General features: G+C 69.9%; 47 protein-coding genes and 3 pseudogenes (2 of these 50 running past the window's edge). 29 read left to right on the plus strand and 21 right to left on the minus strand.

Going from position 1 to position 57,671, the window contains the following annotated elements:
• From ACFRMN_RS21730 to ACFRMN_RS21755, 6 genes are all read right to left on the minus strand, one after another.
• Nucleotides 1–683, minus strand: the start of a protein-coding gene (locus ACFRMN_RS21730) for an arabinose isomerase (RefSeq protein ID WP_383021995.1). It extends 742 nt beyond the left edge of the window; the window shows 683 of its 1,425 coding nt (coding positions 1–683); its start codon is at nt 681–683; its stop codon lies off the left edge, out of view.
• Between the two features lie 176 nt (nt 684–859).
• Nucleotides 860–1,180 (minus strand): L-rhamnose mutarotase, encoded by a 321-nt coding sequence (locus ACFRMN_RS21735; protein ID WP_383021998.1) that lies wholly within the window; start codon nt 1,178–1,180, stop codon nt 860–862.
• Between the two features lie 14 nt (nt 1,181–1,194).
• Complete coding sequence (gene rhaS / locus ACFRMN_RS21740; protein WP_383022000.1) at nt 1,195–2,274, minus strand: rhamnose ABC transporter substrate-binding protein; 1,080 nt, start codon at nt 2,272–2,274, stop codon at nt 1,195–1,197.
• Between the two features lie 99 nt (nt 2,275–2,373).
• Entirely contained in the window at nt 2,374–3,444 is a 1,071-nt protein-coding gene (locus tag ACFRMN_RS21745) for an ABC transporter permease (protein WP_383022003.1), read from the minus strand.
• Complete coding sequence (locus tag ACFRMN_RS21750; protein WP_383022006.1) at nt 3,428–4,477, minus strand: ABC transporter permease; 1,050 nt, start codon at nt 4,475–4,477, stop codon at nt 3,428–3,430. Before ACFRMN_RS21750 ends, ACFRMN_RS21745 begins: the two co-directional genes overlap by 17 nt.
• Nucleotides 4,474–5,997 carry a sugar ABC transporter ATP-binding protein gene (locus ACFRMN_RS21755; RefSeq protein WP_383022009.1) on the minus strand — a complete coding sequence of 508 codons (1,524 nt, stop codon included), beginning with the start codon at nt 5,995–5,997 and terminating at the stop codon, nt 4,474–4,476. Before ACFRMN_RS21755 ends, ACFRMN_RS21750 begins: the two co-directional genes overlap by 4 nt.
• 274 nt (nt 5,998–6,271) lie before the next feature.
• Here ACFRMN_RS21755 and rhaI point away from each other — a divergent pair, with 274 nt between their 5' ends.
• The 4 genes from rhaI to ACFRMN_RS21775 all read left to right on the plus strand — a co-directional run bounded on the left by rhaI (nt 6,272) and on the right by ACFRMN_RS21775 (nt 12,408).
• Nucleotides 6,272–7,441 (plus strand): L-rhamnose isomerase, encoded by a 1,170-nt coding sequence (rhaI, locus tag ACFRMN_RS21760; protein ID WP_383022011.1) that lies wholly within the window; start codon nt 6,272–6,274, stop codon nt 7,439–7,441.
• A gap of 54 nt (nt 7,442–7,495) precedes the next feature.
• Nucleotides 7,496–9,547, plus strand: coding sequence for a bifunctional aldolase/short-chain dehydrogenase (locus tag ACFRMN_RS21765; RefSeq protein ID WP_383022014.1), 2,052 nt, complete (start codon nt 7,496–7,498; stop codon nt 9,545–9,547).
• A gap of 157 nt (nt 9,548–9,704) precedes the next feature.
• On the plus strand, nt 9,705–11,204 hold the full coding sequence (locus ACFRMN_RS21770; protein WP_383022017.1) for a rhamnulokinase family protein: 1,500 nt from the start codon (nt 9,705–9,707) through the stop codon (nt 11,202–11,204).
• Nucleotides 11,205–11,385: 181 nt separating this feature from the next.
• Nucleotides 11,386–12,408, plus strand: coding sequence for a LacI family DNA-binding transcriptional regulator (locus ACFRMN_RS21775; RefSeq protein WP_383022113.1), 1,023 nt, complete (start codon nt 11,386–11,388; stop codon nt 12,406–12,408).
• A gap of 235 nt (nt 12,409–12,643) precedes the next feature.
• Here the strand turns inward: ACFRMN_RS21775 and ACFRMN_RS21780 are convergent, their stop codons facing one another.
• Nucleotides 12,644–13,150, minus strand: a complete 507-nt coding sequence (locus ACFRMN_RS21780; RefSeq protein WP_383022019.1) for a GNAT family N-acetyltransferase — start codon at nt 13,148–13,150, stop codon at nt 12,644–12,646.
• Nucleotides 13,151–13,402: 252 nt separating this feature from the next.
• Here ACFRMN_RS21780 and ACFRMN_RS21785 point away from each other — a divergent pair, with 252 nt between their 5' ends.
• Nucleotides 13,403–14,113, plus strand: a complete 711-nt coding sequence (locus ACFRMN_RS21785) for a carbonic anhydrase (RefSeq protein ID WP_383022023.1) — start codon at nt 13,403–13,405, stop codon at nt 14,111–14,113.
• Nucleotides 14,114–14,170: 57 nt separating this feature from the next.
• On the opposite strand, the gene ACFRMN_RS21790 is transcribed toward ACFRMN_RS21785, so the two are convergent.
• Nucleotides 14,171–14,965 (minus strand): SDR family NAD(P)-dependent oxidoreductase, encoded by a 795-nt coding sequence (locus ACFRMN_RS21790; RefSeq protein WP_383022025.1) that lies wholly within the window; start codon nt 14,963–14,965, stop codon nt 14,171–14,173.
• A 220-nt stretch (nt 14,966–15,185) separates the two neighbouring features.
• On the opposite strand from ACFRMN_RS21790, the gene ACFRMN_RS21795 reads away from it, so the two are divergent.
• Nucleotides 15,186–16,160 carry a fibronectin type III domain-containing protein gene (locus ACFRMN_RS21795; protein ID WP_383022028.1) on the plus strand — a complete coding sequence of 325 codons (975 nt, stop codon included), beginning with the start codon at nt 15,186–15,188 and terminating at the stop codon, nt 16,158–16,160.
• A gap of 75 nt (nt 16,161–16,235) precedes the next feature.
• On the plus strand, nt 16,236–16,589 hold the full coding sequence (locus ACFRMN_RS21800) for a VOC family protein (protein ID WP_383022030.1): 354 nt from the start codon (nt 16,236–16,238) through the stop codon (nt 16,587–16,589).
• Here the strand turns inward: ACFRMN_RS21800 and ACFRMN_RS21805 are convergent.
• Entirely contained in the window at nt 16,561–16,971 is a 411-nt protein-coding gene (locus tag ACFRMN_RS21805; RefSeq protein ID WP_383022033.1) for a winged helix-turn-helix transcriptional regulator, read from the minus strand. The two genes, ACFRMN_RS21800 and ACFRMN_RS21805, sit on opposite strands and share 29 nt — an antisense overlap.
• A gap of 156 nt (nt 16,972–17,127) precedes the next feature.
• Between ACFRMN_RS21805 and ACFRMN_RS21810 the strand changes: the two genes are divergently transcribed.
• On the plus strand, nt 17,128–18,102 hold the full coding sequence (locus ACFRMN_RS21810) for an NADP-dependent oxidoreductase (RefSeq protein ID WP_383022036.1): 975 nt from the start codon (nt 17,128–17,130) through the stop codon (nt 18,100–18,102).
• A 360-nt stretch (nt 18,103–18,462) separates the two neighbouring features.
• On the opposite strand, the pseudogene ACFRMN_RS21815 reads toward ACFRMN_RS21810, so the two are convergent.
• Nucleotides 18,463–19,110, minus strand: a pseudogene (locus ACFRMN_RS21815) (DUF6397 family protein); the annotation flags it as partial.
• Here ACFRMN_RS21815 and ACFRMN_RS21820 point away from each other — a divergent pair.
• A complete protein-coding gene (locus tag ACFRMN_RS21820) occupies nt 19,096–19,266 on the plus strand; it encodes a hypothetical protein (RefSeq protein ID WP_383022040.1) in 171 nt (56 codons plus the stop codon). The pseudogene ACFRMN_RS21815 and the gene ACFRMN_RS21820 sit on opposite strands and share 15 nt — an antisense overlap.
• Nucleotides 19,267–19,492: 226 nt before the next feature.
• On the opposite strand, the gene ACFRMN_RS21825 is transcribed toward ACFRMN_RS21820, so the two are convergent.
• Nucleotides 19,493–19,906, minus strand: a complete 414-nt coding sequence (locus tag ACFRMN_RS21825) for a roadblock/LC7 domain-containing protein (protein ID WP_383022043.1) — start codon at nt 19,904–19,906, stop codon at nt 19,493–19,495.
• 133 nt (nt 19,907–20,039) lie between these two features.
• On the opposite strand from ACFRMN_RS21825, the gene ACFRMN_RS21830 reads away from it, so the two are divergent.
• On the plus strand, nt 20,040–20,468 hold the full coding sequence (locus tag ACFRMN_RS21830; protein WP_383022045.1) for a PPOX class F420-dependent oxidoreductase: 429 nt from the start codon (nt 20,040–20,042) through the stop codon (nt 20,466–20,468).
• A gap of 95 nt (nt 20,469–20,563) precedes the next feature.
• On the opposite strand, the gene ACFRMN_RS21835 is transcribed toward ACFRMN_RS21830, so the two are convergent.
• Nucleotides 20,564–21,265 carry an SDR family oxidoreductase gene (locus ACFRMN_RS21835; protein ID WP_383022048.1) on the minus strand — a complete coding sequence of 234 codons (702 nt, stop codon included), beginning with the start codon at nt 21,263–21,265 and terminating at the stop codon, nt 20,564–20,566.
• 120 nt (nt 21,266–21,385) lie between these two features.
• Between ACFRMN_RS21835 and ACFRMN_RS21840 the strand changes: the two genes are divergently transcribed.
• Complete coding sequence (locus ACFRMN_RS21840) at nt 21,386–22,039, plus strand: CGNR zinc finger domain-containing protein (protein ID WP_383022051.1); 654 nt, start codon at nt 21,386–21,388, stop codon at nt 22,037–22,039.
• Nucleotides 22,040–22,113: 74 nt separating this feature from the next.
• Here the strand turns inward: ACFRMN_RS21840 and ACFRMN_RS21845 are convergent, their stop codons facing one another.
• Both ACFRMN_RS21845 and ACFRMN_RS21850 read right to left on the minus strand, forming a co-directional pair.
• Complete coding sequence (locus tag ACFRMN_RS21845; protein ID WP_383022054.1) at nt 22,114–23,379, minus strand: RNA polymerase sigma factor; 1,266 nt, start codon at nt 23,377–23,379, stop codon at nt 22,114–22,116.
• Nucleotides 23,380–23,427: 48 nt separating this feature from the next.
• Nucleotides 23,428–23,829 carry a YciI family protein gene (locus tag ACFRMN_RS21850; RefSeq protein ID WP_383022056.1) on the minus strand — a complete coding sequence of 134 codons (402 nt, stop codon included), beginning with the start codon at nt 23,827–23,829 and terminating at the stop codon, nt 23,428–23,430.
• A 296-nt stretch (nt 23,830–24,125) separates the two neighbouring features.
• On the opposite strand from ACFRMN_RS21850, the gene ACFRMN_RS21855 reads away from it, so the two are divergent.
• The 3 genes from ACFRMN_RS21855 (at nt 24,126) to ACFRMN_RS21865 (ending at nt 26,180) form a co-directional block, all read left to right on the plus strand.
• A complete protein-coding gene (locus ACFRMN_RS21855) occupies nt 24,126–24,725 on the plus strand; it encodes a class I SAM-dependent methyltransferase (protein WP_383022059.1) in 600 nt (199 codons plus the stop codon).
• A gap of 232 nt (nt 24,726–24,957) precedes the next feature.
• Entirely contained in the window at nt 24,958–25,221 is a 264-nt protein-coding gene (locus ACFRMN_RS21860) for a hypothetical protein (protein WP_383022115.1), read from the plus strand.
• A 128-nt stretch (nt 25,222–25,349) separates the two neighbouring features.
• The gene (locus tag ACFRMN_RS21865) at nt 25,350–26,180 is read left to right on the plus strand and encodes a hypothetical protein (protein ID WP_383022062.1); all 831 of its coding nucleotides are present in this window, start codon (nt 25,350–25,352) and stop codon (nt 26,178–26,180) included.
• A 91-nt stretch (nt 26,181–26,271) separates the two neighbouring features.
• Here ACFRMN_RS21865 and ACFRMN_RS21870 read toward each other — a convergent pair whose 3' ends face one another.
• Nucleotides 26,272–26,454, minus strand: coding sequence for a hypothetical protein (locus tag ACFRMN_RS21870; RefSeq protein ID WP_383022064.1), 183 nt, complete (start codon nt 26,452–26,454; stop codon nt 26,272–26,274).
• Between the two features lie 68 nt (nt 26,455–26,522).
• Nucleotides 26,523–27,599 carry a fatty acid desaturase family protein gene (locus ACFRMN_RS21875; RefSeq protein WP_383022066.1) on the minus strand — a complete coding sequence of 359 codons (1,077 nt, stop codon included), beginning with the start codon at nt 27,597–27,599 and terminating at the stop codon, nt 26,523–26,525.
• A 280-nt stretch (nt 27,600–27,879) separates the two neighbouring features.
• Here ACFRMN_RS21875 and ACFRMN_RS21880 point away from each other — a divergent pair, with 280 nt between their 5' ends.
• From ACFRMN_RS21880 to ACFRMN_RS21915, 8 genes and pseudogenes are all read left to right on the plus strand, one after another.
• Nucleotides 27,880–30,840 (plus strand): DEAD/DEAH box helicase, encoded by a 2,961-nt coding sequence (locus tag ACFRMN_RS21880; RefSeq protein ID WP_383022068.1) that lies wholly within the window; start codon nt 27,880–27,882, stop codon nt 30,838–30,840.
• Nucleotides 30,837–32,204 (plus strand): SWF or SNF family helicase, encoded by a 1,368-nt coding sequence (locus tag ACFRMN_RS21885; protein WP_383022069.1) that lies wholly within the window; start codon nt 30,837–30,839, stop codon nt 32,202–32,204. The genes ACFRMN_RS21880 and ACFRMN_RS21885 overlap by 4 nt, the downstream gene beginning before the upstream one ends.
• A gap of 119 nt (nt 32,205–32,323) precedes the next feature.
• Nucleotides 32,324–33,577 (plus strand): GAF domain-containing protein, encoded by a 1,254-nt coding sequence (locus tag ACFRMN_RS21890; protein WP_383022071.1) that lies wholly within the window; start codon nt 32,324–32,326, stop codon nt 33,575–33,577.
• 200 nt (nt 33,578–33,777) lie between these two features.
• Entirely contained in the window at nt 33,778–35,247 is a 1,470-nt protein-coding gene (locus ACFRMN_RS21895) for an aldehyde dehydrogenase family protein (RefSeq protein ID WP_383022073.1), read from the plus strand.
• Entirely contained in the window at nt 35,235–36,857 is a 1,623-nt protein-coding gene (locus ACFRMN_RS21900; RefSeq protein WP_383022074.1) for an APC family permease, read from the plus strand. Before ACFRMN_RS21895 ends, ACFRMN_RS21900 begins: the two co-directional genes overlap by 13 nt.
• 28 nt (nt 36,858–36,885) lie before the next feature.
• Nucleotides 36,886–38,454: a GMC family oxidoreductase gene (locus tag ACFRMN_RS21905; protein ID WP_383022076.1), complete on the plus strand. Its 1,569-nt coding sequence runs from the start codon at nt 36,886–36,888 to the stop codon at nt 38,452–38,454.
• A 127-nt stretch (nt 38,455–38,581) separates the two neighbouring features.
• Complete coding sequence (locus ACFRMN_RS21910; RefSeq protein ID WP_383022078.1) at nt 38,582–40,105, plus strand: aldehyde dehydrogenase family protein; 1,524 nt, start codon at nt 38,582–38,584, stop codon at nt 40,103–40,105.
• A 37-nt stretch (nt 40,106–40,142) separates the two neighbouring features.
• A pseudogene (locus ACFRMN_RS21915) lies at nt 40,143–40,250 on the plus strand (IS5/IS1182 family transposase); the annotation flags it as partial.
• 77 nt (nt 40,251–40,327) lie between these two features.
• Here the strand turns inward: ACFRMN_RS21915 and ACFRMN_RS21920 are convergent.
• Together ACFRMN_RS21920 and ACFRMN_RS21925 are read right to left on the minus strand one after the other, a co-directional pair.
• Nucleotides 40,328–40,867 (minus strand): hypothetical protein, encoded by a 540-nt coding sequence (locus ACFRMN_RS21920; protein WP_383022079.1) that lies wholly within the window; start codon nt 40,865–40,867, stop codon nt 40,328–40,330.
• A gap of 561 nt (nt 40,868–41,428) precedes the next feature.
• The gene (locus ACFRMN_RS21925) at nt 41,429–42,430 is read right to left on the minus strand and encodes a helix-turn-helix transcriptional regulator (protein ID WP_383022081.1); all 1,002 of its coding nucleotides are present in this window, start codon (nt 42,428–42,430) and stop codon (nt 41,429–41,431) included.
• Between the two features lie 160 nt (nt 42,431–42,590).
• Between ACFRMN_RS21925 and ACFRMN_RS21930 the strand changes: the two genes are divergently transcribed.
• Nucleotides 42,591–43,013: a VOC family protein gene (locus ACFRMN_RS21930; RefSeq protein WP_383022082.1), complete on the plus strand. Its 423-nt coding sequence runs from the start codon at nt 42,591–42,593 to the stop codon at nt 43,011–43,013.
• A gap of 368 nt (nt 43,014–43,381) precedes the next feature.
• The gene (locus tag ACFRMN_RS21935) at nt 43,382–44,521 is read left to right on the plus strand and encodes a glycosyltransferase (protein ID WP_383022084.1); all 1,140 of its coding nucleotides are present in this window, start codon (nt 43,382–43,384) and stop codon (nt 44,519–44,521) included.
• A 283-nt stretch (nt 44,522–44,804) separates the two neighbouring features.
• On the opposite strand, the pseudogene ACFRMN_RS21940 reads toward ACFRMN_RS21935, so the two are convergent.
• The 3 genes and pseudogenes from ACFRMN_RS21940 to ACFRMN_RS21950 form a co-directional block, all read right to left on the minus strand.
• Nucleotides 44,805–45,149, minus strand: a pseudogene (locus ACFRMN_RS21940) (ATP-binding cassette domain-containing protein); the annotation flags it as partial.
• Between the two features lie 72 nt (nt 45,150–45,221).
• Entirely contained in the window at nt 45,222–45,446 is a 225-nt protein-coding gene (locus ACFRMN_RS21945) for a hypothetical protein (protein WP_383022085.1), read from the minus strand.
• A 177-nt stretch (nt 45,447–45,623) separates the two neighbouring features.
• Nucleotides 45,624–46,616, minus strand: coding sequence for a WD40 repeat domain-containing protein (locus tag ACFRMN_RS21950; protein WP_383022087.1), 993 nt, complete (start codon nt 46,614–46,616; stop codon nt 45,624–45,626).
• A gap of 559 nt (nt 46,617–47,175) precedes the next feature.
• On the opposite strand from ACFRMN_RS21950, the gene ACFRMN_RS21955 reads away from it, so the two are divergent.
• The 5 genes from ACFRMN_RS21955 to gyrB form a co-directional block, all read left to right on the plus strand.
• A complete protein-coding gene (locus ACFRMN_RS21955; protein WP_383022118.1) occupies nt 47,176–47,571 on the plus strand; it encodes a hypothetical protein in 396 nt (131 codons plus the stop codon).
• A 590-nt stretch (nt 47,572–48,161) separates the two neighbouring features.
• Nucleotides 48,162–49,913 carry a ThuA domain-containing protein gene (locus tag ACFRMN_RS21960; protein ID WP_383022116.1) on the plus strand — a complete coding sequence of 584 codons (1,752 nt, stop codon included), beginning with the start codon at nt 48,162–48,164 and terminating at the stop codon, nt 49,911–49,913.
• 109 nt (nt 49,914–50,022) lie between these two features.
• Complete coding sequence (locus tag ACFRMN_RS21965; protein ID WP_383022089.1) at nt 50,023–52,575, plus strand: PQQ-dependent sugar dehydrogenase; 2,553 nt, start codon at nt 50,023–50,025, stop codon at nt 52,573–52,575.
• A gap of 128 nt (nt 52,576–52,703) precedes the next feature.
• Nucleotides 52,704–55,385, plus strand: a complete 2,682-nt coding sequence (locus ACFRMN_RS21970) for a glycoside hydrolase family 95-like protein (protein ID WP_383022090.1) — start codon at nt 52,704–52,706, stop codon at nt 55,383–55,385.
• A 614-nt stretch (nt 55,386–55,999) separates the two neighbouring features.
• On the plus strand, nt 56,000–57,671 hold the 5' portion of the coding sequence (gene gyrB / locus ACFRMN_RS21975) for a DNA topoisomerase (ATP-hydrolyzing) subunit B (protein WP_383022091.1). The gene runs 374 nt beyond the window's last position; 1,672 of the gene's 2,046 nt are visible here — the first part of the coding sequence; its start codon is at nt 56,000–56,002; its stop codon lies off the right edge, out of view.

Below are 57,671 nucleotides of genomic sequence, written 5' to 3' on the forward strand. Positions count from 1 at the left end.
TCGTCCTTGACCTGCTCCACCCGTACCCGCAGGTCATCGAATTCAACGACCTCCACATGGCCGCCGAGATGGCCGGGGACCATGGTGAGGTCCGTGGAGACGTCGTACATCCCGGGGTAGAGATGGCCCATCAGCCCGTGCCGGCCGTTCCGGAGCACCGAGCGGACCCCGGCGGCGCGGATCCAGCGGCCGATGCGCTGCCAGGCGCGCTCGTCCTCCAGATAGCCGGAGACGGAACGGAACGGCACGCCGACACGTTCGAAGGCGTTGGCCATCTCCGGCAGCGGGCAGGCGCCGCAGTACGCCAGCCACTGTCCGGTGTCGAACGAGGCGTGGTCCATGGCGGGGGTGGGCTGGAGGTTGATCAGCAGGACGGGCGCGCCGCTGCGTTGTGCGATGGGCACGAGCATGGTGGCCGTCATATAGGTGGTGAGGAAGCCGACGATCAGATCGCAGTCGGCGGCGCGCAGCTTTTCGGCGGCTTCGGCCCCCTCCTGGGCGTCGGAGATGAAGCCGACGTCGATGACCTCGGCGTCGAACTCCCGCATCCGTACGGTGACACGGTCCGCGGAGCGCTGGAGCTGCGGGAGCAGATCGGGGAACTGCGGCCAGTAGGCGCCGAGTCCCCCGGCGACCAGGCCGATCCTGGGTTTGCGGGCGACGGCGGGGGTGCGTGCGGTCATGGCGATTCCTTCGTGCCTCTGGACGGGGTGGTGCCTCAGGACGGGAGCCGGAAGTCGATGCCCCGCGGGGGCGAGGGCGTGGTGCCGGTCGACTTCCGCTGATACATGAACGAGAGAACGCCGTCCTGGGCGACGCGGGTGTCGTCCACGACGACCTCACCGAAGGTGCTCAGGGCCTAGGCGAGATGGAACACTTCGGTGAGCGGGCGCATCGCCTCGTCCGGCTTCGCCCCGTCGGGGGCTTCGAAGAAAGGCGCCATGTCCCGCTGCCAGCGGGCGTTGACCTCGGTGGCGGCCATGGCGGCCTGGGCCGCCTCGAAGTCCTCGGTCTCCAGATAGCCGACGAGCAGCCCGTCGTCACGCAGGAAGAGCGAGTAGTTACGCCAGCCGCACTCCGTCAGGGCCCGGAGCATGTCCGGCCAGACGGCGGCGTGCCGCTCGCGGTACTCGGCTGTGCGGTCCTGGCGGACCTTCAGCAGAAAACAGACGCGTCGCACGGAACACCGCCCGCTCAGAAGTCGAACTTGTCGATGTTCTGCTTGTTGAAGACGGTCGGCTCACCGAGGATGACCTCGCCGTCCTTGCCGATGGTGTACTCACCGAGCCTGCCCGCCTTGAACTTCTCTCCCTCGGCGCCGGTGATCTGGCCGGAGGCCAGGGCCGCGGCGGCGTACGAGCCCAGGTAGCCGAGCTCTTCGGGGTTCCAGAGCGAGAACTGCTCGACGGTGCCGTCCTTGACGTACTTGCGCATCTGGTTCGGGGTGCCCAGACCGTTGAGCACGACCTTGCCCTTGTACGAGGAGTCGCCGAGGTAGCGGGCGGCGGCGGCGATACCGACGGTGGTGGGCGAGATGATGCCCTTGAGGTCGGGGTACGCCTGGAGCAGGCCCTGGGTCTGCTGGAAGGACTTCTGGTCCGCGTCGTCGCCGTACGCGACCTTCACGAGCCGCATGTTCTTGTACTTGGGCAGCTTCAGCTCGTCCTTCATGAACTCGATCCAGGTGTTCTGGTTCGTGGCGTTCTGGGTGGCCGAGAGGATCGCGATCTTGCCCTGGTACCCGATCTGTTCGCCCAGGTGCTGGACGAGGCTGCGGCCTATCTCCTCGGAGCTGGCCTGGTTGATGAACAGCTGCCGGCAGTCCTTGGCGGTGTCCGAGTCGTACGCGACGACCTTGATGTCCTTCTTCATGGCCTGCTTGAGCGGGCCGCACACCGCGTTCGGGTCGTTGGCCGCGATCAGGATGGCGTCCTGGCGCTGCTGGATCAGGGTGTTGATGTACGAGACCTGGGAGGAGGCGCTGGCGTCGGAGGGGCCGACCTCCTTGCCGTTGGCGCCGTATTCCTTCGCGGCGGCGATGCCCGCCTCGTCGACGATCTTCTCGTACGGGTTGTTGATCTGCTTGGGCAGGAACGCGAGCTTGAGGCCCTTCTTCAGGGGCGCGTTCGGGTCGGCCTTCGCCGCGGTGCCCGTCTGTGTGGTGTTCTTCTCGGCGCTGTTCTTGGTGGTGCCGGAGCAGGCGGTCAGCGCGACGGCGAGGGCGCAGACGGTGGCGGCTGCCGCACGGCGTCGGGCGGCGATACGGATGATCATGGCGGGCAGGTGCCTTTCGGGAGGTACGGCGGACTCGGGGCCGGGCGGGGCATGCGATACGGGGCTTGAGGGTGGCGGGGCGTGCGGGGTGAGGGCAGCTCAGGACTCGGGGGCGGCGCCCGCCGTGCGCCGGTGCCGGCGTTCGATCACGGTGGCGATGACCCGCGGGGTGAGGACGGAGGCGACGAGCAGCAGGCCGGTCACGATGACCTGGACCTCGTTCGGCACATCGTTCAGCGTGAGCAGGTTCTTGAGAACTCCGATGAGCAGCACACCGGCGACCGCCCCGAAGAGCGTGCCCTTGCCGCCGTCGAAGTCGACGCCGCCGAGCAGCACGGAGGCGATGACGAGCATCTCGAAACCGAGACCGTTGTCGGCGCGCGCGCTGCCGTAGCGGAGGGTGAAGATGATCCCGGCGAAGGCCGAGAACATCCCGGTGACGACGAAGAGGATCAGCTTGAGGCGCTTGACCCTGATCCCGGCGAAGTAGGCGGCCTCCTCCTGCGCGCCGATCGCGAACAGCGAGCGTCCGAAGGCGGTGGAGTGCAGCAGTACGGCGGTCGCCACGGCCAGCGTGATGAACAGGGCGATGGGATAGGTGAGGAAGGTGCCGGGGATCGTGGTGGTGTCCACGGCCCAATTGGCGTACGTCTGGGGGAAGTCGGTGACGGCGTCACTGCCCAGCGCGACCGAGGCGAGACCCCGGTAGAGGGCGAGCGTACCGATGGTGACGGCGAGCGAGGGCAGGCCGACGCGGGTGACCAGCCAGCCGTTGAGGAGACCGCCCGCGACGCCCACCAGCAGAACGACGGGCACGATCAGTTCGAACGCCCAGCCCGCGTTCCACAGGGCGCCGGTCAGCGCGCTGCCGAGGCCCAGCATCGAGGCGACGGACAGATCGACCTGTCCCGCCACCACCAGCAGGGTCATGGGCAGCGCGATCAGGGCGACTTCCGCGATGTCGTTGAAGGCGAAGGCGAGGTTCTCACCGGACGCGAAGCCGTCGGTCGTGCCGAGGCCGACAACGAAGACCGCCACCAGCAGGGCGCCGACCGCCGTGTCCCAGCGCAGACCGACGGACTTGACGAACTCGCCCGCCGTCGCGGTACGGGGCGCCGGAGCCTTGGCCGGTGGCCGCGGCGCGGTCTGTGTGTCAGGCGCCATTCCCATGTCGGGCGCTCCTCTTCCTCAGTGCGGCTGTCATGCGCAGGGACACGATCCGGTCGACGGTGATGGCCGCGAGGAGCAGTGCGCCGGTGATGGCGCCCTGCCAGAACGAGTCGACCTTCAGGACGACCAGCGCGCTGCCGATGGTGGTGAGCAGCAGCGCGCCGAGCGCGGCGCCCCAGACCGTGCCGGTGCCTCCGGTGATGGCGACGCCGCCGACCACCACGGCGCTGACGACGGTCAGTTCCCAGCCGTGCGCGTTGTCCGCGACGACGGTGCCGAAGCGGGCGAGCCACAGGGCACCGGCGAATCCGGCCACGGCACCGGAGAAGGCGTACGCGCCGAGGATCCGGCGGCGGATCGGTACGCCGGCCAGCCTGGCGGCCTCGGGGTTGGAGCCGATCGCGTACAGCTCACGCCCCGACCGGTAGCCGCGCAGGTAGTACGCGGTCGCGGCGAGCAGGGCCAGGGCGATGAGCGGCAGATAGGGGATGCCGAGGACGCTGCCGCTGCCCAGGCCGAGGACCGTGTCCGGGACGTCGTTGGCGCTGATCTGCTCGCCCTGCGCCCACCAGTAGTCGAGGCCCTGGATGATGTAGAGCATGCCGAGGGTGACCACGAGCGCCGGGACCCTGCCGAAGCTCACCAGAGCGCCACTGACCAGTCCGCAGGCCACGCCGAGGGCGATACCCAGCAGCATGACGGTGAGTACGCCGTGATCGGTGCCCGCGACGAACTTGCCGCAGGCGAACGCGGAGAGGCCGACGACCGAGCCGACCGAGAGGTCGATATTGCGGGTGACGACGACCACCGACTGGCCGACGGCGAGCAGGACCAGGATGGAGGCGTTGAGGAGGAGGTCCTTGACGCCCTGGTCGTCGAGGAAGCGCGGGTTGGCGATCCAGGTGCCGAGGACGAGCAGCGCCAGCGCTCCCGCGATGCTGATCTCGCGGGCCCGGAACACGACGTCGACGAGCGAGCGCGCCGGGCCGTCGTCCTTGGTGCTCGTGGTGGGTTTGTCCATCAGGGTGGTCATGCCGCAGCCCTCCCGGCCCGACCGGTGGCGGCGGCCATCACGGCTTCCTCGGTGGCCTCGGCGCGCGGGATCTCGGCGGTGAGCCGGCCCTCGCGCATCACCAGCACCCGGTCGGCCATGCCGAGTACTTCGGGCAGGTCGGAGGAGATCATGAGGACGGCGAGTCCTTCCGCGGCCAGGGAGGAGAGGAGCCGGTGCACCTCCGCCTTGGTGCCGACATCGATCCCCCGGGTGGGTTCGTCGACGATGAGTACGGCCGGTTCCGTCGCCAGCCATTTGGCGAGGACGACTTTCTGCTGATTGCCGCCGGAGAGTACGCCGACGGGGTCGGCCAGGCGGTTGTACTTGAGCTGGAGGCGTACGGCCCAGTCCGCGGCCCGGCCGCGCTCCAGGGCCCGGCGCACCATGCCGCCCCTGCCGAGCCGGTCGAGTCCGGTGAGGGCGATGTTCCGTTCGATGGACAGATCCATCACCAGTCCTCGCTGTCTGCGGTCCTCGGGGACGAGCGCGAGTCCCGCGTCCATCGCGGCGGTCGGTGAACCGGCCGGGAGCGTATGTCCGTCGACCACCACCTCGCCCGCGTCGGCCCGGTCGACGCCGAAGACGGCCTGCGCCACCTCGCTGCGGCCCGCGCCGACGAGTCCGGCCAGGGCGACTATCTCGCCCCTGCGCACCTCGAAGGAGATGTCGCGGAACACCCCCTCCCGGGTCAGCCGGCGCACCGACAGGGCGATCTCCCCCACGTCGGCGGACTGTTTGGGGTACAGGTCGCCCAGATCCCGGCCGACCATGGAGCGCACGAGGTCGTCCTCGGTCAGTCCGGCCAGCGGCTCGGAGGAGATCAAGCGGCCGTCGCGCAGGACGGTGACCCGCTGGCAGAGCGCGAAGATCTCCTCCAGCCGGTGGGAGATGAACAGGACGGCGGCGCCCTCGGCCCGGAGGGTCCGTACGACGGAGAACAGCCGGGCGGTCTCACTCCCGGTCAGAGCGGCGGTGGGTTCGTCCATGATGAGGACGCGCGCGTCGAAGGAGAGCGCCTTGGCGATCTCGACGATCTGCTGGTCGGCGATGGACAGTCCGCGGGCGGGCCGGTCGGGGTCGAGCTCCACACCGAGGCGTTTCATCAGGGCCGCGGTGGTGTCCCGTACGGCCCGGCGGTCGATACGGCCGAGCGCGCGCCGCGGTTGGCGGCCCATGAAGATGTTCTCGGCGATCGACAGATCGGGGAAGAGCGTCGGCTCCTGGTAGATGACGGCGATCCCGGCGTCCCTGGCGTCGGCCGGACCGTGGAAGACGACGGCCTCGCCGTCGAGCGCCACCTCACCGGCGTCGGGCCTGTGCACCCCGGCGAGTGTCTTGATGAGGGTGGACTTGCCCGCGCCGTTCTCCCCGGCGAGGGCGTGTGCCTCACCGGGGAACAGTTGCAGGGAGACGTCCCGCAGGGCCCGTACGGCACCGAAGGACTTGCTCACATCCTTGAGGGCCAGGACCGGTGCGGGGCCCGTGGCGGGCTGGTTCATGAGGGCTCCTCAGCGGTGGGGACTCGTGGCATGACCCGCCGTGAAAGGTTTCAATGAGGTTGCACGGAAGCTAAACGGCCACTACCGGCGGCGTCAATGGGCTGCGCGCGACATTTTCCGTTGAATTCGAAGGGTGTGCCTCGCACCGCCCCAGGTGGTGCGGAAAGGGTTGACACGCACCGGTGACTCCCATAACTTCACCGCGATGAAACGATTCATAAGGAATCGCTGCACCGACTCGCCCGCCGAGTCCGCACCACGGGAGCGCTGAGAGATGACGGGTCGATCCGCCGTGTCCGCTGTGAAGAACGCGCTGAAGTCACAGGCTGTCGAGACGCCGTCGTGGGCGTTCGGGAACTCGGGCACCCGCTTCAAGGTGTTCACACAGCCGGGCGTGCCGCGGACTCCACAGGAGAAACTGGCGGACGCCGCCCGGGTGCACGCGCACACGGGCGTGGCTCCCACGGTCGCCCTGCACATCCCCTGGGACCGCGTGGACGACTACGGCGCGCTCGCCGCCGAGGCGCGCGAACTGGGCCTGCGCGTCGGGGCGATCAACTCCAATGTGTTCCAGGACGACGACTACAAGCTGGGGTCCGTGACCCATCCGGACGCCGCGGTCCGGCGCAAGGCACTGGCGCATCTGCTGGAGTGCGTGGATGTCATGGACGCCACCGGCTCGCGCGATCTGAAGCTGTGGTTCTCCGACGGCACCAACTACCCGGGCCAGGACGACATCTCCGCCCGCCAGGGCCGGCTGGCGGAAGCCCTCGCCACGGTGTACGAACGGCTCGGCGAGGGGCAGCGGATGCTGCTGGAGTACAAGCTGTTCGAGCCCGCCTTCTACGCAACGGACGTCCCGGACTGGGGCACGGCGTACGCGCACTGCCTCAAGCTGGGCGAGAAGGCCCAGGTCGTCGTCGACACCGGACACCACGCGCCGGGCACCAACATCGAGTTCATCGTCGCGCTGCTGCTGCGCGAGGGAAAGCTCGGCGGGTTCGACTTCAACTCCCGCTTCTACGCGGACGACGATCTGATGGCCGGGGCCGCGGACCCCTTCCAGCTGTTCCGGATCATGTACGAGGTGATCAAGGGCGGCGGGTTCACCGCGCGGACCGCGTTCATGCTCGACCAGTGCCACAACATCGAGGAGAAGATCCCCGCGATCATCCGGTCGGTGATGAACGTCCAGGAGGCCACGGCCAAGGCGCTGCTGGTGGACGCGGACGCGCTGCACGCGGCGCAGCGCTCCGGCGACGTACTGGCGGCGAACGCGGCGCTGATGGACGCCTTCAACACCGACGTACGCCCGCTGGTCGCCGAGGTCCGCGCCGAACTGGGCGCGGACGCCGACCCCGTCGCCGCCTATCACGCCTCCGGCTACGGCGAGAAGATCGTGGCCGAGCGGATCGGCGGCACCCAGGCCGGCTGGGGAGCCTGAGCGCTCGGCCCGTACCCCCGCCCTTGCGAAGAACGCATCTCACAGAGGGACATGATGACCGACCAGCCCCATATCCATGCTGTGGCAGCTCAGTTGCTCGACCGTTCGCACCGGCTCGGCGCCGACCCACGCAACACCAACTACGCCGGGGGCAACACTTCGGCCAAGGGGTCCGCCACGGACCCGGTGACCGGTGACGACGTCGAACTGATGTGGGTCAAGGGGTCCGGCGGCGACCTGGGCACGCTCACCGCCGGCGGACTGGCCGCGCTGCGGGTCGACCGGCTGCGCGCGCTGACCGGGGTCTACCCGGGTGTGGCGCGCGAGGACGAGATGGTCGCCGCGTTCGACTACTGCCTGCACGGCAAGGGCGGGGCGGCCCCGTCCATCGACACCGCGATGCACGGGCTGGTCGACGCCGCCCATGTGGACCATCTCCACCCCGACTCGGGGATCGCCCTGGCCTGCGCCGCCGACGGCGAGAAGCTGACGGCCGAGTGCTTCGGCGACACCGTGGTCTGGGTGCCCTGGCGCCGCCCCGGCTTCCAACTGGGCCTGGACATCGCCGCGGTCAAGGAGGCCCATCCGCGGGCGATCGGCTGTGTGCTGGGCGGCCATGGGATCACCGCCTGGGGCGCCACCTCCGAGGAGTGCGAACGCAACTCCCTGCACATCATCCGTACGGCCGAGACGTTTCTCGCCGAGCGCGGCACGCCCGAGCCGTTCGGCCCCGTACTGCAGGGGTACGAACCGCTGCCCGAGGCCGAGCGGCGGGCCAGGGCGGCGGCGCTCGCCCCGCTGATCCGCGGTCTCGCCGCCACCGACCGGCCCCAGGTCGGCCATTACACGGACACCGAACCGGTCCTCGACTTCCTCTCCCGCGCGGAGCATCCGCGGCTGGCGGCCCTGGGCACCTCCTGCCCGGACCACTTCCTGCGCACCAAGGTCCGCCCGCTCGTTCTCGATCTGCCGGCCGGCGCGCCGCTGGAGCGGGTGCGGGAGCGGCTCGCGCAGCTGCACACCGCGTACCGCGAGGAGTACCGGGCGTACTACGAGCGGCACGCGTCGCCCGGCTCGCCCGCGATGCGCGGCGCGGACCCGGCGATCGTGCTGGTGCCTGGCGTGGGCATGTTCTCGTTCGGCAAGGACAAGCAGACCGCCCGGGTCGCCGGGGAGTTCTACCTCAACGCGATCAATGTGATGCGCGGCGCCGAGGCCGTCTCCTCGTACGCGCCGATCGAGGAGTCCGAGAAGTTCCGGATCGAGTACTGGGAGCTGGAGGAGGCCAAGCTGCGCCGGATGCCGGCACCGAAGGCACTGGCCTCCCGGGTGGCGCTGGTGACGGGCGCGGGCTCCGGAATCGGCCGGGCCATCGCGCACCGGCTGGTCGCCGAGGGCGCGTGTGTGGTGGTCGCCGATCTCAACACCGAGGGCGCGAAGGTGGTCGCCGACGAACTGGGCGGCCCGGACAAGGCTGTCGCGGTGAGCGTCGATGTGACCGACGAGGACCAGATCAAGGCCGCGTTCGACGCGGCGGCGCTCGCCTTCGGCGGAGTGGATCTCGTCGTCAACAACGCCGGGATCTCGATCTCCAGGCCGCTGCTGGAGACCACGGCCCGGGACTGGGACCTCCAGCACTCCATCATGGCTCGCGGCTCGTTCCTGGTCTCGCGCGAGGCCGCCCGGGTGATGGCCGATCAGGGCTTCGGCGGTGACCTCGTCTATATCGCCTCCAAGAACGCGGTGTTCGCGGGCCCGAACAACATCGCCTACTCCGCGACCAAGGCCGACCAGGCCCATCAGGTGCGGCTGCTCGCCGCCGAGTTGGGCGGTCTCGGTATCCGCGTCAATGGTGTCAACCCCGATGGGGTGGTGCGCGGCTCCGGGATCTTCGCGGGCGGCTGGGGCGCGGAGCGCGCGGCGGTGTACGGCGTGGCGGAGGAGAAGCTCGGCGAGTTCTACGCGCAGCGGACGATCCTCAAGCGGGAGGTGCTGCCCGAGCATGTGGCCAACGCAGTGTTCGCGCTCACGGGCGGCGAGCTGAGCCATACGACGGGGCTGCATGTCCCGGTGGACGCGGGGGTCGCGGCGGCGTTCCTGCGCTGACGTCATGGCGGAGCGGGGTGGGGGCCGGCGGTCCGGCCCGGCCCGGGGAGCCGGGCCCGGCTCCCCGCTCCGTCGTCCCGCTGCCCGCCACCCTCGCTCCCCGTTGTCTCCCCAGCTTGTCTCCCCCGCTGTTCGACGAGTTCCGACGAGGTCAGCCGTGCCATCCACCGAACCGCTCCCTTTCGCCGCCGTCGACCTCGGCGCGTCCAGCGGCCGTGTCATGGTCGGGCGGGTCTCCGGCCGGGGCGCCGGGACGCTGCGTCTGGAGGAGGTCCACCGCTTCCCCAACCGGCCGGTACGGACCGCGGGCACGCTGCACTGGGACATCCTGTCGCTGTACGGAGGCGTGCTGGACGGTCTGCGGGCGGCCGGCGCGGCGGGGCGCGCGCCCGTGAGTGTCGGGATCGACACCTGGGCCGTCGACTACGGGCTGTTGGACGCCTCCGGAGCGCTGCTCGGCAATCCGGTGCACTACCGGGACACCCGTACCGAGGGCGAGGAGGCGAAGGTCGGCGCGGTGTTGTCGCCGACCGCGCTGTACGAGGCCACGGGCCTTCAATATCTGCCGTTCAACACGCTGTACCAGCTCACGGCCGCGCAGGGCAGTCCGGTGCTCGGTGCCGCGCGCCGGCTGCTGCTGATCCCCGATCTGATCGCGTACTGGCTCACCGGCGAGGCGGGGACCGAACTCACCAACGCCTCCACCACCCAGCTCATCGACCCCCGGACGCGGAAGTGGTCACGGCCCGTCGCCGACGCGCTCGGCATCGATCTGACGCTCTTCGCGCCGCTGCGCGGTCCGGGCGATCCGGCGGGCGCGCTGCTCCCGGACGTGCTCGCCGAGACCGGGCTGACCGGACCGGTGCCGGTGACGGCCGTCGGCTCACACGACACCGCCTCGGCGGTCGCCGCGGTGCCCGCCTCAGGGGACTCGTTCGCCTATGTCGCCACCGGCACCTGGTCTTTGGCGGGGCTGGAGCTGGACGCCCCGGTGCTCACCGAGGAGAGCAGGCGGGCCAACTTCACGAACGAACTGGGCGTCGACGGCACGGTCCGCTACCTGCGCAACATCATGGGCCTGTGGCTGCTCCAGGAGTGTCTGCGGACCTGGGAGGCCGAGGGCGCGCCGCAGCGGCTCGACCGGCTGCTGCGGGAGGCCGCCGAGGTGCCCGGCCTGCGGTCGTTCGTCGACGCGGACGATCCGGCGTTTCTCGCGCCCGGCGGGATGCCGGACCGTATCAGGGACGCCTGCCGCCGCGTCGGGGGGCCGGCGCCGGAGAGTCCGGCCGAGGTCACCCGTTGCGTCCTCGACTCCCTGGCGCTCGCGCACCGCAGAGCGATCGAGGACGCCCAGCGGCTGTCCGGCCGCGTCGTGGACACCGTGCATGTCGTCGGCGGCGGCGCCCACAACGAACTGCTCTGCCGGCTCACCGCGGACGCCTGCGGGCTCCCCGTCGTCGCGGGTCCCGCCGAGGCCGCCGCGCTCGGCAACGTACTCGTCCAAGCGCGCGCCGCGGGCGTCGTCCGGGGCGGTCTCACCGAGCTGCGCGCCCTGCTCCGTGCCACGCTGGAGGCGCGCCGGTACGAGCCCACCGGAAACCGGACCGGCTGGGACCGGGCCGCCGAGCTGCTCGCCGGCGAGGGCGCGCGGCGCTGACATGTTTCCGGGGGACTTGCCCGTGGTGACATGTCTGTCGTGACACCTCTGTGGTGACACCTCTGTGGTGACACCTCTGCGGACCCCTGTGGGTGATATATCCGGTCGGGGCCGTGTCCCCCGTTAGGATGGTCCACTCGGTCAGGGGAACCAACAAGATGTGACAGAACGGGCAGGGCGCGTGGTGCAGACGGTCGGTATCAAGGACGTGGCCCGGCTGGCGGGGGTCTCGGTCGGCACCGTCTCGAATGTGCTCAACCGCCCCGAGAAGGTCTCGGAGCACACCCGGGTACGGGTGCGAGCGGTGATAGACCAGCTCGGTTTCGTACGGAGCGAGACGGCCCGGCAGCTCAGGGTCGGTACCAGCCGCATTCTGGCCATCCTGGTGCTCGACATGGCGAACCCCTTCTTCGTCGCCGTCGCCAAGGGCGCCGAGCGCGCGGCGCGTGAGGCGGGGCTCAGGGTGATGCTCTGCAACAGCGCGGGCAGCACGGCCGAGGAGGCGGAATATCTCGCGCTCTTCGCCGAGCAGCGGGTGCGCGGCGTGCTCCTCACCCCGGCCGACGCGACCGGCGGCAACGTACGGGACTTCGCGCGCAGGGGCATTCCGTTCGTCCATGTCGACCGGGCGGTACCCGCCGCCGAGGGGTGCTCCGTATCGGTGGACGACGTGGCCGGCGGCGCGCTCGCCGTCCGGCATCTGCTGGCGGCCGGGCACCGTTCCGTCACGTACATCAGCGGCCCGATGTCGCTCCCCCAGTGCCGGGACCGCCGTACAGGCGCGCTGGCGGCGCTGCGCGCGGCGGGTCTGCCCGAACAGGCCCTGCGGCAGGTGGAGTCGGCGCGGCTCGATGTGGCGTCCGGTATCGACGCGGGGGCCCGGCTGCTGGGACTCACGGAGCGCCCCACCGCGGTGTTCTGCGCCAATGACCTGCTCGCGTTGGGGGTGCTGCAGGCGATGTACGGGGCGGGGGTGGATGTGCCCGGCGATGTGTCGATCGTCGGCTATGACGACATCGAGTTCGCGGCGGCGGCCGTCGTACCGCTCACGTCCGTACGGCAGCCGGCCGACGCGATGGGGCGGGCGGCGGCGGAGATGCTGATGGACGAGACGGGCCCGGACGCGGAGCATCACACGCATCGCTCCGTCGTCCTCCAGCCGGAACTGGTGGTGCGTAGTTCGACGCGCCGCCTGGGACGCTGAGCGCATGGCGGCCGCCGCTGTGCGAAGGCCGTCGACGGGTCAGGAGAATTCCCCCGTCCGTGTCATCGCCGGTCCTCGGGTATGAGCGTTATCCGATCATGCCGGCCTGTCCGGGTGCGCCCTGGCGGGAGCTGCCCACGGGCAGCGGGGTGCCGCGTGGTTGCGGGGCCGGACACAGGTCCTGGGTGTGGCGCCCTGTGGCCCCGCAACTCGAAGCAACCGTGCCGCGGTTGGATCAGGCGGGGGCGGCGTAACAGCGGACGGTGACCGTCTGATCCGGGCTCCAGCGCTGATCGACGACGGCGAGCAGGCTCCAGCCCATGCGTTCGTAAAGTGCCGCCGCGGCGGCGTCGGTGGACACCACGTCCAGTACGGGGTGCAGACCGCGCCGTCTGGCCTCCCGTGCCGCCTGGGCCATGAGCAGGGCGCCGATGCCATGACCGCGCGCCGAGGGGGCGACGAACAGGCGGCTCACCACGGCGGTCTCGCGGATGGTGGTACCGGCGCGGCTGCTCCAGAGCGCGGGGGCGACATCGCCCTCACCCGCCGGGCACAGGGCGAGATGGCCGACGATCCGGCCGTCCAATTCGGCTACCCAGGCGTCGAGTTGGGCGGGCTGGGCGAGCCAGCCCGCAGGGTGTTCCGGCCAGTTCACCGGGTACCCGTCGCCCTTGTGTACCTCGCCCAGGACCCGTACGCATGCGTCGAGGTCATCCCTGCCGCGACGCCGGACATCACACATGGGGATGTCATCGGCCGTAGGCATCGTCTGTCGATTCACCGAACCATGCAACCACAGACGGGCGGCCTCCCCGGCCCGGGTTCAACGGCTGAACGGCGAGGGAACGAATCGCGAGCGCATCCCGAACCCGTTGTGTTTAAGCCACACTTGAATCAAGAGCTGGTCAACACATCACCAAGTGAAATCATTGGCCAAGGCTGTCACGGATAGTCTCCGGCCGTGATATTGACCAGACACGCGCAAAGACCTCCCATGACCACGGGAACACCCCGCAGGACGCTGCTTCGCGCGGCCCTCGCGGGAGGCGCCGCCACCGCGGGAGTGACGCTTGCCGCGTCCTCCGCGGGTGCGGCTGTCACCCAGCCGAGGACCACCCGCCCGGCAACCCCCGACCAGGCACTTCGCGAGCTCTCCGAGGGCAACCAGCGCTGGCGAACCTTCCGCCAGAACCACCCGCACGAGACCGCGACCCTGCGGCAGACCCTGGTGACGGGCCAGCACCCCTTCGCCCTCGTCCTCGGGTGCATCGACTCCCGGGTGCCACCGGAGCTCGCCTTCGACCAGGGTCTCGGCGACCTGATGACCGTACGGTCGGCCGGCGAGGTCCTGGACGAGGCCGTCCTCGGCAGCGTCGCCTACGGTGTGCTGGAGCTGGGGATCCCGCTGGTGCTGGTCCTGGGCCACCAGTCGTGCGGCGCCGTCGCCGCGGCGGTCGAGGCCGAGGAGACCGGCGATCGGCTGCCGAACCACATCCAGTATCTGGCCGACCAGATCAAGCCCGCCATCGACCACTCCCAGCAGGGCGACGCGCGCGTCGACGCAACCGTCAGCGCCAACGTCAAGATGGTCCGTGCGCGCCTCGCCGCCGAGCCCGACCTCGCGGCCAAGGTGGCCGAGGGCAAATTGGCCATCGTCGGAGCCCGCTACGAGCTCACCAACCAGTTGGTCCACCGGATAGACTGACCGGCTCTCCGCGTCGCCACTCGATCGTTCCCTGACCGGGGCTGGAAGGTGTCCCGGTCAGGGAACGATCGAGTCGATGTATCCGCCGTCGACCCGGATCGCCGCCCCGGTGGTGGCGGAGGCGAGAGGCGAGCTCAGATAGACCACCATGTTCGCGATCTCCTCGGGCTCGATCAGCCGCTGGAGCAGGGACTGCGGGCGGTGTTCACGCATGAACGCGCGCTGCGCCTCGTCCCAGGGCAGCGGTGAGTCCAGCAGCCCGTACACGAACTCCTCCACGCCGGGCGTGTGTGTCGGTCCCGCGAGTACGGAGTTGACCGTCACGCCGGTGCCCGCCGCGGCCTTGGCGAATCCCCGGGCGACCGCGAGCAGCGAGGTCTTGGACACCCCGTAGTGGATCATTTCGGCCGGGATGGCGATCGCGGAGTCACTGGCGATGTACTGGACGCGCCCCCAGGACCGCTCGGTCATCCCGCCCAGAAAGGCCCGGGTGAGCCGGACCGCGGTCAGGACATTGACCTCGAAGTACCGCCGCCACTCCGTGTCGCTGATCTCCAGCGCGGGCCGGGCCCCGAAGATGCCCAGATTGTTGATGAGGATGTCCGCCCGGGGCAGCGCGTCGAGCACCTGCCGGTTCCCCTCGTCCGAGGCGATATCACCGGGGGCGGCGAGGAATTCACCGTCCGGCACCTGTCCGCGCAGCCGCTCCAGCGCCGCGTCCACCGAGTCGGCGCCGCGCCCGTTGACGGCGACGCGGGCCCCGGCGCGGGCGAGTCCGGCCGCGATGGCCGCGCCGATCCCCTGGGTGGAGCCCGTCACCAATGCGGTCTTGCCGGCGAGGTCGATCTGCACGATTCGGGTCCCTTTCCGGTGGCTGCGTTCCGTCACGCCCATGGTGTGCCAGGGACGCGCCATCGCCCGGCCCGGCGTGCCGGGCGGCGTGTCGCGCCGGGTGCCATGGCGCGTGGGTGTCGTGATGATCCGTCATCGGATACCGCCTGCCCCTTGATGTGAACCCGACACCTGTGTCATATATGTCTAGACCATTGCCCCCCAGGTGGAGGACACGGCCATGAGAAGGACCTTCAGCCTTGCCGCCCTCGCGTCCGCCGCCGTCCTCGCGCTGAGCGCGTGCGGTTCCGACGACGAGGCGGCGAAGGCGCCTTCGGCGCCGGCAGGCGTCACGGCCCAGGCCGGGAGCGCCACTTCCGTCCATGTCATGTGGAAGTCGGCCCCCAGCAAGGACGGAGTGAGCGGGTATGAGGTGTACCGGGGCAAGACGAAGATCAAGGACGTCCCGGCCGGCCAGACCATGATCGATGTGACCGGGCTGAAGCCGTCGACCGCCTACACCTTCAGTGTCCGGGCCCGGGGTGCCGAGGGCGCCGTCTCTCCGCCCAGCGGCGAACTGGCCGTCACCACACCGGCCGCGGTCGCCGAGGACAAGAAGGCCCCGGCCCGGCCGACCGGGGTAACCGGCAAGAGCGACGGCGCCCGGGGCGCCCGGCTCAACTGGGCCGCGCCGGCGGGCGACCAGGACATCACCTCCTACGACATCCACCAGGGCGGCTCCAAGATCCACAGCGTCGACGGGAAGGCGACCGGCGCGCGGATCACCCAGCTGCGGCCGGGGACCCACTACAGCTTCACCGTCACCGCGCGGGACGCGGCCGACAACACCTCGCCCGCCAGCCGGGCCGTGGAGATCACCACCCCGCGCGGCCCCGGCGACGATCCCGACACCGCGCCGATCGACTTCCGGGCCGCGACACACGCCGCCGACGGCGCCTACTACGTGGATCTGTCCTGGCTGGCACCGAAGACAGGCGGCAAGGTCCCCTCGTACCAGATCTATCTCGACGGGAAGTTCGCGACAACCCTGATCTGGGGCGGCGAGCCTCCGACGGGCCGGGCCAGCTATAGCGTGTACGCGAGCAAGAAGGCCGGCGAGACCTACCGGGTGAAGATCCGCGCCAAGTTGCCCGACGGCAACTGGGGCAAGTTCTCCGCGGAACGCACCATCGTCACCGGCGACGCCCGGCCCTGACGACGGACACCGGGCCCCGCTTGGGGGAAGGATGGGGCACGCGGGACCGCCCGCAGTCACTGACAGGAGCCACCGATGTCCGTCCGCAGAGTCGTTCCCGACATTCGGTCCGAGGCCATGAAGGAGAGCCGGGACTTCTACGGGCTCCTCGGACTGGAAGAAGTCATGAACCTGGGCTGGGTCATGACGCTCGCCTCCCCCTCCCAGCCCAGCGCGCAGCTGACGCTGATGCGGCACGACGAGTCCGTCGCCGTCGTCCCCGATCTGAGCATCGAGGTGGACGACGTGGACAGGGTGTACTCGGCGGTCGTCGCGAGCGGCGCCGAGATCGTCTACCCCCTGCGGGACGAGGCGTGGGGGGTACGACGGTTCTTCGTCACCGATCCCAACGGCCGGGTGGTCAATGTGGTGAGTCACCTCCGGCAGTGACAGTGTCGGCCTCCTCCGTGCCGGACGATCTGATCTCGTCGAGATGGTTCTCCACCCAGGCCCGTACCTGCCCGAGCGGTTCGGCGACGCTCACGCCAAGTGCGGTGAGCGCGTACTCCACATGGAGCGGCACGGCCGGATAGACCGTGCGGTCGACGAAGCCGTGGTCCTCCAGCCGGCGCAGGGTGCTCGTCAGCACCTTGGGACTGACGCCCTGAAGCCGTCGCTGCAGCGCGCCGAACCGCTGCGGCCCTTCCTCCAGCGCCCCGATCGCCAGCGCGGCCCACTTGTTGGCCAGTAGATCGAGCACATCCCGGCACGGGCACTGGGCCGCGTAGACGTCGTGCTCGGTGTGTCGACCCGTCGTACAGGTGATGGCCATCGCGCGTCGTCCCTCCATACGCTCCGAACTGCATACTTCCCCTGAGATAGTAATTGCCCTTGCAGGAAACCAATACCCCGCGGATAGCTTACGGGCGTCGGACAGCAGCCGCCGGGGGTGCGTAGGCGCCCCGGCACGCACCACAGGAGAACCGTGATGAGCAGCAACGCGAGAACGATGCGCGCGATCACCCAGGACACCTTCGGCGGACCCGAGGTGCTGCGGCTCACCGAGCTGGCAAGGCCACAGCCGCTGCCGACCGAGGTACAGGTCCGGGTCCACGCGGCGGGTGTGAACCCCGTCGACTGGAAGACCCGCGCGGGCGGCGGGATGGCCGGCGTCCTGGGGGAACCTCCTTTCGTGCTGGGCTGGGATGTCTCCGGCGTCGTGACGGAGGTCGGTTTCGGTGTCCACACCTTTCAGGTGGGTGACGAGGTGTACGGCATGCCGTGGTTCCCCCGGCAGGCCGGCGCCTATGCCGAGTATGTGACCGCGCCCGCCCGCCAGTTCGCCCGGAAGCCCGCGTCGGTCGGCCACGACCAGGCCGCCGCGGTGCCCCTGGCCGCGCTCACCGCGTGGCAGTCACTCGTCGACGCCGCGCGGGTCGAGCCGGGACAGCGCGTTCTCGTCCACGCCGCCGCGGGCGGCGTGGGCCACTTCGCGGTGCAGTTCGCCAAGTACCTCGGCGCCCATGTCATCGGCACCGCCGGCGCCGCCAAGCACGACTGGCTGCGCTCGCTCGGCGCCGACGAGCTCGTCGACTACACCGCGGTCCGGTTCGAGGACGCCGTACGCGACGTCGATGTGGTGATCGATCTCGTCGGGGACGAACACGACATGACGAGCACCCGCTCGCTCACGACCCTGCGGCCCGGTGGCCTTCTCGTCGCCGTGCCCTCCGGTGTCTCCCCCGAGCTTCACGACGCCGCCCTCGCCCGGGAGGTGCGCGCGAGCGCCTATCTCGTGGAGCCCGACGGCGCGTCCCTGGCCCGGATCGCGGAGTTGATCGACAGGGGGGTCGTCAAGGTCGAGGTCGAGGACGTCCTTCCGCTGGCGGACGCGGCCGAGGCGCACCGCCGGGGCGAGCGGGGACGGACCCGCGGCAAGCTCGTCCTGCGCGTCGCCTCCTGACGTCCGTGCCCCGTCCCCATCGGGCTCCGGCGCGTACGCCACCGCTGAGCTCCGGACCCTGGCGCGGGGACCTCTCTTCCCCCTGACCCGCAGCCGGGTCAGCAGCCCCCGGTGGCCGCCCTCGCGCGGCGGCTCGTGCGCCACCGCCGTCGGCCCGGGTACTGGTCCCGTCGGTGCGGGTACTGGTGCTGGTGTGCGTGCGGGTACTGGTGCTGGTGTGCGTGCGGGTGCTGGTGCTGGTTCCGGTCCTGTCCCGCCGTACCGCGGGGCAGGATCTCCGGCGTGCGGCAGGGAGCTGCCGGGGCGCGGCGCGGGGCGTGCGCGCCGGGCCGCCGTCAGCAGCGTGTCAAGACTGGCCCGGTGCCACTGGATCTCGTCCGGATGATCCGCCACCAGCAGACGCTGGACCGCCGTCCGCGCCGCTTCCGACTCGGGCCGCCCATGGCCGAGGTCCGGCCGCAGCCGGTCCAGGTAGGCGCGTTCGTACGGATCAGCTACCAGCTCGGCCAGCTGGACCGGATCGAGCACACAGCCCGCGATGGCGGCCCGCTCCCAGGGGTCCCCGCTCTCACGCAGCAACTGACCGATGCGCCGCCCCCGCCAGTTGCGTGGACGCCAGTCCTCCCCCGCCTCCAGGCCGGCCCGCAGCGGCCGTGGGAACCGTCCGGTGAGCAACGCTGGTTCCCTGGCGGCGAGGGACCGTAGGTCATCGGCCAGATACAGCCATACGACCGCGCGGTAGCGATTGAGATAGAACCTCACCGGCACGAGGAACCCCGAGCGGGCCAGTTGTGTGAAGCGCCCCGGGCTGACGGGCATCAGCGCCGCCCCCTCGGCCGTGCCCACCGTCCGGACCCGCTCGCGCAGCGTGTCCGGGAATCCCTCCGCCGCCCGTAGACGGTCGATCTCCTGCCGCGTGACCTGCCGACGGCCCAGGTCCGTCCCGGCGGTCGAGCCGGCGGTCGTCACGCCGGCGGCGGTGATGGTACGGATGTGCCCGAGCCGCACGGCGAGCTCGAACTCGCCGCGCCGCAGGTCCAGTTCCCGCGCGGCCCGGTCGACGCCGACGGCCCGGGGCGCTTTCCCCGCGATTTCCACCGCCTCGGCCATCGCTGCGACGACGGGCGTGTTCGTTTCCCCGGCAAAGTGGTTCCGGGCCTGTGACTGAGCGTCGCTGACGGACATGATGGTCCTCCCCCGTGAGGCGTAACTACTCTCGGTGACGACCGTAGCGCGACAGCGGCGTTCTTCGCCGCGCCTGTGGATAACTCCCGGACCGGACCGAGAATCCGGCTTCCGGCTACCGGCTACCGGCTACCGGCTACCGGCTACCGGCTGGGAGTCTTCGGAGACGCGAGAGACCTCAGGGACCTCAGGGACCTCCGAGACCTCAGAGACCGCTCAGACTGGTGCCTCCCGGCTGCCGCGCCGCGACACCAAGGTGCTCACCGACCCGGTTGACGAGCAGCGTCATCTCGTAGGCCACCTGGCCGACATCGGCCTCGGCCGCCGTCAGTACGCACAGGCAGCTGCCGTCACCAGCGGCGGTGACGAACAGCAGCGCCTCGTCGAACTCGACCATCGTCTGCCGGGCCTGGCCGGCCCGGAAATGCCGCCCCGATCCCCGGGCGAGGCTGTGCAGCCCCGAGGAGACCGCCGCGAGGTGTTCCGCGTCCTCGCGCGCCAGTCCGGCGCTCGCCCCGGTCACCAGACCGTCGTTGGACAGCACCAGTGCGTGCTTGATGTGCTCGACCCGTTCGGTCAGGTCGTCGAGCAGCCAGTCGAGTCCCTTTTCCAACGGCATTGTCGTTCCTCCCCGTTCAGTTGTTCCCCATGGTCCCGCAACGCCCGTAGCCTTTCGCACCGGCCGCTCGCGGGCAAGCGGGTCCCCGGGGCGCCGCGTCGCGCCCGCCGCCCGGGCGGCGGAAAATGCGGACATGGCGACAAACATGAGCAAGGAGCAGTGGCGCGCCTTCGTTTCGGAAGGCACGCGCACCGGCAAGTTGTCCACCGTACGGGCCGACGGGAGCCCGCACGTCGCGCCCATCTGGTTCGTACTGGACGGCGACGATCTCGTCTTCAACACCGGCAGGGAGACAGTGAAGGGCAGAAATCTGCTGCGCGACAGCCGGCTGGCGCTGTGCGTGGACGACGAACGTCCGCCGTTCTCCTTCGTGGTGATCAACGGGCGGGCCGAGATCCACGAGGAACCCGATCAGTTGCGCGCCTGGGCGACCCGGGTCGCCGCGCGGTACATGGGGGAGGAGCGGGCGCAGGAGTTCGGGAAGCGCAACGGGGTGCCGGGCGAACTGGTCGTACGGGTGAAGATCGACAAAGTGCTGGCGTACGCGGACATCGCGGACTGACGTGCGGACGGGGCGCCCCGCACGACTCCGCGCCGGACGCCCCGCCCTCGCCGTACACGCCAGCCCGCGCCGGGCCGCGCGGCTATCACGGCGCGTCAGGCGGCCGGCCGGAGGCTCAAGCCCTCGACGGCTCCGGACAGCGCGGACTTGAAGGCACGGCTGGCATCGTCGGCGAGGACCTCGCTCTCGCCCTTCTCCAGCGCGGCGACGACATCGCGGGCCACGTCCCGCGGATCGTTCTTGACGACGTCCAGCCCACGGATCATGTCGGTGTCCGTGTACCCCAGATGGACACCCACCACCTGTGTCCCCTGGGGCGCCAGTTCCAGCCGGAGCGAGTTGGTGAGCGACCACAGAGCGGCCTTCGTCGCGCCGTAGACACCGGCCCCGGCCGCCCAGGACAGCGCCGAGTGGATATCGACCAGCGCACCGCCACCACGGGCCGCCAGCACCGGGGCGAAGGCCTGGGCAACGCGCAGCGCACCGAACACATTGGCCTCGAAGAGGGCCCTGACCTCGTCGATACCGACGTCGGTGAGCGGGCCGCCGCCGGAGATCCCCGCGTTGTTGATGACGATGGAGACATCGCCGGCCGTACGCGCCAGCTCGGCGACCGAGTTCCCGTCGGTCACCTCCAGCGGCAGCGGGACGATCCGCGGATCGCTCTCGGCGACGGGCGTACGGGCCGTGGCATAGACCTTCGCGGCCCCCGCCTCAAGCAGTTCCTGTACGAAGGCCCTGCCCAGGCCGCGCTGTCCTCCGGTGACCAGGGCGGTTGCTCCACTGACGGTCGTCATGTCGCTCTCTCCTCATGAAATAGATGGACCGAGGCCTCATGGAATAGACAGAGGCGTAACCACATAGCCTCTGTCTTCAGCCTGCTCGCCCGTCGCGACATAGTCAAGTACGATTCGGTTATGTCATGGGTAGCCAGTGAGCGATATCGCGTACGCCAGGCCCCTGCCGGACTCGCGCTGGTGCAGGAGCTGATCAACACCCGCGCGATCAGGGGGTACGCACCCGATCTGCTGGCCGACCGCGAGTCCGCCGAGCGGTGGCTGACCGGCGCCACCGGGGAGTGGGCCCGTATCCACGGCGTCGACTCCCCCGACTGCGCGCTGTCCCTGTCGGACCCACGGGCGCTGCGCGACCTGCGGGAATCCTTCGAGCGGCTGCTCACCACGGCCCCGGCATCAGGCGTGGATCCCGGTACCGCCGCCCCGCCCCGCCCCGCTTCCGGTCGCGGCGTCGCGGTGCGTCTCGCCCCCGACGAACAGGGGCAGGTGCGGCCGCTGCCGGTCGGCCGGGGGCGCGGCTGGCTGGAGTCGGCTCTCTGGTCGGAGACCCTGCTCGCCCAGCGGGCGGGGACCTGGCCCCGGCTCAAGATCTGCCGCAACGGCGAGTGCGGGTCGGCCTTCTACGACACGTCGCGCAACAACAGTGGTGTCTGGCACGACGTACGTATCTGCGGCAACGCGGCCAATCTGCGCGCCTCACGGCAGCGCAAGCGGATACGGGCCGCCGCCGAGGGCGACCGCGACGGCAAGGACGAAGGCACACCGGCCGGCTGATCCCTGGCAGGTATCCCAGGGCGAGGGCACGACCGGCCGGCTGATCCCGGGCGGGTACCCCGAGGAGGCCCCCCTCAGTCCGGAGCCACGACGCGGGCGGCTCGAAGCGTGAGGTAGTGCCGTTCCGGAAGGCTGGTCGTACGGTGTGCCGCCTCCCGGTAGTTCTCCAGCGCGCCCTGCCGGTCGCCGGCCATTTCGAGGAGATGGGCCCGCGCCACATACAGCCGGTGGCTGCCCGCCAGACGGCCGTCCGCCTCAAGGGTCTTGAGGATGGCGAGACCCGCGTCCGCACCGCGCACCATCGCGACGGCCACCGCCCGGTTCAGCGATACGACCGGGCCGGCGGACAGCTGCTCCAGCACTCCGTACAGGGCGAGGATCTGCGGCCAGTCGGTCTCCTCGACCGTCGCCGCCTCGTCGTGGACGGCGGCGACCGCCGCCTGGACCTGATACGGACCGAGAGGGCCCCTGGGCAGGGTGGCCGTGAGGAGCGCGGTGCCCTCGTCGATGGCCCGCGCGTCCCAGAGCCCCCGGTCCTGCTCCGCGAGCGGGATCAGCTCACCGGCCGGGCCGGTGCGCGCGGCGCTTCTGGCGTGAGTGAGCAGCATCAGCGCCAGCAGACCGGCCACCTCGCTGTCATCGGGGAGCAGTTCATGGGCGGCCCTGGTCAGCCGGATCGCTTCCCGGGAGAGCTCGACCCGTTGCAGATCGGGCCCTTCGCTGGTGGCGTATCCCTCGTTGAAGATCAGATAGAGGACATGCAGTACGGCGTCGAGCCGGGCGGCACGCTCCTCGCCCTCCGGCATCCGGAACGGGACCCCGGACATCTTGATCCGCTGCTTGGCCCGGCTGATCCGCTGCCCCATCGTCGTCTCGGGCACCATGAAGGCGCGCGCGATCTGGCTCGTGGTCAGGCCCCCGACACAGCGCAGGGTCAGCGCGATCGCGGCCGTGGGCGACAGCGCGGGATGGCAGCACAGGAACAGCAGGATCAGCGAGTCGTCCCTGTCCGCCGGGTCCGCGTTGTCCGCGGCCGGCGCCGTCCGCCGGTCCGTGGGCAGTTGTCTCGCCGCCAGGTCCTCGCGGCGGCGGCGCGCCTGCTCGCCACGTACTCGCTCGGTCATCCGGCGGCTCGCGACCTGGATCAGCCAGCCGCGCGGATTGCGGGGCGTGCCCTCGTCGGGCCACTGCGTCGCCGCTGCCAGCAGCGCTTCCTGTACGGCGTCCTCGGCCGAGTCGAAATCCCCGAAGCGCCGGGTGAGCACGCCGACGACCTGCGGCGCCAGCGTGCGCAGCAGGTCCTCGGCCGTCGTCTCCCCGCCGGTTCCCGGATCCGTCACCGGATCGGGCTCGGGCTCCGCCGGGCGGGGGGTCGTATCAGTCAGCGCTCACATCTCCTCCGGCGGTCCCGCCATCACCTGGCGCACCTCGATCGGCATGTTCAGCGGCTGTCCGCCGGGGCCGGGAGCTGTCGACACATACGCGGCCAGCTCCACCGCCCGCTCCGCGCTGTCGCAGTCCACGATCCAGAAACCGGCCAGGAATTCCTTGGTCTCGGGGAAGGGGCCCTCGGTGATGACGGCGGAGCCGTCGCCACCCGCCCGTACGATCCTGGCCTGTTCCGGACCCGCCAGCCCCTCCGCCGTGACCAGCTCGCCCGCCTCCGAGAGCTTGCTGTTCGTGTCACGCATGAAGGCGATATGGGCCCTGATCTCGTCCTGGGTCCACTCCGTGAGCGGCGGGAAGTCCACGGTCTTCTCACTGAACTGCATCAGCAGCATGTACTTCATGACGTTCTCCTCACTGTCGCGCCCTTCTCGGCGCTCTCACTGACAGGTAGAAGCACGCGCCGTGATTTCGACATCCTCGACGGGACCGACGAAGATTTCTCGGAAGAATCTCCGCGAGAAGGCCTCCGTGACCTCCGAGACCCCAGAACATCCGGAAGATCGCAGAACATCCGAGATATCCCGGATGTCCGGAACCTCTGGGACAAGTTACCCCCGGGAATCGCCGACGGGAAGTGGAGCGACGAAATGGGGCGGCCCGCCCGCCGTGCGACGGTCACGCCGGGGATCATTGCCCCATGGCCCATGACCACACACATGTGCAGGAATTCTTCGGCTCCCGGGCGGCGGACTGGGACGCGCGCTTCCCCGACGACGGTCCGGCCTACGCCGCCGCCGTCGCCGACCTGGGGCTGCGCCCCGGTGACGCCGTACTGGACGCGGGCTGCGGTACGGGCCGCGCACTGCCACCCCTGCGGGACGCGGTGGGCGCGCGGGGTACGGTCCTGGGCGTCGATCTGACCCTCCAGATGCTCGACGCGGCCGTACGGGCGGGCCGTCGCGCCGCCGGGCGACTGCTGCTCGCCGATGTGAGCCGGCTGCCGGTGCGGACGGCGGTGCTCGACGCGGTGTTCGGTGCGGGGCTGATCGCCCATCTCCCGCAACCCGACGAGAATCTGCGGGAGTTGGCCCGGGTCGTACGGCCGGGAGGCCGACTGGCACTGTTCCACCCCATCGGCAGGGCGGCGCTGGCGGCCCGGCAGGGCCGGCGGATCACGGACGAGGATCTGCGCGCCGAGCCCAATCTCCGTCCGCTGCTGGCCGGCTCGGGCTGGCGGCTGGAGTCGTACACCGACGAGGACTCCCGCTTCCTGGCCCTGGCGGTACGCCACGGCTGATCCCCGCGCCCCTGGGCCCCGCACCCCTGGGCCCCGCGCCCTGGGTCCGGACGAGCACCTGCGAAAAAGCACCTGGCACGGGGAAGGACCTCTTCTGCCGGCGCACCCGCGACCGTACGTTGGAAGGGCGGCCCGGACGACCGGACGACCGTTGCGGCCCGCACCACGCCAGGCAGCAGGGAAGGTGGACCCCGTGTTCAACAGACTGCGCAGGATCCTCGTATCGGGCCACGTGTCGGGCCGGGCCGCCGCCCCGGCCGCGGAGCGGCCCCCGGCCCGGCCGCACAACATATTCGAGGCCGCCGCCACCTACGTGTCGGCGTGCGCGGAGGACGATCAGCAGCGAATCGACGAGGCGGCGGACTGGGTCTCACCGGAGGCCCTGTCCTTCGGTGTCAGCGAACTCGCCTGCCGGGCGGTCATCGCGCTGGCCCGCGAGCGGGACGAGTCGCCGCAGACCGTGGCCCGCGGCCTGCTCGGCCTGCCGGCCGCCTGACCCCACCGGCCCGGCCCGACAGCGGAGCCGGGGCCCGCACCGGGGGCCGGAGCCAGGGCCGGAAAAGCCTGGTCGTACCGCGCTCTCGACGTCCGGGTTGCCCACTGGCTAGGGTGCGCCGACAACCGATGGGTTCGGGAGGCGCGGTGACCGGAACGGAAGACTCCGTGGACGACGACGCACTGTACGTGCTGACCGCCGCGCTGCTCACACCGGCGCGGTTCCCGGCCGTACTCGGCGACGACTACCCGGAAGCGTGTGCCGCCCTCGGCCTTGAACCGTACGACCGGGGATACGGGCTGGTCATGGGGCAGGACGGCGACGGCGCCCGCTGGACAGTGGTGGTGGACGACGTGTCACTCGTCGCCGTCGCGATCGCGGCCTGGGACTGCGGAATGGAGCACGACCTGTCGCCGGGGGAACGGACCGTGGTGTGCGCCCTGCCCGGCTGGCCGGTCGCCCTCGCCGTCGCCGCACCCGGCGTACCCGCCCCGCACGACCCCGAACCGGAACCCGGCTCCGGGGAGGACGGCCTCCGGCCGCCCCTCGCGCCGCCCGACACGGAGTCCTGGGGTCCGGCGCAGCGCCGCCTCGGCGCGGACGGAATCGCCCTCCAGTGGACGGCCTGGCGAGAACAGCTGCACGACAAGAGGGCGGCGGCGGCGGACGGCGACGGCGCACCGGCACCCGCCCATGAGGGCGTACGACGTGTGCTGAAGGAACTGCGCGGCTACCTGGACACACCGCCGCCGCTCGGCCGGGTGCGGTCCGGCTTCGCCCCGGGCGAGGCGCGGACGCTGCGCGCCGACGGCCCCGGCTGGTCCTTCGTCGCCAGGACCGACGACATGGCGTTCGTCCTGCTGGACGAGGAGCCCGGAGACGTACTGCCGGTCGGCCGGGGCACGGAACTGCCGGAACTGCTGAAGGCGCTCGACGGCATGGCCGTACGCCCGGCCTGAGCCGGCCCCCTCGGACGGGAACCGCGTGCGTGTGCGGGGCCCAGGACCGTCCGGCCAAGGACCCCGCACACGAGCGATCAGCCGGGCCGGGTCAGCGGCCGATCTCCTTGCGGCTGATCCTGCGCAGCCTGCGGCGCTGCGACGGGTCCAGCATCAGATACGCGGCCGCCGGCACGCCGAGCACCACCAGCAGTGAGAACCAGAAACCGATCAGCGGAATCAGAAGAAGGCCAACGGCCACTCCCCCGACAGCGATCTTCGTACGTGTCGACATCTCGACGCCTCCTTCGCGGCCAGGCCGCTTCCTGCCCAGTGAACGCGCACGGGCGTCCGCCAGTTCCACTATGCGCCCGCGCGCAGCGGTTCGCCGACCTCATGCATATGCCCGAGAGCCTGGCGGTACGACTCGATCAGTCCGGTCTCCGTGTACGGGAGCCCCAGCGAGAGGCAGTGGGCGCGCACCATCGGCTGGGCGAGGCGCAGATGGGGGCGCGGCATGCTGGGGAAGAGGTGGTGCTCGATCTGGTAGTTGAGCCCGCCGAGGAACCAGTCGGTGAGGAGTCCGCCACGGACGTTCCGCGAGGTCAGGACCTGACGGCGGAGATGGCCCCAGCCCTCGCTGTTCTCCGGGTCGGGCATCTCCATGCCCTTGTGGTTGGGCGCGAAGGCCATGCCCAGATGGAGACCGAGGAGCATCTGGTTGATCAGGGCGAAGACGATGGCCTGGCCGACGGTCATCGTGGTCAGCAGCAGGGTCACGTACGCCACGACATGGGCGGTGAGCAGCGCTCCCTCGGTCACTCGTCGGCGGACGGGCATCCGGTCGTCGCGGGAGAAGACGGCCTGGAAGCCGTACACCTTGAGGGCGATGCCCTCCAGTGTGGTCAGCGGGAAGAACAGCCATGCCTGGTGCCGGGTGAGCCAGCGGCGCAGTCCGGTGCGGCCCGCGGTCTGATGCTGGGTGAAGACGAGGATGTCCGCGGCGACGTCCGGGTCCTTGTCGATGTGGTTGGGGTTGGCGTGGTGCCGGTTGTGCTTGTCGTTCCACCACTCCTGGCTCATACCGAGCATCAGATTGGCGTGGACGAGCTGGATGAGGCGGCCCCTGCCCCGGCCGGAGGTGATCTGGGCATGTCCCGCGTCATGGCCGACGAACGCCATGCGCGCGGATACGACGGCCAGCGGCGGCGCGAGGAGCAGCGTCCACCAGGAGGGGCCGAGGAGCACCATTCCGGTGACGATCGCCGCCAGGAAGAGGAAGTTGACGGTGATGCCCCGGGCGTACCAGGCGACCCGGCGCTCCAGGAAACCCTGTTCCCTGACCGTACGCAGGAGGGGCGTGAAGTCGCTGCCGCCCGCGCGGCCGACTGCCGGGTCGGGTATGGGCTCCGCGAGGGGGATGGCGGCGGCTTGGGGCATGTCGGTCTCCGGTCTGTAGGCCGAGGTGGGTACTGAGAGAGGGCCGCGCGGACTGCGTCGGCCCCCTTGAAACGTAGGGGTACGTGCTACCGGGCAGCCATGACGCCACCACCCGGAACAGGTGGGTGCTGTCCGGGGTGTGGGGGTGGTGCTGGCTACACCCAGGGGTGTCGCGGGAGTGAGTCAGGTCACGGCGTCGCCGTCGCCGCGTGGCTTCGCGGTGGGGTACCCTCGGCGGCTCCGACCCGCATTAGTCAAACTTGAGGAATGCGTCTTCGCTGTGCACAGGCTTCCCGCGGCATCGCTCTCCCGGACCGCCGAACTCGCAAACTGTTCCACCGTCTTTCTCCCCGCGGATCCGGCTCGCGCCGGGCGGATCGCCTTCTGGCGAGCCGCCGGCGCGGAGCCGCCGTCCGGACCGGGCTCCCCGGAGGAACTGGCTGTCGTCGACACCGAAGGCCACCTTCTCACGGTCCGGGCGCTGCTGACTCCCGTATCCGCCGCTCTCCCCATGCTGACCAGGGGGCGCGCCTCGGCGAACGCGTCGCCGTCCGTGGCCTTCTGGGGTGCGGCGGCGCTCCTGGCCCTGCAACTCGCCGCCCGTGGGCGGATGTTGCCCGGCCTCACCGGTACGGATCACGACGCGTGGCGGGCCGGACCACTGACCGGCGAGGATCTGGAGCGGATCCGTGCACTGGCGGCCTCCATGCCGCCCAGCGCGCACGCCGTACCGCTCGGCGCCGCTGTCGGGCCGGCCGCCGAACCAGCCGCCGGCCCGGCGGATACGGTGCTTCTCCCCCGGCCCGAGAGGCTGTTGAGGGATTTCCTCGACGCGGTCGCCGACGGGCTGCCGCGCACGCCGGCCGCCACGCTCGTCACGGCGGACCCCGCCTTCGCCGCCGCCCCGCCGCGCCGCTATCCCGAGCTGCGTGACTGGGCCACGGCTGTGGCGGCGGGGCATGACGCGGGCGTGCGGCTCTCGCTGCGCGTTGAGCTGCCGGGTCTGACGGATACCTCGGACACGGCGGACATGGCGGGTACATCGGGTACGCCGGGATCCATCTTCCGCGCCGTCCTCCAGATGCACAGTGTCAGCGATCCCTCCACGGTCTCGGACGCCACCGACGTGTGGTCGGGTTCGGCGTCGGCCGCCTTCGGCCCGCGCGCCCGGATGGACGCCCTGCTCGCGCTGCGCCGCGCCGCCCGCGCCTGGCCGCCGCTCACCCCGCTGCTCTCGGCCGCCGTGCCGGACGCCATCGAGCTCGCGGACGAGGAGGTCACCGAACTGCTGGGCGAGGCGGCCGGCGCGCTCGCCGCGACCGGCGTCCAGGTGCACTGGCCCAGGGAGCTGGCGCGCACGCTGACGGCCCGCGCGGTCATCGGCCCCGCGGACGAAGGGGCTGACCCCGACACACCGGACGCGGCAGGCACGGCAGACGCGGCGAACACCGGCGGATCTCCCCGGCCGGAGACGGATCTGCCGGCCTTCCTGTCGGCCGACGCCCTCCTCGCCTTCAACTGGCACTTCGCGCTGGGCGATCAGCGGCTCTCCCGCGCCGAGCTCGACCGGCTCGCCGAGGCGAGCCGTCCCGTTGTCCGGCTGCGTGACCAGTGGGTCCTGATCGACCCGGCGGAGGCCCGGCGCGCCCGCGAGAGCCAGGACCGCAAGCTCAGTCCGGTCGACGCGCTCGAAGCCGTACTGACCGGCTCCACCGAGGTCGAGGGCCGCCGGGTCGAGGTACGGGCGACGGGCCGGCTCGCCACTCTGCGCGACCGGCTCGCCGATCCGGAGCATGCGGAGCAGGAGATCGGACAGCCGGCCGCGCTCGCCGCGACGCTCCGCGACTACCAACTCCGCGGGCTCAACTGGCTGCACCGGATGACATCGCTCGGACTCGGCGGCTGTCTCGCCGACGACATGGGGCTCGGCAAGACCATCACCCTCATCGCGCTCCATCTGCACCGGCAGACCGACCCGTCGGCGGCCGGCCCGACCCTCGTCGTCTGCCCGTCCTCCCTGATGGGCAACTGGCAGCGCGAGATCGAACGGTTCGGACCCGGCACACCGGTGCGTCGCTTCCACGGTGTCTCGCGCGGTCTGGAGGGGCTGGGAGACGGCGAGTTCGTCCTCACCACCTACGGCACCATGCGGCTGGACGCGTCGAGACTCGGCGGGACGGACTGGGGCATGGTCGTGGCCGACGAGGCGCAGCACGTCAAGAACCCGTACTCCGCCACGGCCCGACAACTGCGCACCATCGGAGCCAGGGCCCGGGTCGCTCTCACCGGCACCCCCGTGGAGAACAACCTCTCCGAGCTGTGGGCGATCCTCGACTGGACGACCCCCGGACTCCTCGGCCGCCTCGGCACGTTCCGTACCCGCTACGCGGAGTCCGTCGAGAGTGGTAACGACCCGGCGGCGGCCGAGCGCCTGGCCGCGCTGGTCCGCCCGTTCCTGCTGCGCCGCCGGAAGTCCGATCCGGGGATCGCGCCCGAACTGCCGCCCAAGACCGAGACCGACCGCGCCGTCTCCCTCACCAGGGAGCAGGCCGGGCTGTACGAAGCGGTCGTACGGGAGACCCTCGCCGCGATCGCGGAGGCGGGCGGCATGGAACGACGCGGGCTCGTCGTCAAACTGCTGACCGCGCTCAAGCAGATCTGCAATCACCCGGCGCAGTATCTGAAGGAGCAGCGGCCCCGGCTCACCGACCGCTCCGGGAAGCTGGAACTGCTGGACGAACTGCTCGACACGATCCTCGCGGAGGACGCGAGCGTGCTGGTCTTCACCCAGTACGTACAGATGGCGCGGCTGCTGGAGCGGCATCTGGCGGCGCGTGGCGTGCCGACCCAGTTTCTGCACGGCGGTACGCCGGTCCCCGAGCGCGAGGCGATGGTGGACCGCTTCCAGAACGGTGAGGTGCCGGTCTTCCTGCTGTCGTTGAAGGCGGCGGGCACCGGGCTCAATCTGACCCGCGCCGAGCATGTCGTGCACTTCGACCGCTGGTGGAACCCCGCTGTCGAGGCGCAGGCGACGGACCGCGCGTACCGCATCGGGCAGCTCAGGCCCGTACAGGTGCACCGGATGATCACCGAAGGCACGATCGAGGACCGGATCGCCGAGATGCTGGCACGTAAGCAGGGGCTGGCCGACGCCGTACTGGGCTCCGGCGAGGCGGCCCTGACCGAACTGACCGACGCCGAGCTGGCGGATCTGGTGGAGCTGCGGGGGAACGCCCGATGAGCGATATGTATGACGGCGGTTCCGAGGACGGTTCGATGGACGGCTCGGTGGACGGCTCGCCGGACGGTGCGGTGCGCACCTTCGCCGCCCTGGCGCCCGCCCAGGGCCGGGCCTTCGCACAGACCTGGTGGGGCCGGGCCTGGCTGAAGGCGCTGGAGGACACCGCCCTCGACGGCCAGCAGTTGAAGAGGGGGCGCAGACAGGCCCGCGAGGGCGCGGTCGGCGCGGTGTCCGTACGGCCAGGACGGATCACCGCGGTCGTCCGGGACCGGGACGGCACCGCCCAGCGCAGCGATGTGCTGTTGCAGCAGCTGACCGAGGAGGAGTGGGACCGCTTCCTGGACATGGCGGTCGACCGGGCGGGCCATATCGCGGCGCTGCTCGACCGGGAGATGCCGCCGCATCTGGTGGAGGACGCCGCGAGCGCGGGGGTCGAACTGCTCCCCGGTATAGGCGATCTGGAGCCGGAGTGCGGCTGTGAGGCCTGGGACCACTGCCCGCACTCCGCCGCGCTCTGCTATCAGATGGCCAGGCTGCTCGACCAGGATCCGTTCGTCCTGCTGCTGATGCGCGGCAGGAGCGAGCGCCGGCTGCTCGACGAGCTTCAGGTGCGCAGTGTCGCGCGTGCCGCCCGTACGCGAGAGGAGCCGAGGGACGGTACGGGCGACGGCGGCGCCCGGAGCGGCGAGGAGGCGGGCGTACCGGCCGTGGCCGCTTTCGCGGCGCGCGGCCTCCTGCCCGCGCTGCCCGCTCCCCCGCCGCTGCCTTCGGAGCCGGGGCAGCCTCCGGCCCTCGACACGGAGGGCGCGCCGCCGGCCGGGGTCGACGCGGACGCCCTGGAGTTCCTTGCCGCCGACGCGGCGGCGCGGGCGCTGCGGCTGCTGTCGGAAGCACTGCTGCCCGGCCATGAACAGCAGCCGGAGGAGCCTGAGCTGACGCCCGGACAGGACGCGGTACGGCTGGCCGCCACGGCGTCCGACCAGCGGCTGGTGGCGCGGCTCGCCTCGGGCTCCGGCCGCCGGCCGGCCGAGCTGGACCTCGCGGTACGCGCCTGGCGGTACGGCGGCGCGGCGGCCCTCTCCGTACTGGAGGACACCTGGGCCCCGGAGCCCGAGGCCCTCGCACGGGCCGCGGCGGCGCTCGACGCGGCCTGGGAAGACGGGGACCGGCCGCGACTGCGGGCGGGCGGCGGCGGGCGCTGGACGGTGGCCGAGGCGCCGGTCCAGCTGCGGTACGGCCGCGACGGGCGCTGGTGGCCGTACCGCAAGGAGCGGGGTCGGTGGGCTCCCGCGGGTCCGGGCGGCCCCGATCCCGCGGCGGCTCTGGCGGACGCGCTCGCCGAGGACGCTCCTGCCGAGGAATGACGCTCCCGCCGAGGAGTGAGGTGATCCGTACGGTCCGGTCGCCCGGCGGGACGCTTGCCGGGCCGGGCAACCGGGGCGACGATGGTCACGTCCGGTGATGTCCGACCGGGGAGGCCGTGTTGACCGATACCTGGGTGGCTCTGGAAGCGGGCGCCGACCCGGTGAAGCGCCGAGGGGCGCTGCGCCGCGCGTACGAGTCGTACGCGACCGCGGGGCGGGTCGAGCATCCGGTGCGGCCGGTGGTGGCGGCCTCCTGGCGGCGGTCCGCCCGCGCCCATGTAAGCCCGGAGGGCATGGCGCGCGTGGAGCTGTCCGACGACGAGCTCGCCGCGTACCGCGACGCCCATCCGCTGGCCCGGGTGATGCCGCTCTTCCGTGAGCTGATGGGCGCGTACGCGATGGACGGCCGGCATCTGATGGCGGTGTGCGACACGCACGGCAGACTGCTCTGGGTCGAGGGACACCGGGCGACCCGGCTGCTGGCGGGCCGGATGAACTTCGTGCCGGGCGCCCGCTGGTCGGAGGCCGTCACCGGAACGAACGCGCCCGGCACCGCGATCGCCGTGGACCGGCCCGTGCAGGTCTTCGCCGCCGAGCACTTCCAGCGGCCCGTGCACCCGTGGACCTGCGCGGCCGCGCCCGTCCACGATCCGTTCAGCGGACGGCTGCTGGGCGCCGTGGACATCACCGGTGGTGACCGGCTGGCCCACCCGCACAGTCTGGCCTTCGTGGGCGCGGTCGCGCGGGCCGCCGAGTCGCAGCTCGCACTGCTCGCGCCGGCGCCCGACGCCGGGGCCGTACGGCTGACGGCGCTGGGACGGGACGAGGCGCTGCTGGTGGCCGCCGGCCGCAAGCTGCGGCTGAGCCCCCGGCACAGCGAGATCCTGACGCTGCTCGCGCGCCGTCCCGAGGGCGTGGCGGGGGACGAGCTGCTTGTCGACTTGTACGAGGACGAGTCGGTCACCCCGGTCACACTGCGCGCGGAGCTCTCCCGGCTGCGCGGACTGCTCGGCCCCGGGCTGCTGCGTTCACGGCCCTACCGGCTGGCCGCTCCCGTCGAGTCGGACTTCGACGCGGTGACCCGGCGGCTGGCCTCCGGCGCCGTGACCTCCGCGATGAGCGCCTACGCCGGGCCGCTGCTGCCCGCCTCGCGGGCGCCCTCGGTGGTACGGCTGCGCCGGCGTCTCGCGGACCAGCTGCGGGCCGCGCTGATCGCCCGCGGCGACCCGGGGCTGCTGACCGACTGGGCGTACAGCCCCTGGGGCGAGGAGGACCTGCCGGTGTGGCGGGCGCTCGCCTCCGTACTCCCCGTACAGCAGCGGCCGGCCGCACTCGCGCGGGTACGGGAACTCGACGCGTGGCAGCGGAGGTGACGGCCTGCCCCGACCGCGCATGCGAACGTACACACGCGTACACACGACGAATCGCGCTTCCGGCCGCCCCCGCTCGGCGTCTCCCGCGCTGCGAACCCGCTCCTCCCTCCCTACTGTCGGTTCACAGAGCACCACGGCGCCTGGCCCGTGCGACGGGCCGCACTCCGCCGGGTACCCCGATCGGAACCGGAGGAGCCTTCATGCCGGAGCTGTTCATCGGTGGTAGGTGGACCGTCGCCGTCAGCGGGCAGACGCGCGAGATCCGCTGCCCCGCCGACGGCACACTGGTCGCGACCGTCGACGAGGCCGGACCGAAGGACGCCGCCGCGGCGATTGGTGCGGCCCGTGACGCCTTCGACAGCGGTCCCTGGCCCTCCACCCCGGCCGCCGAGCGCGGCGCACTGCTGCTGCGCGTCGCGGATCTGCTGGAGCGCGACAGGGCGGCACTCGCCAGAGCCGAGTCCCTGGACACCGGGAAGCGGCTCGTCGAGAGCGAGTACGACATGGCCGACATCGCCAACTGCTTCCGCTACTTCGGCAATCTGACGGCGGCCGGCGGCACCGACAGGATCGTCGACACCGGCGATCCCGGCGTGGACAGCCGGGTGGTGCATGAGCCGGTCGGTGTGTGCGCGCTGATCACCCCGTGGAACTATCCACTGCTCCAGACCGCCTGGAAGGTCGCCCCCGCGCTCGGCGCGGGCAACACCTTCGTCCTCAAGCCCAGCGAACTGACCCCGCACACCGCCATCATGCTGATGAGTCTGCTGACCGAGGCCGGGCTGCCCGCCGGGGTCGCCAATCTCGTCCTGGGCGCGGGACCGACCGCGGGCGCGCCGCTCAGCGAGGACCCGCGGGTCGACATGGTGTCGTTCACCGGCGGTCTGGTCACCGGCCGGCGCATCATGGCCGCCGCGGCACCGACCGTGAAGAAGATCGCGCTGGAGCTGGGCGGCAAGAACCCCAATATCGTCTTCGCCGACGCCGATTACGAGGCGGCCGTCGACTACGCGCTCACCGCGGTGTTCCTGCATTCGGGACAGGTCTGTTCGGCCGGGGCGCGGCTCCTCGTCCAGGAAGAGCTGCACGACGCGTTCGTCGAGGACGTGGTGGCCCGGGCGCGCGTGATCCCGCTGGGCGGACCGTTCGACGAGAACGCCCGGACCGGGCCGCTGATCTCCGCCGCGCACCGCGCCAAGGTCGAGGCGTATGTGGCGGCGGGGCTGGCCGAGGGCGCCGTGCTGCGCTGCGGGGGCGCGCGGCCCGACGATCCGGCGCTGCGTGATGGCTTCTACTATCTGCCGACCGTGCTGGACGAGTGCACCCCGGGAATGTCCGTGGTGCGCGACGAGTCGTTCGGACCGGTCCTCACGGTCGAGCGGTTCCGCGACGAGACGGAGGCGCTCGCGCTCGCCAATGACACGATCTACGGGCTCACGGGGGCTGTCTGGTCGCAGGACGTGGGCCGTGCGCACCGGGTGGCCTCGCGGCTGCGCGCCGGCACCGTATGGATCAATGACTTCCAGCCGTATGTGCCCCAGGCGGAGTGGGGCGGGATGAAGCAGTCCGGTTTCGGCCGGGAGCTGGGTCCCGCCGGACTGGCCGAGTACCAGGAGGCGAAGCATGTGTGGCGCAATCTCTCACCGCGGCCCCTGGGATGGTTCGAGTGACCCCGAGCCCCGGCCACGCACCGTCGGGTCCGGAGCCCGCACCCGATCAGCCCGCACCCGATACCCGTAGCGCCCAGGACATCCAGAGCCAGGACGACGACGATTCCCTCAAGGCGTTCGGATACAAGCCCGAACTCAAGCGCACCCTCGGAAACTTCCATACCTTCGCCGCCGGGATCAGCTACATCTCGATCCTGACCGGCACCTTCCAGCTCTTCTACTTCGGCGTCAAGTTCGCCGGGCCCGGGTACTGGTGGTCATGGCCGATGGTGTTCCTCGGGCAGCTGATGGTGGCCCTCTGCTTCTGCGAGCTGGCCGCCAGCTACCCGGTCGCCGGTTCGATCTACAACTGGTCCAAGAAGCTCGGCGGACCGCATATCGGCTGGCTGGGCGGCTGGATGATGGTGACGGCCACCATGGTCTCCCTCGCGGCGGTCGCCCTCGCCTACCAGATCACGCTGCCCCAGATCTCCAGCTTCTTCCAGGTCGTCGGAAACGGCGGTGGGGAGACGGACGCGGCGAAGAACGCCGTCCTGCTCGGCACGGTACTGATCGTCTTCACCACCCTGGTCAACGCCTTCGGCGTCAAGCTGATGGCCACCATCAACTCCGCCGGGGTGATGGTCGAGCTGATCGCCGCGATCGTACTGATCGGGCTGCTGGCCGCGCACATCACCCGCGGCCCCGGCGCGATCGTCACGACCAGCGGCTTCGGCGCCGGTCAGCCGCTCGGCTACGTGGGGCCCTTTCTGACCGCGTCGCTCGCCTCCGCCTATGTGATGTACGGGTTCGATACGGCATCCTCGCTGGGCGAGGAATCACACAACCCCAGGCGCAACGCGCCGCGCGCGATCCTGCGGGCCCTCATCGCCTCTTTCCTCATCGGCGGACTCATCCTACTGTTCGCGCTGCTCGCCGTGCCCGATCTGCACAACAAGGCGCTCTCAGTGGACGGACTCCAGTACGTGGTGCTCTCCACGCTCGGCTCGGTCGTCGGCCAGATCGTGTTGTGGTGTGTGGTCGTCGCCATCACCGTGTGCGCGCTCGCGGTGCACGCGGCCGGTATCCGGCTGGCGTTCGCGATGGCGCGTGACAACTGTCTGCCCGCGTCCTCGCTGATCGCCCGGGTGAGCCCGCGGTTCGGGACGCCGGTGGTGCCCGCCGTCTTCATCGGGCTCGTCGCCATCTGCGTCCTGGTGATCAACATCGACCAGCCGCAGATCTTCTCGGTGCTCACCAGCATCGCGATCATCATGATCTATGTGGCCTATCTGATGGTCACCTTCCCCATGCTGGTCCGCCGACTGCGCGGCACCTGGACACCCGCTGAGGGCCACTTCTCGCTGGGCGGGCTGGGGCTGCCGGTCAATGTCCTCGCCGTGCTGTGGGGCGCGGCCATGTCACTCAATCTGGCCTGGCCACGCCACGAGGTGTACAACGCGGCGCCGCCGTACCACTGGTATCTGCGCTGGGGCGCATTCCTCTTCGTCGGCATCGTCGCCGTCGGCGGCTTCACCTACTACTGGTTCTTCCAGCGCACCCGCACCGGCACGCTCGAAGCGCACCGGTCCCCGGCCGAGGAGCCCGAGCCGCCCACCACGACCCCCTGAACACCTCTGACCTGGACCTGGAGCAGCGATGTCCGCGGAACACTCTGTGCGTGAGTTCGACTATGTGGTGGTCGGCGGTGGAACCGCCGGCGCCGTCGTCGCCGCGCGGCTGACCGAGGACCCGGAGGTCACCGTCTGCGTGGTGGAGGCCGGTCCCTCGGACGTCGGCGACGAGAGTGTCCTCAGACTCGACCGGTGGATGGCGCTGCTGGAGTCCGGCTACGACTGGGACTACCCCATCGAGCCGCAGGAGAACGGCAACGACTTCCTGCGGCAGGCCCGCGCCAAGGTGCTTGGCGGCTGCTCGTCCCACAACTCCTGTATCGCCTTCTGGGCACCGGCCGAGGACCTGGACGAGTGGGGCGCGCTGGGCTGTACGGGGTGGAGCGCGGCGGAGTGCTTCCCGCTCTACCGGCGGCTGGAGACCAATGACGCGCCCGGCGACCACCACGGGCGCTCGGGGCCGGTGACGATCCGGACCGTACCGCCGAACGATCCGTGCGGCGTGGCGCTTTTGGAGGCGTGCGCCGCCGCCGGTATCCCCGTCACCCCGTTCAACACCGGCTCCACGGTGGTACGCGGGGCGCACTGGTTCCAGATCAACGCGCGTGAGGACGGCGTCCGTTCCTCCGCCTCGGTGGCGTATCTGCATCCCGTCCTGGGCAAGCGGCCGAATCTGGAGATCCGCACCGGCCGCCAGGCCAAGCGGCTGCTGTTCGACGAGGCGCGGCGCTGTACGGGGGTCGAGTATCTGGAACCCGACACGATTCACAGCGGCGCGGTCGCGGCCGGGCGCGAGGTGATCGTCAGCTGCGGTGCCATCGACTCGCCGAAGCTGCTGATGCTGTCGGGCATCGGTCCCGCCGGGTGGCTGCGGGACGTCGGGGTGGATGTACGGGTGGACTCCCCCGGGGTCGGCTCGCGTCTCCAGGACCATCCCGAGGGCGTGATCATGTGGGAGGCGAAGCGGCCGATGGTCACCTCGTCCACCCAGTGGTGGGAGATCGGGATCTTCGCCGACACCGAACCGGGCCTGGACCGGCCCGATGTGATGTTCCACTACGGCTCGGTGCCGTTCGACCTGAACACCTACCGGCGCGGCTATCCGACCACCGACAACGCCTTCTGTCTCACCCCGAATGTCACCAGGGCCCGGTCCATGGGGACGGTCCGGCTGCGTACCCGTGACTTCCGGGACAAGCCGGCGGTGGACCCTCGCTACTTCACGCACGAGCACGACATCCGGGTGATGACCTACGGGCTGCGGCTGGCCCGGGAGATCACCGCCCAGGCGCCGATGGCTCCGTGGACCGGGACCGAGCTGGCGCCGGGCCCGGCGGCACGCTCCGACGAGGAGCTGTTCTCGTACATCCGCGAGACCCACAACACCGTCTACCACCCGGCGGGGACGGTACGGATGGGGGCGCCGGGCGAGGTCGACTCGCCGCTCGATCCGCGGCTGCGGGTCAAGGGCGTCACCGGGTTGCGGGTGGCCGACGCGTCCGTGATGCCGTTCCTGCCCACGGTCAATCCCTGTATCACCACGATGATGATCGGCGAGAAGTGCGCGGACATGATCAAGGCGGAGGCGGAGTGAGCCGGGTCCGCGGGCCCGCATGGACGACCACGGCGGCGGTGCAACGTCGTCGCAACGTCCCGCTCCATAGGGTCGGGCCTGGGCGCCGTCCAACGGCGGGCGGCGCGGAATCCGGGAGGCCACTGAGATGACCCGTTACGCAGCGCCCGGCAGCGAGGGCGCGATCGTCTCGTACAAGTCCCGCTACGACCACTGGATCGGCGGGGAGTACGTACCGCCGGCCCGTGGCCAGTACTTCGAGAACCCCAGCCCGGTCAATGGCCGCCCCTTCACCGAGATCGCCCGTGGCACGGCCGACGATGTCGAACGCGCCCTGGACGCGGCGCACGGCGCGGCCCCCGGCTGGGCGAGGACTTCGGCGTCGGACCGTGCCAATGTCCTCAACCGGATCGCCCACCGGATGGAGGAGCATCTGGAGGAGCTGGCGGTCGCGGAGAGCTGGGAGAACGGCAAGCCGGTCCGGGAGACCCTGGCGGCCGACATCCCGCTCGCCATCGACCACTTCCGCTACTTCGCGGGGGCGCTGCGCGCCCAGGAGGGCACGCTCAGCGAGCTGGACGACGACACCGTCGCGTACCACTTCCATGAACCGCTCGGTGTGGTGGCCCAGATCATCCCGTGGAACTTCCCGATCCTGATGGCGACGTGGAAGCTGGCGCCCGCGCTGGCCGCCGGGAACGCCGTCGTGCTCAAGCCCGCGGAGCAGACCCCGGCCTCCATCCATCTCTGGATGAGTCTGATCGCCGATCTGCTGCCGCCGGGCGTCGTCAATATCGTCAACGGCTTCGGCGTCGAGGCGGGCAAGCCGCTGGCGTCCAGCCCGCGCGTGGCGAAGGTCGCGTTCACCGGCGAGACCACGACGGGGCGGCTGATCATGCAGTACGCCTCCGAGAACATCAAGCCCGTCACCCTGGAACTCGGCGGCAAGAGCCCGAACCTCTTCTTCGACGACGTCTGGGCCGCCGATGACGACTTCCGTGACAAGGCACTCGAAGGCTTCACGATGTTCGCCCTCAACCAGGGCGAGGTGTGCACCTGTCCGTCACGCGCGCTGATCCAGGACGGCCACTACAGCGAGTTCCTGGAGGCGGGCGTGGCACGCACGGAAGCGATCGTGCCGGGCCACCCGCTGGACACCGACACGATGGTCGGCGCGCAGGCGTCCAACGACCAGCTGGAGAAGATCCTCTCGTATCTGGACATCGGCCGGCAGGAGGGTGCCAAGGTTCTGACGGGCGGTCAGCGGATCGACTACGACGGCGAACTGGCCGGCGGCTACTACGTACAGCCCACGATCTTCGAGGGCCACAACCGTATGCGGATCTTCCAGGAGGAAATCTTCGGCCCGGTCCTCGCGGTGACGTCCTTCAGCGACTTCGACGACGCGATGAAAACCGCGAACGACACGCTGTACGGCCTGGGCGCGGGCGTCTGGACACGGGACATGAACACCGCCTACCGAGCGGGCCGTTCGATCCAGGCGGGCAGGGTCTGGACGAACTGCTACCACGCCTACCCGGCACACGCCGCGTTCGGCGGCTACAAGCAGTCGGGGATCGGCCGCGAGAACCACCGGATGATGCTGGACCACTATCAGCAGACGAAAAACCTCCTGGTGTCGTACTCGCCGAAGAAGCTGGGCTTCTTCTAGCCGCCAGAGAAGGGCGCCTGACCAGGCGTGGAGTTGGATTGTTCCGGACGGCTTGTGGGAGATCGCTGAGCCGTTGACTCCCGCGTCGAAAGTCCGGCCGCAGGGCGGCGGTAGGCAGGGCACTCCCGATGAGACGCTGTCGGCACGCGACGCCGCCCCACCTATCCGCGCGGCCTCTTACAGGCCCGTCGCCCGTGGACCGGGGCAAGCCGGGTTCCACACTCAGCTGCTGGGACACCATTCGTATCCGAGTCGCAGGGCCAGTTCCCCCGAGCCCCCGCGGACCTCTGCGAGGGGCCGGGGGTCAACGGCAAGGACACTTGTCGCGAGCTGCCCCGCCTGCTCCTCGGCCGGCGCGTTGTGATCCTGACTGACGGGCAGCAGCAGTTCGAATGCCAGCCAGGGGGTGTCCTCGTCAAGCTGCCGGGGGAACCTGAAGTGCACATTGACCTGGCCGAGGCGGTCACGCCGGACCCAAACGCCAGTCAGAGCACAGTTCCAGTGCTGGAACCCGCCGCTGTCCTGGAGGGTCTGCTCCAACAGTCGGGCCACGGTGTCCACCGGTTGTTCCCAGCTGTGATCGGCCGCTCCCCGGGCCAGTTCGGCGTCGTACCGGTCACTGTCGAAGCGGACTTCAGGGAGAACGATCCCGCCGGCGCCGGTGTTCTCCCAGTGCGACCAGATCACTAGGCCGCCCGTACGGTGCACGGTGGCACAGACCGCGCCGCAGCAGCCGGCACCGCACTCCGGCTCGGACAACATCACCTGACGGGGTTCCTCCGAGGCTGCCAACGGCCAGCCCTCAGCAGGTCCGGACCACTCCCGGACGCTACTTGCGCACCCCTCTGGATGGATCTCCTCCAGCAGGTCGAGGCCATTGATCAGGGGACGCATTTCAATCGGCGCATGCGGGGTCCCGGCCCCAGGGACGAAGTGCCGCAGCGTGAGGACACTGACGGAGTCCCGGTCGGTCAAGTCTCCCATGACCGGATGAATCAACATGCTGTGCACAGTATTACGAGGTACATCCAGCCCGAGCAGCAGCCCGACGCATTGATCTCGAACGGCGGTGTTCACCGGATCAGCCTCCACAGGGCGACTGGGTCAGTTGTCAAACGCCTCTGTTGGATGGCAATGGAGTGCGCCACGAAGTACCACGTAATCGAGTGGAGGTGAAAGGCCGGCACCGCCGGGCCGTCGCAGCGGTCTGGTGAAGCTGGGGGCAGCCTGGTCCGGGGAACGACGGGGAGGGTGGCAAGCGGTCCCGACAACGCCGCGAGCGTGCGTGCCGGACGCCACCGGGCAGGCGGCGGCGTTCCGTTCTCACCGCGTCGGGACGTTCTCTGGTTTTGTGGTGCGGGCGGCGTGGGCGTAGCGGGCGGCGAGGTCGCCGAATGCGGTGGCCAGTTGGGGCGGGCCGATGACCTCGATATCGGTGTCGAAGCGGCCGATGGCGGCGGCGAGTCCGGTCCATGACCAGGAGCCGAGGATGAGCCGGCAGTGGTGGGGACCGAGTTCCACGACGATTCCGTCCTGGGCGAAGGGCGCGACATCGGCGGCCGGGAGGTGGAGGATGACTTCGCCTTGGCAGGGCCAGTCGGTGGTGGTGCCGTCGTTGCCACGGAATCGGCTGGTGACGAAGGTGGTGACGGTGCCGCCGGGGAGGTCGCGCGGGGCGAAGCGGGGGCCGGTGGGTGTGCGGGGCCGGATGCGGTCGACGCGGAAGGTACGCCAGTCCTCGCGGTGGAGGTCCCAGGCCACCAGGTACCAGCGATGACGCCAGGTGACCAGGTGGTGGGGTTGTACGCGGCGGGCGTCATCGGTCGAGGTGCTTGGCCCCGGGACGTAGTCGAAGCGCAGTTCCTCGCGGGCGTGGATGGCGCGGCTCAGGTCCATCAGGACCTGAGCGTCGACCTGGGGTGTGTCGCCGGCCGCCGCGGGTGGTTGGACCGCGGTGATGTGCAGCAGGTCGATGCGGTGGCGCAGGCGGGGCGGCATGACCTGGCGGAGGGTGGCCAGCGCGCGGGAAGCGTCTTCGGCGACGGTGGTGCCGGCGGCCGCGGTCTGCAACGCGACGGCCAGGGCGACGGCCTGCTCGTCGTCGAACAGCATGGGCGGCAGGTGAGTGCCGGCCTCCAGGCGGTAGCCGCCGGCCGGTCCTTTGACGGTCGTGATCGGGTAGTCGAGTTCGCGCAGGCGCTCGATGTCGCGGCGCACCGTGCGCGAGGTGATGCCGAGACGCTCGGCGAGATCATCGCCGGACCAGTCACGGGGCGTTTGGAGGAGCGAGAGCAGCGCGAGCAGCCGGGCGGATGTTTTATGCATGACACCCATACTTCCTGGAGTACCGGACACAACCTGTCCTCTACCTCCGCCATCGTGGCATACGAGCCGTTCGGGAGGCATGCCCCCTGGTCACGGCAGCCGCCGCTCGGCATCGACGGCCGACGGCACACATTCGTCACACCGAGGCAAGGAGCAGGTCATGTCCGTCACGACCACCACTCACCTGAACTTCCGGGGCACCGCACGTGAGGCGCTGGACTTCTACCAGTCCGTCTTCGGCGGACGTACGGTCGTGGTCACCTACAAGGACGCGGGCGCCGTACGGAACGAGAGCGAGGCGGACTGGGTGATGTGGGGCGAGGTGGCCGGCGACAACGGCTTCCACGTCATGGCCTACGACGTGCCCTCGCAACTGCCCTGGAACCAGGGCGAGAACCCGTTCTTCGTCTCCGTGCGTGGAGACGAAGCCGAGGAGATCAGCGCCCTGTGGAGCAAGCTCGCCGAGGGCTCGACCATCGTGAGTCCACTGGAGCCCGCGCAGTGGGCGCCGCTGTACGGCATGCTCACCGACCGCTTCGGCGTCACCTGGGTCCTGGACGTCACCGCTCCGTACAACGGCTGAACCAACCAACCAACCAACCGAGGTCGACGCGATCGTCCCGCCCGGCACCGACATCGGCCCGCTGGACGTCTCCTACATATCTCCCTCCCTCACCCACACGGACCTGCGTCGACGCCCGTGCCCTCAAGCGCGCCACCTTCGCCCGCCAGCACCTGCTCAAGCGCAGCGACAGATCCGTGTCGGAACAGTTGCCCCTCTGTCCTGGCGAGCCCGCCGCGACACCATGCCGCGCCGACGAGTGCTAGGAACCTACCGGCGCGAACTGGCCGGCATCGACGTGGACGAGGTCGCCGTCCCGGGCGGGGCTCATCGTCCTGCCCGGCACACATGTTCCACAGTCACCAAAATCAGTTCAGAAAACTCAGAGGATGACCATGAAACTGTTGTTCAGCGCAACCCCTGCCTTTGGTCACATACTGCCCTTGGTCCCGCTCATGCAGGCGGCGGTCAGTGCCGGCCATACCGTGGGGCTGCTGTCGAGTGCGGAGTTCCGGGCCGCGGTCGGCGAGGAACTTCCTCCGGAGGTGGAGTTCCTCGCCGCGGGCGTGATGCCGGACGTGTTCTCCGAGGAAGCGGGCCGCCGCACCGGTGCCGACGTATTCCATCCAACACCCTCGACCATCGGTGAGATCTTCGGCGGCGCCCGTGTCGACCTCGCTGTCGAGGAGAGCATCGGGCAGGCCACCGAATGGGCTCCGGACCTGGTTGTCGCCGAGCCGTTCGACGCGGTCGGTCCGCTCGTTGCCGCTCGGCTCGGCGCCGTATGGCACAAAGCCGGCATCGGCCCGTCGCTGCCCGCTGTGATCACCGATGAGATCGAGCGCGTGGCCTCGGCCCGGTACGACCGGCTGCACCTTCGCCCGGTCGCCGCCTCAAGCTACATCGACCCGTGTCCGCAGCAACTGCAGGACCCGGACTGGTCCCCCGTCACCCCGGTGCGGGCTGTCCGGCCCCAGGCCCACCGCCGGTCGAAGGACGTCGCGCTCGACCTGCCCGACTTCAGTGAGCGCGACAAGCCGACGGCGCTCGTCACGTTGGGGACGATTTTCTCCGACCCGGACACCCTTTCCGCGGCAGTGGCGGCGGTCGCGGAGACCGGGGTCAACGTGATCGCCACGCTTGGCTCGTCCCTGAGGCATCCCACCGCGAGCCGGACAGCCCGAGCCGACTCAACGAATGTGCGGTACGTGCCTTTTGTTCCACTGGACCAGTTGCTCGAAAAGGTCGATCTCGTGGTGGGCGCCGGAGGTGTCGGCACAGTTGTCGGCACCCTCGCGCACGGTCTCCCGATGGTGCTCTGGCCCCAAGGTGCCGACCAGCCCATCAACGCCGCCCGCGCCGCCGCATCAGGGGCCTCGATCACGGTCGACTCGGCAGCAGGGATTTCTCCGGCCGTGGCGGCAGTGCTCGGACAGGGCACGTACCGCCACCGCGCCGAGCAAATCGCAGCCGATATCGCCAAGCTTCCCCCGGCAGCCACAGTGATCGCGGAGATCACGAATCCGTAGCGGGCAGCCGCAGTCATCAGCCGTGGTCAGCAATGACCACATGGATCGCTTCACCTGAGATCAGCGGCAGGATGAGGATCGCGGGGAGGGTGGCGATCGTTACGGACTCGCCGGCGCGGCACAGGGCTGCGGTGGTGGCCGCCATCGCGGTCATCAGCGGCATCCTTCTGGGGGTTCCGCGTGGTGATGACGATCCGTCCTTTTCCGTCCTGGGCCCGCGCCGTCGACGGGGAGGTCGTGCACTGCGTGTCCCTGGCTCAGGCCGAACGACAGGGCAGAGGGGTGAGGGGTGTTCTGAGACGATGTCGGAGACGGTACCCGAGGCTGCGATTTTCCCCTGGTGCGTGATCGCCAGGTGGTCGGCGAGGGATTCTGCTTCTTCGAGGTAGTGGGTTGTGAGCAGGATGGTCGTGCCTTGTTCACGCAGGTTCTTGATGAGCTGCCACGTGGCGTGGCGTCCTTCGGCACCCATGCCGGCAGTTGGTTCGTCGGGGAACAGGATCTCGGGCTGTGTCAGGGTCGCGGTGGCCAGGCTGAGGCGGCGTTTCTCGCCGCCGGAGAGATTCTGCACCATGACGTCCGCTCGGTGTGTCAGGCCGGTGAGTTCCAGTGCCTCGACTGCGGGGCGGGGCCGGGTGCCGTCGGTGATGGGGCTGTTGGAGGAGCGGGAGCGTGCTGCCCGGCAGCGGGTGGAGGTCCTTCAGGCCGAGACGTGCGGTTCCTGGATCCAGCCCTTGTCGCGTCGGCGCTGCCCGAACGCGTGGACACGGTCCCACACGGGGAAGTCCGAGGGCATCGCCCGCCAGGTGATGCCGCCCGCGACCAGATAGAGGGCACGGGCCGCTCGGCCCTGGGCTTGTCCTTCGGTCGAAGCGCGCGGGCCGAATCCACCAACGCCCCGTAGCGGGTGGCGAGTTCGGCACACGCCTTGTTGATCTTCGGGTGGCAGAGGTCGGGCTTGTCGACCCCGGTCTTCAGGTTGTCGGGCACGAGCCGGCGCGGGACACCAGAGGCGTAGGGACCTCCCGTCCAACCCGGCAAGAGCACGCCCACGCTCGGCGCTCACGGTGTTGGCTGGTCCGTCGGCTCGTCAGGCGCCTTGTCAGAGGGTCACGTCCCAGATCCGTACGACTCCGTCACGACCGGCGGTCACGGCGACCGCGCGATCCTGCATCGTGGTGACCACCACAGCTTCAACGCCCCCATTGTGGCCGGTCAGCGGCGGCCCGACTTGCCGACCGCCGGCAAGGTCCCAGATCCGCACGGTCCCGTCCTCACCGCCGGTCACCGCGACCGCACGGTCGCCGACCATGGCGACATCCAAGGCATTGATGCAGCCCTCATGAACGGTGGACGGTTCGCGGATCGGATCGTCGTCTTCGTCCCCGGACAGGTCGAATACGTACACCTTTCCGCAGTCCGTGCCCGCGACGACGACCGGACGACCGTCGAGCTGGGACAATGCGACGGCGTATGCCCTCTCCTCGTCGTCCATATAGAACGATGCGACCTGCTCGCCATTTGCCGCATCCCACACCTCTACCCCTTCCTCCCCGCCCCCGACGACCAGCGAGCGGCCGTCGATGCTTACGGTGGCGAGACCCCAGATGGAGCCGGCGTCCAGCTCCATCGGAGACTCCTCACCGGACAGCCCCCACACCCGGACTCCGTCCCAGTGGACCCCACTACTTGCCACGAACAGTGGCGGTCCCTCGCCTTTCACCGCGGCGATGGACGAGACGTAGGGCTCGGCGTAGGTCGTCCCGCGGAGCAACTCGCCGCTGTCCAGGTCCCAGATGGCCGCTCCCTGTTCATCGCCGCCGGCGGCCACTACCACGCGCCCGTCGGAAACCGCCACGGCAACCGAGTCGATATCGTTCTTGGCATCCGGGTACTCGGTAGCTAGTGGGTCCTCGGCGAAGGCGTACGCCAACGGCCTCTCCTGCCACTCGTCCTGCAACGGGGCCCAGCTCCACAGCGCGCATAAGCCGGTGCACACCACCAAAGACGCCCCGTCCACGTCGACCACAGCAAGGCCGTTGATCCGGTGCTTGTCAGGCGCCGCACTACTCAGAATCAAACGTTCGTCAGACACCCGGGCAGGATACTCGGCGCGTCCGACAGTCCGAATGACACCCAGAGATGCCCGCTACAGGAGACGCCACCAAGCCACCGCGAAACGTTGGGGTTCACCCGCCACACCGCTGGTTACGAACTGCCGTCATATGACGAACGGTCAGGGGCTGCGCTAGAAGAGCAGCCCCTGACCAGCGCTGACAGCGAACTACGGCTGGAGTACTGGACATTAACGTCAGCCGTCCAAGACAGCGGGCCGGCTACTTCAAGGAGAGCTTGCTGGACCACATCGGCACTGCCAGGACCCACCACCGCGTCAACGCCCCCTTCGAGCCCGGCCTTCCCCTGCCCTTCGTCCGCACCCGCGATCCGCGAGCTGGAGGAAGAACGCGACATCCTCCGCAAGGCGGCCCGGTATTTCGCCGGGGAGACGCGCTGGTGACCCGCTTCCAGTTCATTGCCGATCACCAGCGCCGTCTTGGCGTGAACCGGCTGTCGTGTCTGCCGTTCTTCTGCGAGCCCCCGAGCGTTCGAGAGTATCCCCGTCGCCCCGCCAACCCGATCCGGTAGGCGGGCAGGTGACGGTTCGCCTGAGCGCCGCAGCACCCTGCGGCAGCGACCTGCCCAAGTGGGGCAGCACCGCCGATCCGCGCGCGGGGCGGATCGGTTTCCCCATCCACGAATGTGTCGGTCACGTGGCCGACGCCGAGCGGCTGCTCGCCCGGGGCACCCCGGCGAAGAACTTCACCTCGTCCCCGGACACCAAGGACCGGGTCGGACATGGCACCCATGTCGCCTCGACCGCGGCACCCTGGGCGACGGCCCAGTCGATACCGGCGATGGCGCCGGAGTCCTCAAACCGGATCTCACCGCTCCTGGTGTGGGCACCACCGCCGCCGTCATCGCGACCGGCGCCGAACAGACCGTGCGCACCACAGCCGCCGTGGACCGCGAAGTCGAGTCGTACGACCTGACCCTCGGCTACGTGGGCCGTGACGGAAAGCCCAACGTGGCCGTCTTCACCCGCCTGTTCCAAGGGGATGGGCGCGACTCGCCGAACTCATCGCCGACCTCCGCACCGAGGACCCGGACTTCGACCACTGGTGGACCACCCACCGGGTCGCGAGCAAGGCCATCGGCACCCCGGCCTGGCCGAATTCGTCAACGGCCCCGGGGGCGAGGACATGAGCGACGAGTTCGGCGTCCGTGCGGTCCTCTACCTCGGCTGAACGGGGCGCATGTTCCGTCCCGTTCGGCCGTGACTCATGACGGCGTGAAGATCCGATCAATCGCGATGGCCGATTCCCGTTCCCCGCATTGCTGTTGAGGACTGTCTTCGCCAGAGGAGAGGCCAAGGGGGACATTTTGTCATGGAGAAAAACTAATCTTCGGATAGTTCAGCGCCGACCCTTGACCCTCCTAGACCTCCGATGTTCACTACGCCTGACGACGCCGCCTCGTCGCAAATCACCGCTTCGCTCAGCCAGCGCCCTCGCGCGCCCCGAGAGAGGACCGGATAGTGCGCACTGTGTCCCGTGCCCTGATCGCGCTCGTTGTGGCGGCCATGTCGCTCGTCGCCGCACCGGGGGCCCCACCCGCCGGGGCGGCGCCCGCCTCGACCGCCGACCCGGCCGTGGCCCGAACCCGGACCGGTGCCCAGGCCCAGCCCGCCGCCCCGGCCGATGCTGCCGCGCCCCTCACCAAGGTCCTGGTCTTCTCCAAGACCGCCGGATTCCGGCACTCGGCCATCCCGGCCGGAATCGCCGCCGTCCAAAAGCTCGGCGCGGCCAACTGGTTCACCGTCACCGCCACGGAGGACGCGGGTGCGTTCACCGCCGCCAACCTGGCGCAGTACCAGGCGGTGATCTGGCTCTCCACCACCGGCGACGTGCTGAACCCCGCGCAGCAGACCGCCTTCGAGTCGTATGTCGCGAACGGCGGTGGTTACGTCGGCGTGCACGCCGCGGCCGACACCGAGTACGACTGGCCCTGGTACGGCGGGCTCGTCGGCGCGTACTTCGCCTCACACCCCGCCACCCAGCCGGCCACCGTCAAGGTCGAGGACCGGGCGTCCGTCTCCACCTCGCATCTGCCGCAGCGCTGGACCCGCACCGACGAGTGGTACAACTACCGCGCCAATCCGCGCTCGGCGGTGAAGGTGCTCGCCAGTCTGGACGAGACGTCGTACTCCGGAGGCACCATGGGCGATCATCCGATCACCTGGTGCCAGGACTACCGGGGCGGACGGTCCTGGTACACCGGGCTCGGCCACACCGAGGAGTCGTACGCGGACCCCGCCTTCACCACCATGCTCCTCGGCGGCATCCAGACCGCGGCGCGCGCCAAGGCCGCCGACTGCCGTCCGGAGACCGGCTACACGCCGCTGTTCGACGGCAGCCAGGCCAGCCTCGACACGTGGCGGCAGGCGGGTGCGGGCAGTTTCAGCCTCGCCGACGGCACGCTCTCCTCGGTCGGTGGCATGGGCCTGCTCTGGTATCCGGTGACCCCTTTCGCCAACTACTCGCTCAAGGCCGACTGGATGATGCCGGGCGACGACAACGGCGGCGTCTTCATCGGCTTCCCCGACCCGCAGGGCGACCCCTGGAAGCCGGTCGACCTCGGCCACGAGATCCAGATCGACGCGTCCGACGGCGACCCGACCCGTACCACCGGGAGCGTCTACAGCTTCCGGGCTCCCGACACGGCGGCGCGGGCGGCGGCGCTCAACCCGCCCGGGTCCTGGAACAGTTACGAGATCGCGGTGCACGGCAGGCACGTCGAGATCCGGCTCAACGGCGTCAAGATCAACGACTACACCAGCAACCGTGACATCGCCCTCGGTCACATAGGCCTGCAGAACGACGGCGCGGGCCTGGACATCAACTACCGCGACGTCCGCATCAAGCAGGACGGCGCGCCGGCCACCGATCTGGCGCGGGGCAAGCCCGTCACGGTCACCAGCGTCGAGCCCGGCAGCACGCACGTGGGTGCCAACGCGGTGGACGGCGACTCCGCCACCCGCTGGGGCAGTGCGCACTCCGACCCGCAGTCGATCACCGTCGACCTCGGCGGCGTCCATGCGCTCCAGCGGGTCCGGCTCAACTGGGAGACCGCGCACGCCACGGCGTACACGGTCCAGACGTCCACGGACAACGTCACCTGGCGCACCGTCAGTACGGTCACGGCGGGCAACGGGGGTCTCGACGAGATCGCCGTGAGCGGCACCGGGCGGTACGTACGGGTCCAGGGCACCACACGCGCGACGCAGTACGGCTACTCCCTGTGGGACCTGGCCGTGTACGGCACCGGTCAGTGACCAGTCACCACTCGATCGACCCGCCCGGACGACCCGGGGCGTGACAGCACACCTGTCGCGCCCCGGGCCCTCGGGCGCCCCCACCCCGCGATCGGCCCCTGGAGGTTCCGTGTTGTCGCGCGCTGTCGCCTGCCTGACCGCCCTGTTAACCCTGACCGCGCTTCTGCTCGCGCCCAGTGCCGTGGCAGCCGGCCCGGGGGCCGGCGGGAGACCCGCGGCCACCTCCGCGACGACCACCGACCGCAACGCCGTCGCCCCGCCGCCCACCAGCGGCTTCGAGAAGGTCAAGCTCGACGGCGGTCTCGGCATGGGCGAGCCGATCGAGCTCGCCGTACTGCCCGACGGCAAGGTCCTCTACATCAACCGCGGTACCAGCGCCGCCGGCGGCCAGGTCCGCCTCTACAACCCCGTCACCAAGTCCACGACGGTCGCGCTGACCATCCCCCTGGACGCCCGCTTCGAGGACGGGCTGATCGGCATCACCCTGCACCCGAAGTTCGCCACCACCGGCTGGGTGATGCTGTTCTACTCGCCCAAGAGCACCCCGCTGGTGAACCGGATATCCCGGTTCACCTTCAGCCAGAGCACCAACACCATCGCCCCGGCCAGCGAAGACATGATCATCGAGTGGCCGACCGAACGTGAGATGTGCTGCCACTCGGCCGGCTCCATGTCCTGGGACACGGCGGGCAACCTCTACTTCGCGGTCGGCGACAACACCAACTCCGGCGGCGACGCGCAGGGCATGGCCCCGATCGACGAACGCCCGTCGCGGCACGCGCAGTTCGACGCCCAGCGCACCTCGGGCAACGCGAACGATCTGCGCGGCAAGATCAACCGCATCCACCCGGAGGACAACGGCACGTACACGGTCCCGGACGGCAACCTCTTCGCCAAGGGCACCGCGGGCACCCGTCCCGAGGTCTATGTGATGGGCGTGCGCAACCCGTACCGCGTCTGGGTCGACAAGAAGGCGAACAACACCCTGTACTGGGGCGAGGTCGGCCCCGACGCCGGAGCGACCATCCCCGCGCGCGGCCCGGCGGCGTACGACGAGTTCAACCGGGCGACCGGCCCGGGCAACTACGGCTGGCCGTACTGCGGCGGCCCCGACGTGGCGTACAACGACTGGGACTTCGCGGCCGACCGGCCGCGCGGCTGGTTCCCCTGCGGCGGCGGCACCGGCCCGGTCAACAACTCCCCGCGTAACACCGGCATCCAGCAACTGCCGCCCACCAAACCGTCGTTGGTGTGGGAGCAGCATGGCGGCAGCAAGGAGTGGCCGCAGCTCGACAACCCCGGCGGCTGCGGTTCGCCCAACCACACCGAGGTCTACCACTACGACGCGAATCTCAACTCCGACGTCAAGTGGCCTCAGTACTACGACAACAAGCTGCTGATCTCCGAGTACTGCCGTAACTGGATCAAGGAAGTGCGGTTCAGCAACGGCAACGCGTCCACCGGTACGCCGACGGCGATCGAGCCGGTCCTGGACGGTATGACGTTCGTCCACCCGATCGACATGGAGTTCGGGCCCGACGGCTCGCTCTATCTCCTCGAATACGGCAGCGGCTACTTCTCGGGCGCCGAGGATGCCGGTCTCTACAAGATCAACTATGCGCAGGGCGGCCGGTCGCCCCTCGCCAAGGCCTCCGTGAACAAGGACAACGGACTCGCGCCGCTGGCCGTAACGTTCTCCAGCGTCGGCAGCAGCGACCCGGACAACAACCCGCTCAGCTACGCGTGGGACTTCACCGACAACGGAAGCACCGATTCCACCGCCGCCAACCCGTCCTTCACCTATCCGTCGAACGGCAGCTTCCAGGCGAGACTCACGGTCAGCGACGGCACCGGCCGCACCGGCACCGCGACGATCCCGGTCGTGGTCGGCAACAACCGCCCCACGCTGACGATCTCGCAGCCACCGGCGGGCGGCGCGTTCGAGTGGAACGAGAACGTCACCGTCACCGCGTCGGCGACCGACCCCGAAGACGGCACGACCGGCCCGATCGACTGCTCGAAGGTGATCGTACGAATCGCCCTGGGCCACCAGGAGCACGCGCACGAGGTCGCCGAAGGCACCGGATGCTCCACGACCTTCAACACCGGACCGATCCACTCCGGCCTGGACGCCACGCAGTTCTACGTGGTGCGGGCGAGCTACACGGACAAAGGCGCCGACGGCACCGTACCGCTGACCGGAGAGAAGGAGCTCAGCCTCTGGCCCAAGAAGTGGCAGGCGGAGCACTTCGCGCAGCTCTCCGGCCCCCAGATCATCACGGCCGCCGGGGCCGAGGGCGGCAAACGTCTGGGCGACGTGCAGAACAACGAGTGGGTCAAGTACCACCCGGTGAGCCTCAAGGGCGTCACCGGCATCAGGGCCCGTGTCTCCTCCGACAGGGCGGGGAACGTGGCGACCTTCCGGTACGACTCCATCACCGGCCCGGTGGTCGCGCGGGTGACCGTGCCCAACACCGGCGGCTGGGAGACGTACGCCGAGGTGAACGTGGACGTCACGAACGCCGTGGAGCAGCCGCGTGATCTCTTCGTGGTCTTCACCGGCGGCTCCGGCGCCATTCTCGACCTCGACAGCTACACCTTCACCGGGCCCGGCATCAGCCGTCCCGGCTCCATGACCGCCCGTGGGAGTGATGCACAGTGACCACCGCGAGATCCGACCGGCCGGCGGGATCGGCCGCACGTACGAGACGCACGAGCACACGCACGAACACACGCGGGAGAACACGCGCCGGGCGCCTGCTGGGCGCGCTCCTCGTCCTCGTCTGCGTCGTGAGCGGCCTGTCGGGCCTCTCACCGGCCGTGGCCTCACCCACCGACGCCGCCTTCAACTCCTCGACCGGCGCGCTGAACGTGGACTACGCGAATTACCTGTCCAAGCACGACATCGTCTACAACCGGCCGACCACCGAGCCCAAGCACGGTCTCACGGTCGGCAACGGCCGTACCGGCGCGATGGCCTGGCAGAACAACGGCTTCCACATGCAGGTGTCCGGTGTGGACACCTCGCAGCAGACCGCCTTCGGCGCCGGGCTGCTCAACCTGTCCACCACCCCGGCGATGGACAGCGGCTACTCCACCTTCCAACAGCGCCTCTCCCTCTACGACGGCACCCTCACCACCAAGTACGACAACAACCGCACCGTCACGGTGATGGGCAAGCCCAACTCGGAGGTCATGGGCATCCATGTGGAGGACACCCGCTCCGGGGTCTCCGCGATCAACCTGGATCTGAGCCTGTGGGACGTCGCCGGGCTCGGCAACAGCGGTGATGTGCCGAACATCGAGACCTGGCGGACGGTGTCCACGTACGCGGACTCCATCGGCGCCGGACTCAGCCGCGGCCAGACGGACCCGCAGAACTTCGGCTACACCCTCGGCGCGACCGTGGAGGGCGCCGCGTACACCGCGCGCGTCGTCGACGGCCGTACGGTGCGGCTCTCGATCACACCGGACTCCAGCTACACCATCTGGTTCACCGCGAGCACCCGTCTCAACGCCCCGAGCCACAACTCGGTCGCCGAGGCCAAGCGCGCGCTCGCGGAGGTCAAGGCCGCCGGATACACCAGCACCAACAACAGCTATCTCAACTGGTGGCACGCGTTCTGGCAGAAGTCGTTCGTCCAGTACTCCAACGGGTCCCGTGAAGCGGACTACATGGAGAACGTCTACTACCTCTCCACCTACATGATCGCGGCGGCCGGATACGGAAACTATCCCGCCCACTTCATCAACGGCGTCTTCCGGGCCACCGGGGACGCCACGAAATGGAGCAACTCGTACTGGTACTGGAATCAACGGGACATCTACAACTCGTTCCTGGCCTCCAATCACGCCGATCTCATGACCGGGTTCAACAACCTCTACAGCCGCAATTTCGACGCGCTGAAGGCGTACACCAGGACCCGGTACAACGTGGACGGCATCTGGGTGCCGGAGACGATGGGCTGGGACGGCAACGCGCGCGGTACGGTCAACAGCGACTTCACCAACAACATATGGTCGACCGGCACCGAGGCCGCGTACAACATGTACCTCCAGTACACGTATACGAACGACACCGACTACCTGCGGAACACGGCCTATCCGTTCATGCGCGAGGTCGCCAAGTTCTACCAGGCGAAGCTGTCGTTCAACAGCTCGACCGGCAAGTACTACGTGGCCACGTCCCACGCGCACGAGACGTACTGGAACGTGCCGAACGCGATCACCGACCTGGCGGCCGTACGCACCCTGTTCCCGCTCGCCATCAAGGCGAGCAACCAGCTGGGCCTGGACGCCTCACTGCGACCGCAGTGGCAGAACATCCTGGACAACCTGATCGCATATCCCTCCGACACCAACGCGAACACCTATCTGCCGCATACGCCCCCGATCGCGCAGACGCGTAACAACGAGAATGTCGCGGCCGAACTGATCTGGCCGTACGACCTCACCGGTATCGGCTATCCCGACCAGCAGAAGGCGATCAACACCTGGAACGTCAGGCCGTTCCCGTACGGAAACGTATGGGCCAACGACGCGATCCAGGCCGCCAGACTCGGGCTCGGAAATCAGACGCTCCAGGGTCTGAAGACCATGCTGCAGAAGTACCAGAACTACCCGAACGGCATGACCAGCAACACCAACGGCGTCTTCGAATATCTCGGCGTGCATCTGGCCGCGACGAACGAGTCGCTGCTCCAGTCGTACAACGACAAGATCCGGGTCTTTCCCGCCGTGCCCACCGATTCCACCTTCGTCGGCAAATTCAGCCTGCTGGCCAAGGGCGGATTCATGGTCAGTTCGGAGAGGGAGGCCGGCGAGGTCAAGTACGTCGGGCTGAAGAGCCAGTTCGGCAACGCGGCCCGCGTCGTCAATCCGTGGGGGACCCAGGAGGTCAGGGTCCGCAGGACCTCCGACAACGCCATCGTGACGACGTCCAGCGGCGCCGAGATCACCTTCAACACCGGGGCGAACCAGGTGTACGTCGTCGAGCGGACCGCCAAACCGCTCAGCTCCTACAGTCAGACGCAGCTCACCGGCACCGCGAACCAGGGCATGAAGTCCCTGGCCGGCACCAGTTCCACGCTGGGGTCGAACGCGACCGCCGACCCGATGGTGAACAACACCGCGCTGACGTACGACAGCAACTGGCATCTCACGAACAGCCGCGGTTACGGCGACTTCAACGACGACACCCACCACAGCACCACGGTGGACGCGGTCGCGTCGTACACCTTCACCGGCACCGGGATCCAGTATCTGTCCGAACGCAACGGCGATATGGGGACGGTCGACGTCTATCTCGACAACGTCTTCCAGGCCACGGTGAATCTCAGGGCCGACGGCGCGAGACAGGTCCAGCAGGTCGTGTGGCAGAAGCAGGGGCTCGCTCGTGGCTCGCACACGATCAGGATCGTGAACCGCAGTACCTCCGTGGGGATGGTGGACGCGTTGCGTATCACTCCCTGACCCCCATCCTGACGAACCCCCCATGACCGTGGCCCCGCGCGGAGGACGCCGCGCGGGGCCACACCATGAGGGGGGAATGCCCGGCGACCTTGGGTGATGGGTCGCCGGGCGCACGGGATCCGGCAACGGGGTCGGGTCGGTCCACGCGCCGCACGACGACCGCGAGTCCGGGCACGCCCCCGGACCCGATCCGTCGTCTCGGGGGCGGGGCCGGGGCGTTGACCACCGCGGACGGCGGGCCGCCGCCTGCCCCCGGGAGGCCGGCCTGCGACTGCCGAGCGTCACGCTCGAAAAAGCCCCTGCGGCCCGGCACACCAAAGCACCCGGAAAGCCCCTGCGTGCCACCCTCCAGGACTTTCCCGCTTGCCAGGCAGGGGGGATCGATCGAAAGACTCCTGGGCGACTGGATGGACACCCAGGGCGCTTCTCACCCTAGGCCCGCATGGGGCCTTGGGTATTCTGGAAACCGTCTCGTCGCCTTCCCGGTGCCGGGATCCGCGGGCCTTGAGGGTCCTCTTTGGCTTGCCCGCGACGCGTTTTCCGTCCAGCGATCCGACCGCTTCCGCACCGTGGCGTGCGGGAGCACGGTTTGCCGTGCCCGAAAAGAGAGCATTGTGACTACTTCCGGCGCTCACGCCGCCCCCGAAAGTTCCGGCGCCGAGCAGAACGGCCATGCCGGGTCCGCTGCGTATGACGCCAACGCGATCACCGTCCTGGACGGGCTCGACGCCGTCCGCAAGCGGCCCGGGATGTACATCGGCTCCACAGGAGAACGGGGTCTGCACCATCTGGTGCAGGAGATCGTGGACAACTCCGTCGACGAGGCGCTGGCCGGGGTGGCCGACCGGATCGATGTGACGATCCTGGCCGACGGCGGCGTACGGGTGGTCGACAACGGGCGCGGCATCCCGGTGGGGATGCATCCGGTGGAGAAGAGGCCGGCCGTCGAGGTGGTGCTGACGGTGCTGCACGCGGGCGGCAAGTTCGGGGGCAGCGGGTACGCCGTCTCCGGCGGTCTGCACGGTGTGGGCCTGTCGGTGGTCAACGCGCTCTCGACCAGGCTGTCGGCCGAGATCTGGACCGACGGCTACCGGTGGACCCAGGAGTACAAGGACGGGGCGCCGACCGCGCCGCCGGCCCGCCACGAGGCCACCTCGAAGACGGGCACGTCCCTGACGTTCTGGGCGGACGGCGGCATCTTCGAGACCACCGTGTACTCCTTCGAGACGCTGGCCCGGCGGTTTCAGGAGATGGCCTTCCTCAACCGGGGACTGACCCTGACCCTCACCGATGAGCGTGCCTCCGCCCGCGCGACGGCCGCGGCCGACGAAGCGGGTCCGGACACCGCCGGGGAGCAGGCGGCGAAGACGGTCTCCCACCGCTACGACGGCGGCATCACCGACTTCGTCGCCTACCTCAATACCCGCAAGGGTGAGCCGGTCCACCCCTCCGTCGTCTCCATCGCCGCCGAGGACACCGAGCGGCTGCTGTCGGTGGAGGTCGCGCTGCAGTGGAACAGCCAATTCGCCGACAGCGTCTACTCCTACGCCAACACCATCCACACCCACGAGGGCGGCACCCACGAGGAGGGCTTCCGCACGGCGCTGACCACGGTCGCCAACCGGTACGCGCGCGAGAAGAAACTGCTGCGGGACAAGGACGGCAACCTCACCGGTGAGGACATCCGCGAGGGTCTGACCGCGATCATCGCGGTCAAGCTGAGTGAGCCGCAGTTCGAGGGCCAGACCAAGTCCAAGCTGGGCAACACCGAGGCCAGGACGTTCGTGCAGAAGGTCGTGCACGAACACCTGACGGACTGGTTCGACAGCAACCCCAACGAGGCGGCCGACATCGTCCGCAAGGCGATCCAGGCGACCACCGCCCGGCTGGCGGCCCGCAAGGCACGGGACCTGACCCGCCGCAAGGGCCTGCTGGAGTCAGCGGCCCTGCCGGGCAAGCTGTCCGACTGCCAGTCCAACGATCCGGCGAAGAGCGAGATCTTCATCGTCGAGGGCGACTCCGCCGGCGGCTCGGCCAAGTCCGGCCGCAACCCGCGGTATCAGGCGATCCTCCCCATCCGCGGCAAGATCCTCAACGTCGAGAAGGCCCGTATCGACAAGATCCTGCACAACCAGGAGGTCCAGTCGATGATCTCCGCGTTCGGCACGGGCGTGCACGAGGACTTCCACATCGAGAAGCTCCGGTACCACAAGATCATTCTGATGGCGGACGCCGACGTCGACGGCCAGCACATCAACACCCTGCTGCTGACCTTCCTGTTCCGCT

It is taken from the genome of Streptomyces sp. NPDC056835, assembly GCF_042789485.1.
Classification (GTDB): domain Bacteria; phylum Actinomycetota; class Actinomycetes; order Streptomycetales; family Streptomycetaceae; genus Streptomyces.

Bases quoted from the DNA above. Each gene is read 5' to 3' on its own strand.
- ACFRMN_RS21830 (WP_383022045.1), top strand. From the start codon at position 20,040: ATGGCGACAAACATGAGCAAGGAGCAGTGGCGCGCCTTCGTTTCGGAA.
- ACFRMN_RS21875 (WP_383022066.1), bottom strand. From the start codon at position 27,599: ATGCCCCAAGCCGCCGCCATCCCCCTCGCGGAGCCCATACCCGACCCG.
- ACFRMN_RS21840 (WP_383022051.1), top strand. From the start codon at position 21,386: ATGTCATGGGTAGCCAGTGAGCGATATCGCGTACGCCAGGCCCCTGCC.
- ACFRMN_RS21800 (WP_383022030.1), top strand. From the start codon at position 16,236: ATGTCCGTCCGCAGAGTCGTTCCCGACATTCGGTCCGAGGCCATGAAG.
- ACFRMN_RS21885 (WP_383022069.1), top strand. From the start codon at position 30,837: ATGAGCGATATGTATGACGGCGGTTCCGAGGACGGTTCGATGGACGGC.
- ACFRMN_RS21935 (WP_383022084.1), top strand. From the start codon at position 43,382: ATGACCATGAAACTGTTGTTCAGCGCAACCCCTGCCTTTGGTCACATA.
- ACFRMN_RS21825 (WP_383022043.1), bottom strand. From the start codon at position 19,906: ATGCCGTTGGAAAAGGGACTCGACTGGCTGCTCGACGACCTGACCGAA.
- ACFRMN_RS21835 (WP_383022048.1), bottom strand. From the start codon at position 21,265: ATGACGACCGTCAGTGGAGCAACCGCCCTGGTCACCGGAGGACAGCGC.
- ACFRMN_RS21900 (WP_383022074.1), top strand. From the start codon at position 35,235: ATGGTTCGAGTGACCCCGAGCCCCGGCCACGCACCGTCGGGTCCGGAG.
- ACFRMN_RS21960 (WP_383022116.1), top strand. From the start codon at position 48,162: ATGTCGCTCGTCGCCGCACCGGGGGCCCCACCCGCCGGGGCGGCGCCC.
- ACFRMN_RS21780 (WP_383022019.1), bottom strand. From the start codon at position 13,150: ATGTGTGATGTCCGGCGTCGCGGCAGGGATGACCTCGACGCATGCGTA.
- ACFRMN_RS21850 (WP_383022056.1), bottom strand. From the start codon at position 23,829: ATGAAGTACATGCTGCTGATGCAGTTCAGTGAGAAGACCGTGGACTTC.
- ACFRMN_RS21855 (WP_383022059.1), top strand. From the start codon at position 24,126: ATGGCCCATGACCACACACATGTGCAGGAATTCTTCGGCTCCCGGGCG.
- ACFRMN_RS21805 (WP_383022033.1), bottom strand. From the start codon at position 16,971: ATGGCCATCACCTGTACGACGGGTCGACACACCGAGCACGACGTCTAC.
- ACFRMN_RS21785 (WP_383022023.1), top strand. From the start codon at position 13,403: ATGACCACGGGAACACCCCGCAGGACGCTGCTTCGCGCGGCCCTCGCG.
- ACFRMN_RS21755 (WP_383022009.1), bottom strand. From the start codon at position 5,997: ATGAACCAGCCCGCCACGGGCCCCGCACCGGTCCTGGCCCTCAAGGAT.
- ACFRMN_RS21810 (WP_383022036.1), top strand. From the start codon at position 17,128: ATGAGCAGCAACGCGAGAACGATGCGCGCGATCACCCAGGACACCTTC.
- ACFRMN_RS21895 (WP_383022073.1), top strand. From the start codon at position 33,778: ATGCCGGAGCTGTTCATCGGTGGTAGGTGGACCGTCGCCGTCAGCGGG.
- rhaS (WP_383022000.1), bottom strand. From the start codon at position 2,274: ATGATCATCCGTATCGCCGCCCGACGCCGTGCGGCAGCCGCCACCGTC.
- ACFRMN_RS21865 (WP_383022062.1), top strand. From the start codon at position 25,350: ATGGGTTCGGGAGGCGCGGTGACCGGAACGGAAGACTCCGTGGACGAC.
- ACFRMN_RS21750 (WP_383022006.1), bottom strand. From the start codon at position 4,477: ATGACCACCCTGATGGACAAACCCACCACGAGCACCAAGGACGACGGC.
- ACFRMN_RS21905 (WP_383022076.1), top strand. From the start codon at position 36,886: ATGTCCGCGGAACACTCTGTGCGTGAGTTCGACTATGTGGTGGTCGGC.
- ACFRMN_RS21795 (WP_383022028.1), top strand. From the start codon at position 15,186: ATGAGAAGGACCTTCAGCCTTGCCGCCCTCGCGTCCGCCGCCGTCCTC.
- ACFRMN_RS21930 (WP_383022082.1), top strand. From the start codon at position 42,591: ATGTCCGTCACGACCACCACTCACCTGAACTTCCGGGGCACCGCACGT.
- ACFRMN_RS21765 (WP_383022014.1), top strand. From the start codon at position 7,496: ATGACCGACCAGCCCCATATCCATGCTGTGGCAGCTCAGTTGCTCGAC.
- ACFRMN_RS21745 (WP_383022003.1), bottom strand. From the start codon at position 3,444: ATGGGAATGGCGCCTGACACACAGACCGCGCCGCGGCCACCGGCCAAG.
- ACFRMN_RS21925 (WP_383022081.1), bottom strand. From the start codon at position 42,430: ATGCATAAAACATCCGCCCGGCTGCTCGCGCTGCTCTCGCTCCTCCAA.
- rhaI (WP_383022011.1), top strand. From the start codon at position 6,272: ATGACGGGTCGATCCGCCGTGTCCGCTGTGAAGAACGCGCTGAAGTCA.
- ACFRMN_RS21910 (WP_383022078.1), top strand. From the start codon at position 38,582: ATGACCCGTTACGCAGCGCCCGGCAGCGAGGGCGCGATCGTCTCGTAC.
- ACFRMN_RS21870 (WP_383022064.1), bottom strand. From the start codon at position 26,454: ATGTCGACACGTACGAAGATCGCTGTCGGGGGAGTGGCCGTTGGCCTT.
- ACFRMN_RS21920 (WP_383022079.1), bottom strand. From the start codon at position 40,867: ATGTTGTCCGAGCCGGAGTGCGGTGCCGGCTGCTGCGGCGCGGTCTGT.